Genomic DNA, 53245 nt, shown 5'->3' with positions numbered 1-53245 from the left:
CTGCCACGAACGGCTCCGCGCCGCTTGAGCCAAGACCACAAAATCCGGGGGCGTTGAAACGAGCGGTGGCGGGTGCCGCATCCTTCGGCGCCGGCCTGTGGGCGCTGCCGGCGCAAGCCCATGTGAAGTGGTTCGCGCCCTATATCGTCGATGCTGCTCCGCAGCCGATTGCCGCCACGCTGACCAATGCGTGGTTCTGGACCGGCATCGGCCTGGTGCTGGCCTTTTTCCTTGCCACGCTCATGATCGAGCGCACCATCATCGGCCGGGGCATCCAGTCGGGGCTCGACCGCATCAGTGCGCCGCTCTGGAGCCGTTCGGACGATTTCATGCGCGTGGCCATCGGCGGCTTCTTCGTCGCGATCTTCGCGGTCGGCGGCATCTATCTCACCCCCGATCTCAAGACGGATTCCGAGCTGATCTCCTGGGCGCAGCTTCTGATCGCCATGTGCGTGTTCTCGCGCCGGACAATGCCGATCGCCGCTGCCGGCATCATCACCCTCTGGGTGGTGGCGCTTCGTGAATATGAGCTGTTCCACCTGCTCGACTATCTGGCGCTAGGCGTTGCCGTCGCGGCCTATCTGGTGATGGCCTCGTCCCATGACGAGAAGTGGCGCGCCCGCCGGTTCCTGGCCCTGCGCTGGGGCATCGCGATCGCGCTCATGTGGTCGTCCCTTGAGAAGTTCGCCTATCCGGATTGGTTCTATCCGCTCGTGGAGGAGAAGCCCTTCCTGACCTTCGGCATGCCGCGCGACGTGTTCATCCCGATGGCGGGCGTCGCCGAGTTCACCCTGGGCTTCGGCCTGCTCTGGACCCCGCTGGTGCGCCGTCTCTCGGCGGTGGCCCTGCTGGCGATTTTCTTCACCGCGGTCTACCCGTTCGGCCGGATCGACCTCGTCGGCCATGCCCTGATCATGGCAGCGCTCTTCCTGGTCGCCGCCGACCCATGCCGCGAGGCAAAAGCCATTGCCGTGAAGATGCCGAACGCCCTGCCGCACTTCGGCAGCCTGGCCTCGGTTCCTGCAGGTCTCGCGGTCGCCCTCGTGGTGCTGGTGAGCGGATATTGGGGCCTGCATGGAGTGTTCTACAGCGCCGGATATGAAGCCCGTCAGCAGATCGAACTGACGACACATTCCCATAGCAAGGAACATCCGCACGGGCCTCAGGCCAAGCCTGAGAAGCAGAACCATCACTAACCAAGCTTAAGCCGGGCCGTTATGAGCGGCCCGCTTGATCTTTCGCAAGGAATGATCGAACGGGATGGGGGCATGATGCTCCCGTCCTTTTCGTTTTAAGAGGAGATCCGCTTTGGCGCCATCAGCCCCAGGCCGCAGCATTCCGATCATCAGCCCGGCCGAAGGCGTGTCGGAGGAACTGATCCGGGAACTGGTGGAGACCTTCTATGACCGGGTGATCCGCGATCCGGATCTCGGGCCCATCTTCCATCAGGCGCTCTCAGGCCGCTGGAGCCAGCACTTGAGGCTGATGGTGGATTTCTGGTCCTCGATCGCGCTCAGGACCGGCCGCTATCAGGGCAAGCCGCAGGCCGCCCATATGAAGATGAATCTCACGCCCGAGCTTTTTTCTCGCTGGCTGGCGCTGTTCGAGCAGACGGCGAAAGAGATCTGTGAGCCGGATGTGGCAGGGTTCTTCATGGATCGGGCAGTGCGCATCGCGGAAAGCCTGCAGATCGGCCTCGGGATCGGACCGAAGGCGCTGCGGTTGCCTTAGAAGTTCTCTTACCTCTCCCACCACTCAAGCTTGTCGTCGCCGCTCTTGGGCAGGAGGGACGAGATGCCGATCATGACGAAGCCGCAGGCCACGAGTACACCGACGAAGAATTCGGCGCTGCCGAAGCCGGGGGAGACGAAGTTTTCAAAAAAAGCCTGCATGAAGCCAACCTCCATGCAGGCTTTGTCGCAGAACGGGCCTGAACGGACGAAAAAGCCTGCGTTCAGGATTCCGACAGGTTCATTTTAAGTGTTGAACCGGAAGTGCATCACGTCGCCGTCCTGCACCGTGTACTCCTTGCCTTCGAGGCGCAGCTTGCCCGCGTCCCGGGCGCCCGCTTCGCCCTTCAGCGAGGTGTAATCGGCATAGGCGATCGTCTCGGCGCGGATGAAGCCCTTCTCGAAATCCGTGTGGATCACGCCGGCGGCACCAGGCGCCCGGGTGCCCTTGGTGACGGTCCAGGCGCGGGCTTCCTTCGGGCCGACGGTGAAGTAGGTGATCAGGCCGAGCAGGTCATAGCCGGCGCGGATCACGCGGTTGAGGCCGGGCTCGACGAGGCCGACCGCATCGAGATAGTCCTTCTGCTCCTCGGGCGGCAGAACCGCGATCTCGCTCTCGATCTTGGCCGAAACGACCACGGCCTTGGCGCCTTCCTCCCTGGCACGCTCGAACACACGGGCCGAGAACTCGTTGCCCTGGTCGGCGGATGCCTCCTCCACGTTGCACACGTAAAGAACAGGCTTGGAGGAGAGCAGGCCGAGCATCTGGAACAGGCGCTCTTCCTCGACCTTTCGCTCCACCATGCGAGCGGGCTTGCCCTCGCGCAGCAGGGGCAGGGTGCGGTTGACGAGGTCGAGGGTTTCCTTGGCCTCCTTGTCGTTGCCCTTCGCCTTCTTCTCGAGCGCGGTGACGCGCTTCTCGAGGCTGTCGAGATCGGCGAGCATCAGCTCGGTCTCGATGGTCTCGATATCGGCGACGGGGTCGATCTTGCCCTCGACATGGGTGATGTCCGTGTCCTCGAAGCAGCGCACCACATGGGCGATGGCATCGACCTCGCGGATATTGGCGAGGAACTGGTTGCCGAGGCCTTCTCCGCGGGACGCGCCACGCACGAGGCCGGCGATGTCCACGAAGGTGAGGCGGGTCGGGATGATCTGCGCCGAGCTGGCGATGGCCGCAAGCTGGTCGAGCCGCTCATCCGGAACCGCCACATCGCCCACGTTCGGCTCGATGGTGCAGAACGGATAGTTGGCCGCCTGCGCCGCGGCCGTCTGCGTCAAGGCGTTGAAGAGGGTGGACTTGCCGACATTCGGCAGGCCGACGATGCCCATTTTGAAGCCCATGGCCTCACTCCTTGCATAGCCGGCATCAGCCGGCGTTGTTTCATCAGTCTTTTCGCATCGATCTTTGCGAAGAACCGGTTCCCGCTTCTCCGCACGATGCGCTAGCTGGCCTTTTCTCCAGGCCGTTTCACGTCTGTCCAGCCTCTCGCCTCCATGGCGAGGTGGACTTTGTTCTGAAAGCTGCCGTCCTCAGCTTTGGCGAGAAGGGCGGCGTTGTCCGCAATTATTCGGCACAGGTCGTCGACCCAGGCCTCTTCGCTCTTTCCGAAGTCGCCCAGCACATGGCTCTGTACCAGCGCCTTGTGGCCAGGATGGCCGATGCCGAGGCGTACGCGGCGGTAATCGTTGCCGCAATGGGCCGAGATCGAGCGCAGGCCGTTATGGCCCGCATTGCCGCCGCCGATCTTCACGCGCAGCTTGGCGGGCGGCAGATCGAGCTCATCGTAGAAGACCGTCACGTCGTGCAGCGGGATCTTGAAGAAGCTCTGCGCTTCGCCCACCGCCTGTCCGGACAGGTTCATGAAGGTCTGCGGCTTGATCAGCAGCACCTTCTCGCCCCCGATCACGGCATCGGCGGCCTCTGCATGGAAGCGCTTGCGCCATGGGCCGGCATTGTTCACGCGCGCGATCTCGTCCACCGCCATGAACCCGATATTGTGACGGTTCCTGGCGTAGCGGGATCCGGGATTGCCGAGGCCGACAAAGAGGCGCATCGCTTGGTCCTGCTTACAAGAAACGCTCCGGCCTTGCGGTCGGAGCGTCGAAGCCGATCGATGGGCTTGAACGCCCTATCAAGCCGTTTAGGCGGCTGCAGTGCCCTCGGCAGCAGCAGCCGGAGCCGCGTCCTCCTCCGTCAGGCCGGTCGGGGCCACGACGGTGACGAGAGTCATGTTCTCGGTCGAGGTTGCCTTGGCGCCGTTCGGCAGAGTGATGTCATTGAGGTGAACCGAATCGCCGATGTTGAGACCATCGACCGAAGCCTCGATGTAGTCCGGGATCGCGTCGGACGGAACGAGCAGTTCCACCGAGTGCTCGACGATCTGGAGGGCGCCGCCGCGCTTCACGCCGGGGCTCTTCTCCTGGCCGACCACGTGCACCGGAACCACCACCTTGATCGCCTGACCCTGCGACAGGCGCAGGAAGTCGATGTGGATGGGGAAGTCACGGACCGGGTCGAGCTGGTAGTCGCGCGGAATGGCGCGGACCGTCTGGCCGTCCACGTCGATCTCGAAGATCGTGGTCAGGAAGTGACCGGCGAAGATCAGCTGCTTGGTCTGGTTGAAGTCGAGGGCGATCGCCTGGGCCGGCTGGCCGGCTCCGTAGATGACGGCGGGAACTTGGCCTTGGCGACGAACGGCCCGGGCGGCCCCCTTGCCGGCCCGGTCGCGCGCCACGGCCTTGATTTGCTTTACATCGCTCATGGTCGTGGTCCTTTGAATGGTGATGGAAAAACCGATGGCCGCCTAAAAGGCGGCCATGAGGTCCGCGCCCGTGCCTCCAAGGGTGTCGAGCGGGCGCGAGGCGGCTTATAGCGGCAAACACACCGGAAGACAATGACTTTGGCGGCTACTCTGTATCATGTAATCTCCCTGGCTGAATGAACCCAGCCGGAGACCTCGATGGGACTGGATCAGGTCGCCTTAGCGCATGTCACGAGAATTCTGAACTCGAACCTGCCGGAGCGGCAGAAGCTCGAACAGACCTTGCGGGCCCTCGCCAAATGGCGCTCCCAGCTCATCGGAGCCACCCTGGCCGCCCAGTCCGGCACAATCGTGCAGGACGGCCCCTTCAAGGGCATGACCTATCTGGCCGCCCCGTCCGAGGGCGGCATCGCGCCCAAGCTGCTCGGCGTTTATGAGATGACTTTGCACGATGCTTTCCTTGCCGCTCCTGAACGGGATTATGATGTCGTGCTCAACGTCGGATGCGCTGAAGGGTTCTACGCGGTCGGCTGCGCGCGCCTCCTGCCGGATGCCAAGGTTCTGGCCTGGGATATCGATCCCGTGGCTCGCCAAAAATGCCTGGAACTGGCCGACCTGAACGGCATCGGGACGCGGATCGACCTTCGCGAGCGCTTCGAGGCGCAGCATGTGAACCAAGTATACGCCGAGCTTTCGGCGAAGCTCAGGCGTCGCCCGAGGGGTCTGCTCGTCATGGATTGCGAGGGAGCCGAGTTCGACCTGCTCGATCCGCTGGTAGGGGAGTTCGGCTGGCTCGATCTCATCGTCGAGGTCCATCCCGGAAGAGACCGGACGGCGAGGGCGCTGGCGGAGCGCTTCGAGACTACGCACCGCATCGAGGAGAGGCAGGCGCAGACCATCGTCCCGAAGCTGCCGCAATGGCTCGAAAACCTAGGGCATCTGGACCAGCTTCTCGCCGTCTGGGAGTGGAGAGCCGTCCCCACCCCGTGGCTGGTCATGCGTTCGCGATAAAGTTTTAGTCGAACAGGCTCGAGACCGAGCTTTCCGTCGCCGTGCGGCCGATCGCCTCGCCCATGAGGGAGGCGATGGAGATGACGCGGATGTTGTGGGCCGCCTTCACCGCTTCGGTCGGCAAGATGGAGTCGGTGATCACGAGCGCCTTCAGCCGCGAGCTGGCGATGCGGGCCACCGCGCCGCCGGAGAGCACCCCGTGGGTGATATAGGCGTAGACCTCCTTCGCGCCGTTGGCGAGGAGGGCATCGGCCGCATTCACCAGGGTGCCGCCGGAATCCACGATGTCGTCCACCAGGATGCAGGAGCGGCCGGATACGTCGCCGATGATGTTCATCACCTCGGATTCGCCTGGGCGTTCGCGGCGCTTGTCGACGATGGCAAGCTGGGCATCGATGCGTTTGGCGAGCGCACGGGCACGCACGACGCCGCCGACGTCCGGCGAGACCACCATCCGGTTGCCGCCGTCAAGGTGCTCCTTGATGTCGCGCGCCATGATAGGCGCAGCGAAGAGGTTGTCGGTGGGTATGTCGAAGAAGCCCTGGATCTGGCCGGCATGGAGATCCAGCGTCAGCACTCGGTCGACGCCCGCATGAGTGATGATGTTGGCGACCAGCTTGGCCGAGATCGGCGAGCGGGAGGCAGGCTTTCGGTCCTGCCGGGCATAGCCGAAATAGGGGATCACCGCCGTGATGCGGCGGGCCGAGGCTCTGCGCAGCGCATCGGTGATGATCAGAAGCTCCATGAGGTGGTCGTTGGTGGGGTACGAGGTCGACTGGATGATGAACACATCCTCGCCGCGCACATTCTCCTGGATCTCGACGAACACTTCCATGTCCGCAAAGCGCTTCACCTGAGCCCTAGCCAAGGGAATGTTGAGATAGGCGGAGATGGCCTCCGCGAGCGGACGATTGGAGTTTCCCGCAACGAGCTTCATGAAAGCAACTTTGGCTTTGTGTGACCGACAGCCCCCGCTGCGCAACGCCGTAATCCCTGCGCGGCCGAGCGAAAGGGTCTTAGCAGCGATATCAAACCGTCACAATACACGTGAACGGGTTTGATGCGACGCAAAGCCGGATGTTGCCATGCAATCACTGCATTGCGACTTGGTTCTCTTCTTCGAATGTCTCCACGGGCTGGGCCTTCGCTGTCTGGATGGGAGCCTCGCTTGCGGCAGGCAATTCGGATTTGGCTGCGCTCAGGAAGTCGGCGATCTCGTCCATGCTGGCCTGGGCCAGCTTGGCGAGGGCCTGCTTGTCGAGGGTCGAGATGGAGGCGGCCGGAACGGGACTTGAACCCTCCAGGCGCTTCGCCCGGCGCTTCTGGGAATCGAACACGTCCCAGACATAGGCTACCTTGGTTTCCCCGTCCTCAGTGGAGGTCGACAGATAGCCGCGGACCCGGTAGCGCGCTGCGGCGCTGGCCCCTACGAGGTCGACCTTGCGGTCGGTGGCTGCGGTGGCGAGTTCGTCGGCAAGGGCCGTGCGGATCGGATCCGGCGCCCCGTCGATGCTCTCCAGCGCGACGGGAATTCCCTCCGGGGAGGCGTTGAAGGAGGTCTGGCAGGCACCCAAGGCCGCCGTCAGCCCTATGGCGGCAAGCCGCCCTGCAAGCTTTATCCCCGCCATGAGAGCCCCCGTTCTTGTTCTTCGTAACGAAGTCTTAAGCTTAACGGAGGCGTCCGTCCAGATCAGGCGCGCCGGCGCAGGCGGATCACCAGGACGTCGAGCCCGAGGGTGACGAGGCCTGCCGCCAGCCCCCAGAAGGCGGAGCCGATGCCCAGGAGCGTAAGACCGGACGCTGTCACCGCCAGGGTCACGACAGCCGGAAAGACCTTGGAGGCCTCGGAGAGGGCGGATCCCAAGGATCCCGCGAAAGCGCCCATGAGGGCAAGCCCCGCCACGGTCTTGATGAGTTCGGGCGGCAGCGCCGCGATCAGGCCGATCAGCGCCGCGCTGAAGGCTGCGAAGATCACATAGCTGAGAGAATAGAACGGCCCCACCATCCAGCGTTTGGCGGGGTCGGGATGCGTGTCGGGCCCGGTGCAGATCGCTGCCGAGATGGCCGCAAGGTTGCTCGTGTGGGCACCGAACAACGCCGTGACGACGGAGGCGAGCCCCGTCACGGCCAGGATGGGGCGGGAGGGCGGCTGGTAGCCGGACGCCTTGAGAACCGCAAAGCCCGGCAGGTTCTGGGAGGCCATGGTCACGAGAAAGAGCGGCAGCCCGAGCCCGATCAGCGCCGCAGGCTCGAAGGCAGGCTCGATGAAGGTGAGGGAGGAGAGGCTCAAGTTCGATGCCAGCGGCTGCGCCATTCCGCCGCCGAAGGCGATGCCGAGCCCGACGAAGAGTACCGCCAGCACGGCCAGCGCCGGATTGAACAGGCGCACCACGAGGAAGATCGCCACGAGTGGCAGCACGAGGCCGGGCGCGCCTTGCGCGCTCTGGAACACTCCAATGACAAATTGGAGAAGCACGCCTGCGAGCATGGCTGCAGCGATGGAAGTGGGGATGCGCTCGATCGAGCGCCCGAACGGCTTGATGAGAGCCGCGAGCACGATGAGAACCCCGGCGAGCAGGAAGGAGCCGACGGCGGCATGGATGGAAATGCCGGCCGAGGCTGCAATGAGCGCCGCACCGGGGGTCGACCAGGCGGTGATGACGGGCATCCGGTAGCGGATGCTCAGATAACCGCTGGTCGCCGCCATGGCGAGGCACAGGGCCGCCACCCAGGAGGAGGTCTGAGCCGGATCGGCACCCACGGCCTGCGCCGCCGCGATGATGATCGCGATCGTGCTGCCGAACCCCACCAGGGCCGCCACGACAGCAGATGTGACGATCGACAGGCGCATGTCCCGCTCCGCTTCCACTTCCAGGAACTTGGCGGTTTAATCCGAAGGGAAGGACTGCGCCAGTTCGCCAACGGTACTTTCCTCAGGACTCCCGAGCCCTTAAATCACTCCCATGAGTCGCAACACCACCAACGACGTCCCGCCGGACATTCTGGACAATGAGGAAGATGATGAGGCCGTAGCGCTCGAGAGCGGCTCAGACGTCGAGTTCGATCTGGAGGTCAATCCGGACTCGGTCCAGCGTGGCACCGAGGTCATCCGGCAATTCTGGGCGACCCTGCCCAATGCGCCTGGCGTCTACCGCATGCTCGATGCGAGGGGCGACGTCCTTTACGTAGGCAAGGCGAAGAGCCTGAAGAACCGCGTCGGCTCCTATGCGCGCGGCCAGGCCCATTCCAACCGCATCGCCCGGATGATCGGCCAGACGACCTCGATGGAGTTCGTCACCACGGCGACGGAAACCGAGGCGCTGCTCCTCGAGGCCAACCTCATCAAGCAGCTGAAACCCCGCTACAACGTGCTGCTGCGGGACGACAAGTCGCTGCCCTACATCCTTTTGACCGCCGACCACGAGGCGCCGCAGCTCGTGAAGCATCGCGGCGCGCGCAAGCGCAAGGGCGATTATTACGGCCCCTTCGCCAGTGTCTGGGCCGTCAACCGCACCATCAATGCGCTCCAGCGCGCGTTTCTGCTGCGCTCGTGCAACGACAGCTATTACGAGAACCGCACGCGGCCCTGCCTTCTGTTCCAGATCAAGCGCTGCTCGGGTCCCTGCACCAACGAGATCCCGCATGAGGAATATGCCGGGCTCGTGGCTGAGGCGCGTGCTTTCCTCTCGGGCAAGTCGAATGCGGTGAAGCAGCGCATCACGGAAGAGATGCAGCAGGCGGCGGAGGATCTCGAGTTCGAGCGTGCCGCGCGCTGCCGCGACCGCTTGGCTGCGTTGTCGGCGATCCAAGGCGTGCAGGGCATCAACACCCAGTCCGTGGAGGAGGCGGATGTCTTCGCCCTCGACGAGCAGGCGGGACAGTTCTGCGTCGAGGTGTTCTTCTTCCGCAACTGGCAGAACTGGGGCAACCGCGCCTACTTCCCGAAGGCCGACAAGTCCATGAGTCCGGACGAGGTCCTCGGCGCCTTCCTTGCGCAGTTCTACGACGACAAGCCGGCGCCCCGCCTGATCCTGCTCTCGCACGAGATCGAGGATGCCGAGCTGATGGCCGCCGCGCTGTCGACCAGGACAGAGACCAAGGTCGAGATTCACGCGCCGCAGCGCAGCGAGCGGCGCCAGCTCATCGACTATGCCCTGCGCAACGCCCGTGAGGCGCTCGGCCGGCGGCTCGCCGACACCTCCTCGCAGCAGAAGCTTCTCGTGTCCCTGGGGCAGGCCTTTGGTCTCTCGAAGGCGCCGCGGCGGGTCGAGGTGTACGACAACTCGCACATCATGGGCACCAACGCGGTGGGTGCCATGGTGGTGGCAGGCGCCAACGGCTTCATGAAGCAGCACTATCGCACCTTCAACATGAAGTCGGAGGACCTGAAACCCGGCGACGATTACGGCATGATGCGCGAGATGCTTCAGCGCCGCTTCGCCCGCCTGGTGAAGGAGGAGCCGCGAGGTCCGGACGGCGATGGCGCAGCCCATGGAGACGACGGGCTGCCCGCCTGGCCCGACCTGGTGCTGATTGACGGCGGCAAAGGACAGCTCGAGGCAGCGCGTCAGGCGCTAGCGGAGGTGGGCGTGAGCGAGGACGACGTGGCTCTCATCGGCATCGCCAAGGGGCGTGACCGCGATGCGGGCCGCGAGACCTTCTTCAAGCCGGGCCAGCCGCCCTTCAAGATGCCGCCGCGGGATCCCGCGCTCTATTTCGTGCAGCGGCTGCGCGACGAGGCGCACCGCTTCGCCATCGGGGCGCACCGGGCCAAGCGCAAGCGCGAGCTGGTGAAGAACCCTCTCGACGAGATCCCCGGCATCGGGCCGAACCGCAAACGGGCACTCCTGCACCATTTCGGCACCGTCAAGGCGATCCAGCGCGCGGCCCTGGAGGATCTGATCAAGGCGCCCGGCGTGAACGCCGCCACGGCCCGCGCGGTCTACGACTTCTTCCACGAGCGGGGTTAGGGGTCGCGTGCGACAGGATGGAGATCACGTAAGGGTGACGTTTCGTGATTTAGCCCCTCTGCGATTGACGGATCGTCCGTCGTCATGCTTCCTGCGGGTGACATGAAGATCGCTCCCTCCTTGGGCCGCTCAAAGGCCTTCAACCTGGCGAACCTGCTGACCTATGGTCGGCTCGTGGCGGTGCCGGCCGTGGTCGGTCTCCTGTTCTGGCCCGAGGACCACTGGTCGCGCTGGTTCGCCCTGATCATCTTCGCGATCGCGGCGATCACCGATTACCTGGACGGCTACGTGGCGCGCACCTACGGGCAGCAATCGGTGCTCGGGCGCATGCTCGATCCCATCGCCGACAAGCTTCTGGTGGCCGCCTGCCTGCTGATGCTGGTCTACACGCGCACGATCGACGGAATGGCCGTCTGGGCCGCCATCGTGATCCTGTGCCGCGAGATCCTGGTCTCGGGCCTGCGCGAGTTCCTGGCCGAGCTGAAGGTCAGCGTTCCGGTCAGCCGGGTCGCCAAGTGGAAGACCACCCTCCAGCTCGTGGCGCTCGGCTTCCTCATCGCGGGACCGGCCGGCGAGACGGTCCTGCCGAACAACACGCTGATCGGCATCGTCCTGCTCTGGGTTGCCGCCGTCCTGACGATCTACACCGGCTGGGACTACTTCAAGAACGGCATCCATCATCTCATGGACGAGGGCTAGACCCATGAAGCTCGTCTATTTCGCATGGGTCCGCGAGAGAGTCGGAAGGACCGACGAGGAAGTGGAGCTGCCGGAGGGCGTCGGGACCGTGGCCGAACTGGTGCGCTGGCTGAAGGGCCGGGGCGAGGAATACGAATACGCTTTCGAGAACGAGGGCATCGTCCGGGCCGCCATCGACCATGTTCACGTCAAGCTAGAAGCCTCCCTTGCCGGGGCGCGGGAAATCGCCTTCTTTCCGCCGATGACGGGAGGCTAGCCCCTGCGGGCGGGACCGCCATGGCGCGAACCATTCGTATCCAGTCCGAACCCTTCTCCGCCGCCGCCGAGACGGCAGCCCTGACCGAGGGGAGGGGCGATGTCGGTGCGGTGGTGGCCTTCACGGGCCTGTGCCGGGACGAAGGCGGGCGGCTGAAGGCCCTCGAGCTCGAACATTATCCCGGCATGGCCGAGGCCGAGATCGGCCGGATCGCCGAGCAGGCGGAAAACCGCTGGCCTTTGCTGGGCCTGACCGTGATCCACCGCTTCGGCAGGATCTCACCGGGTGAGGAGATCGTGCTGGTTCTTGCCGCCAGCGCACATCGCCAAGCCGCCTTCGAGGCGGCCTCGTTCCTGATAGATTACCTGAAGACCCGAGCCCCGTTCTGGAAGCGCGAGCACCTCGAGGATGGCACGGTTGGAGCCTGGGTCGAGGCCAGGGAGGCCGACGACCGGGCCATGGAGCGATGGAGCTGACCCGTCAGGCTCCCCTGGCCGCAATCCCTTCGCCAAGGGCCTCGGGCGAAGGCCAGAGATAGACCACAACAGGCCATTCGAAAGCGTCGACCCTCGACCTGACTGTCTTGGCCGGCACGCCGCCGATGGCATCGTAAAAGGACCGGAACGGGTTCTGCTCGAAGGCGCCGATGGAGATCGGTCCCGGCGCCCGCAGCTTGAACCATTCGACCGCTTCCAGAAGAAGCTGCCGCCCAATGCCCTGACCTTGCCTTTCAGGGGACACGTAGAGCAGCGTGACTTGGCCTGCGGCCCCCACATCGTTGCGGTCTCCGAGGCACGCTGCGAGGAAGCCGATGACCTCCCCGGCCTGATCCGCGACGAGCAGAAGCTCCGTGTCCGTATTGAAGTCGCTCGAAAGCCACGTTCCGACCTCTCGCGCCCGGTGATCGGGATCGACGCGAGGGCCGAGTTCGTCCTTGGGCATGAAGCCGGAATAGGCCTGGCGCCAGCCTTCAGCCAGAATCCGCCCGATGGCGGCGCTGTTGGATATGGCTCCGGAATGGATGAGGAGACGGGGCAGGGTCATCGAAGGCTGCATCACAGGAGCATCCTTGACCTTATGCCGTCAAAGGCAGACCATCGCGAGGGAAATGACACGCGGAGATGCCTCATGCGCAGCGTCGTCGTCGTTCTTGGTCTGATAGTTCTGGCCCCCGCAGCCGCTCACGAGCGGCCTGCGCTGCCTCAGACGGCCCAGATGCCCGATCACAATCCGCTCGAATGCTACTGCAGGGCGCAAGGGCGGATGTTCGCACCTGGGGAGAAGGTGTGCCTGAGGACGGCCGATGGACCGAAGCTCGCGCAGTGCCAGATGGAGATCAACGTCATGTCGTGGAGCGTCACGGAGACGCCCTGCCCGGAGACATAAAAAAACGCTGCCGGTGCTGCGGCAGCGCGGAAAACCATGAAGATCAACGAACGGCTCGCCCGGAGCCGCAGGGCTTCGCCTCAAAGGAGGCCGACAACGATCGCGAGAATGAAGGATGAGGACACGCAGACCGCTGCGATGTTGAGCTTGGACGTCCAGTCCAGGTTCGTCGTCGGATGCATGATAGCCCCTCTCCGTACGAGGGGTTAACTCTCCCCTCTGAATGGATAGGTAAAGTATCAAATCTGCGAAGTTCTGAGAAGCACCTCCGAGGGGTTAGGGGCTTCCAGGGGCGGTTTGCGAAATGGTTAATAAAAAGTTAACGCCTTGTTTTCATTGGCCCGTAATCGTTTTCAACTTTAGGTGAAAAAAGTTCCTGCTCCATTCTGTCGCACCCGGTTTTTGGCACGTTCGGATGTGGACAGAGGGGTGAAATTCAACCGAATCGGCACTCCCGTCGAAGCTGGGCAGAGTGCGTTGACGAGATGTTTACGGGCCTGTTCCTAATCTCTGTGCATGCGTCGTGGGTTAGTTGCGTTTTTTGCCCTATCGCTCGTCGGGCTCGGGGTTACCGGTTGCGGTCTGTTTCGGTTCGAGCAGCGCGAGCCTTGGCGCGCGCAGGCTGAGGAAGCCTGCCTGTCGCAGCGTCTCGTCCAGCCCTCCGCCTATATGGCTCTCAGCTCCAAGATCGATGGGCCCGGCGTCTGCGGGATGGATTATCCCTTCAAGGTGTCGGCCTTCAACAACGGCGCCGTAGGACTGAGGTCGAAGGTGACGCTCGCCTGCCCGATCATCCCAAGCATCGACACCTGGCTGGACGAGATCGTGAAGCCTGCTGCCGAGATGTATTTCGGCATCCCGCTGGTCGACATCAAAGCGGGTTCCTATTCATGCCGTCCCCGCAACAACCAGCACGGGGCCAAGCTCTCCGAGCATGCCTTCGGCAATGCGCTCGATGTCATGGGCTTCGTCCTGGCGGACGGACGGGAGGTTTCCGTCGAGAAGGGCTGGCGGGGGCGGGATCCCGCCGAGCAGGAGTTTCTGCGCGAGGCCTTCGTGGGCGCCTGCCGATATTTCACGACGGTACTGGGGCCCGGCTCGGACGCCTTCCACTCCGATCATCTCCATCTCGATCTGGCGCGGCACGATCCGCGCGGCCAGCGGCGCATTTGCAAGCCGATCCTGAAGTTCACGCCGCGGATTGATCCCGAGCGCAGCCAGGAGGTTCTCCAAAGCGCGGCCGCTGCCGGCGATCTGGCTCCTGTGGATCTGGAGCAGGACACGCCGGAGGGGGAAGCCTACATTCTGCCTGCGCCTCCGCCGCCGACTCCTGTCCTGACCGCGCCCGCATCGCCCGTGCAGCGCTATTCGTCGTCGAACGGCTATGCGGCCGACCTGCCCGGGCCTGGCGCCCCAAGGGTCTCCTCGCCCCCGGCTTATCCTCCGCTTCCGCCTTCAGGCCGCCCCCTCGAGCAGACCTATGCCCCGCCGAGGCCGCAGGGGCGCCCGGCCGGTGCGCCGATGATGCTGAACAGCCACGCGATCTATTAAACAGCAAGCGGAGCCTTGACGTTCTTGGGCTTCGACCACATGGTCGATGAAACAAGACCCAAGGACCTGTTGGAGCACCTGAATGAAGTGGCTGGCGGCTTTCATCTCCTGCATTCTATTGAGTGCGCCCGCGCTTGCCCGTGAGATCACGCCGGCGGAGCGGCGGGAGGAGCCTTTCGACGCTTCCCTGCCGGCCTGCGCCGACCCCTCCGTGCTTCAGGACATCAGCGCGAATTTCGAGAACAAGGAATACAAGTTCTGGAATTCCAGCCTGAAGATCGTCTCGTTCGAGCGGGTGCAGCAGGTGGCCTGGCGTCCCTGGGGGCTCGACTATATCCCCCGCCGCTATTGCACGGGCACCGTGATCGTGTCCGACGGTTACAGGCATAAGATCAACTTCTCGATCCGCGAGGATCTCGGCTTCATCGGCATCGGCTGGGATACGGAAGCCTGCGTGGACGGTTTCGACCGCGACTATGCCTTCGCGCCTCACTGCAAGCAGGCGGCTCCTTGATCCTGCGCCGGTGCCTGAGCTTCGCGGGCGCCTGCCTTCTCTCACTCTCTCCCACGGCGGCCCAGGGGCCACGGGAGGCGAGGGGCGCCCCCATGGGGCAGTTCGATTTCTATGTGCTGGCGCTCTCCTGGTCGCCCGGCTTCTGCGAGAACAGCGGCAGCCGAAGCCGGCAATGCGACAGCGGTCGTGGGCTCGGCTTCGTGACCCATGGCCTTTGGCCGCAGAACGATCAGGGCTATCCGAGCTTCTGCGAGCCCAACGGACGATTCGTGCCGCAGGCGACGATGGCCGATGCCAGGGATCTTTTCCCGGACGAGAACTTGGCGCGCTATCAATGGCGCAAACATGGGACCTGCACGGGCGAGGCCCCGAGCGGCTATTTCCAGGCCGTTCGCAGAGCCCGTGAACTCATCCGCATCCCGGACGGCTTCAAGGGTCTGGACAGTCGCTCCAGGGTATTGCCGAACGAGATCGAGCGGGCCTTCATGAATGCCAATCCGGGCTTGCGCGCCGACATGATTTCGGTTTCCTGCGGGAGGCGGATCTTCCAGGAGGTGCGCATCTGCCTCAGCAGGGATCTGCGCGGCTTCCGCCAATGTCCCGAGGTCGATCGCGACGGCTGCCGCGCAGGCGAGATCACGGTCCCGGCGGTGAGATAGCGCATCGAACGATGCGCCCATGCATGGGAGGAGCATCGGATCGATCCCAAGGGTGGAACCCGCTTTGAGCCCGATGCTGTAGGACGGACATGAACTATCGTCATGCCTTTCACGCCGGCAATTTCGCCGACGTCATGAAACACGCCCTTCTGGTGCGGATCCTCGCCTATCTGCAGCGCAAGGAGACGCCGCTTCGCGTCATCGACACCCATGCGGGGATCGGTCTCTATGATCTCACCGGCGACGAAGCCGGACGGACAGGAGAGTGGGTCGAAGGCATCGGGCGCCTCGACGAAGGCTTCGCGCCTGCCGTGGAGGAGGTGCTCGCACCCTACCGCAGGGTGATCGCCGAGGTGCGTGCCCGGCACGGAGACACCATCTATCCCGGCTCGCCAGCCATCGTGCGCGAGCTCCTGCGGCGGCATGACCGGGGCGTGTTCGTGGAGCTGCACCCGGCCGACCACGCGGTGCTGAGCGAGGCCTTCAATGAGGTTTCGAACCTGAAGGTGATGCACCTCGATGGCTGGACGGCGCTTCACGCCCTGATCCCGCCTAAGGAGAAACGCGGCCTCGTCCTGATCGACCCGCCCTACGAGAAGCCGAACGAGCTGGAGCGGCTTGGCGTCGAGCTTCTCGCCGCGCTGAAGAAATGGCCGACGGGCATCTATGCCGGATGGTATCCCATCAAGGATGTTGCGCCCGTCGACATTGTGGCCGAGCGGCTCCACCGGGAGAGCCCGCGTCCGGGCCTGCGCCTCGAACTCTACGTGGACGACCCGCGCGATCCGAACCGGCTCAACGGCAGCGGGCTCTTCGTGCTCAATCCGCCATGGTCCCTGAAGGAGGAGGCGGAGGTGCTGCTGCCTGCCCTCGCGGAGAGGCTCTCGCGCAGCGGCTACGGCGCTTATCGCTGTGAAGCCTTTGGTCCCCCTGCCTAAAACGCATTGCCGTCGGTGCCCCGAGCGTTCATGACTGCCCTCGTTCTCTTAAGATCAAAGGTTTGCCCATGCTTGTTCTCCGCTCCTCGCCTGCATCGCCCTTTGGCCGGAAGGTCAAATTGTCCGCTGCGATCCTGGGGTTGACCGACCGGATCCAGATCGTCGATGCGGATACGTTGAACCCTGAGGATTCCATCCGCCAGCAGAACCCCCTGGGCAAAATCCCCGCTCTCATTCTCGAAAACGGCGAGGTGCTCTACGATTCCCGTGTGATCGTGGATTATCTCGATCATCTGGCCGGCGGCGGCCGCGTTATCCCGCACGGTCCGGAACGGTTCACTGCCCTGCGCGATCAGGCGCTCGCCGACGGCATCATGGATGCGGCGCTGCTGCAGGTCTACGAGGGGCGCTTCCGCCCGGGAGACAGGCACGAGCCCAAATGGGTCGCTCATCAAGCCGACAAGGTGCGCCGCGGCCTTGACCATGCGGAGGCCCATCTGTCGGCAGCCGACCAGAACCTGCATATCGGTCAGATCGCGCTCGCCTGTGCGCTGGGCTATCTCGACCTGCGCTTCGGCGGCCGCTGGCGCGAGAGCTACCCGAAGCTCGTCGCGTGGCTTTCCGATTTCGAGGCCCGCGTTCCGGCTTACGCTAAGACCCGGGTGACGCCCTAACGTGAAAAAGGCCCGGGTGTTTGCCCGGGCCTTTTCTATCTCTGTTGGAGACAGGTCTTAGTAGGTGCTGAACTTGTAGCTGAGGCCAGCACGAACCGTGTGGAATTCAATGTCGTTGCTGCCGAGCGAGACATTGTTGAAGAAGTTATCACCACCCTCATAGTTGGTGTAACGGTATTCCAGACGGGTGGTCAGGTTGTTGGTGAAGGCATATTCGATACCAGCACCCAGCGTCCAACCGGTCAGCGTGTCGTCGTTGCCAAGGATGCCGAAACCATCCGAGACACCAGCGAACGCGAAACCACCGGTCGCGTAGATCAAAGCGCGGTCAAACGCGAAACCGGCGCGAGCGCGAATCGAGCCCTGCCAGTCGAGAGCGTTGCCAGCGAAGCCGTAGTTCGTGAACACGACGCCGTCGGGCCCAACGATGACCAGGTCATCGTCGTCGTCGCCGAACACGCCTTCGACATCGCCTTCAACGCCGATCACGAACGAGCCGAGCTGAACGTTGTAGCCAGCATGGACACCGGCCAGGAAGCCGTCGCCGCTGTCACCGAAATCGCCGCTCTGCACCACGAAGCCGCTCGGGAGAACGATGTCGTTATCGTTGGCATTCCAGCCGTACCCGATCTGGGCACCGACGTAGAAGCCGGTCCAGGTGAAGATCGGAGCGGCCGCGATGATCGGAGCCGGAGGAGCGGCGCGGACCGGCAGGTCTGCAGCGGAAGCGGCTCCGGCAAAGCCGAAGAGAGCGACGCTGGCGAGAAGAATCTTCTTCATGGTTTCTCTTTCCTAATCGATGTCATGCCAACCCGACCCACGTTTCCGTCGGATCGAGCCTGACACTCCCCATTTATAGAGCGACAACCTCGCGAGGGCTGTGACCTCACAACCACAGCGGCCAAGAACAGCTGTGGCAGGATTGTGGCGGCGGCGTGCGTGTTTCCCCTTGTGGCATCGCTGGACCTACAACGCATAGCTTGGCCGTTGGTTCGACGTCAGAGCAAAAAAATGTCATTTTCTTGGCGAACACGGGTAAATGACGCTACAGGCTTGCATTTCAAGGGATTGAGCATGGGAAAAGTTGCCCTCGTCACCGGTGGGGCCCAGCGCATCGGGCGCAGGCTCGTCGAGCGCCTTGCCGGCGACGGCTACGCGGTGGCGATTCACTGCCGTCGCTCGACGGACGAAGCCCAGGGCATCGCAGCGCGGATCAGGACCGCGGGAGGAAAAGCCGCTGTCGTTCACGCCGATCTTGCCGATGGGGAGGCCGTCGGACGCCTCGTCCCGGAGGCGGCCCGGGCCTTGGGACCCCTGACCCTCCTCGTCAACAACGCCTCCGAGTTCGAGCCCGACGAGATGGAGACCCTGACGCAGGAGCGGTGGGACCGGCACTTTGCCGTCAACCTCCGGGCCCCGGCTTTCCTCGCCCGCGACTTCGCGCATCAGCTGCCGGCGGATGGGGAGGGATCCATCGTCAACATCGTCGACCAGCGGGTCTGGAAGCTCACGCCCCAGTTCTTCTCCTACACGCTGACGAAGGCGGCGCTCTTCTCCGCCACGCAAACGATGGCCCAGGCGCTGGCGCCGCGAATCCGCGTGAATGCGATCGGCCCCGGTCCCACCCTGTCGAACGTGCGCCAGGGCGATGAGGATTTCGCCAAGCAGAGCGGCGCCGTGTTGCTCGGCCATGGCGGAACGCCGGATGAGATCGCCGATGCCGTGCTCTATCTCGCGCGGGCCCGCAGCGTCACGGGCCAGATGATTGCCGTCGATGGCGGTCAGCATTTGGCCTGGGAGACGCCGGACGTGGCCGGGATCAGGGAGTGAGCGCGATCGCCGAAATCAGCCGGCCGTAATCGGGCTCCTTGCGATGGGTGGTGCGGCGGTAGCTGAAGAACCGCTCCTCGTCGCAATAGGTGCAGAGCCCGAGATCGGTGAAGGCGGCGATGCCTGCCGCCTCGAGGCGGGCTCCGATGAAGCCGGGCAGGTCGAACACGGCATGGCCGGGCCTCTCCGCCGCCTTGAGGAACCGCTCGTGACCGGGCGCCTCCTTCATGAAGCGGTCAATGAAGTCCGGGCCGACCTCGTAGGCCCTCTGGCTGATCGTAGGGCCGAGCACGGCAACGATCTGTCCGCGCCGCGCTCCCAACCGCTCCATGGCCGTGACGGTCGATTCCAGAACACCCGTCACGGCGCCGCGCCAGCCGGCATGGGCCGCACCGATCACGCGCGCGTCCGCATCCGCAAACAGAACCGGCCCGCAATCCGCCGTGGTGATGCCGAGCGCGATCCCCGGCACTGCCGTCACCATGGCGTCGGCCTTGGGACGCTCAGCCCTCCACGGACCTTCCACGATCACCGCGTCGGGCGAATGGACCTGATACACGCTGATCAGGGCCTCGGATGAAACGGCAAGGGTCTCGGCCATCCGCCTGCGGTTCTCCCGCACCTTTTCCGGATAGTCCGACGAGCCGACGCCGCCGTTGAGAGAGGCATAGATGCCTTCCGAAACGCCGCCCCGCCGCGTGAAGAAGGCGTGGCGGATGCTCGGTTGGGAGGCAAGGGCAGGGGCTTGGATGAACATAGCGTGATCTTACGAAGAAGGAGGCAGGGCAGGCAATCCGGGGACGGATTCGATGCTCTCATGTGTAACGGCCAAAACCTTAAACAGCTCTCCCATGCCTGTCGGTCCACGCGCGGTCAGGCGGGCAAGAGCCCGGTCGATATCGGCGGCTTGGGCCGGCGTGGCGCGCGCCTTCAGGGCATTGGCCCGGGCCTCGATCCCGAGCGCCTGCAGGAAGTCACCTTGCTGGACGATGCCGTGAGCCCGAGCCGTCCGGGCGAGGGCAGTCTGGGCGAGGCGATGGAAATCCACATGAGTGGTGAGATCCGCCTCCCCGGGATCCTCCAAGGGATCGACGGGCTGATGGTTCTTCAGCGCCTGCAGGGTGTCGCCAAAGGCTGGGCCCCAATAGCCGTAATCCAGGATCAGGGCGGCTCCCCCATCCCGGACAAGCCTTCCGGCCATCGCACCCATGATATCGACCGAGGCGGCGGGCCACTCGAGAACGTCGCCGAGCCGCAGGGGATGGCCGAGACCCTGTTCCGGCTCGGGGCGAAGGCCGAAGGCCAGGCGGTCGCCGTCGAGGCCTACCAGCCGCTCGCACCAGCCGCGCTCGGTCGCCATGAACTGGCGCACCGGCAGGGCATCGAGGAACTCGTTGGCCACGAGGAGCATGGGACCGGGCGGCACATCCTCGATCCGATCGTGCCATTGAGCCGGAAGGCCCGAAGAGGCGAGGGCAGCCTGCTGGCGCTGCCGCAGGGCAGGGCTCGTCTCGACGAGATGGACGGTTGCGGCTGCCTGGAAGCCGGGCAGAAGCCTCGTTGCCCGCAACAGGTCCGCCATCAGGGTGCCGCGACCCGGCCCAAGCTCGACGAGGCGGCAGGGATCGGGACGGCCCATGCCGTTCCAGACCTCCAGTATCCACAGGCCGATCAGCTCGCCGAACATCTGGCTGATTTCGGGGGCCGTGGTGAAGTCGCCGGTGACGCCGAGCGGATCGCGGGTGGCGTAGTACTGCCCCAGGCACAGGCTCATGTAGCGCTCGACCGAGATCGGCCCCTCCAGGGCGATCATCTCGCGCAAGCTGTCCTTCAGCCCCCTCACGCGGCCTTGACCGCCTGCCGGGGCCGCGTGAAGCCCCGCGCCGCCAGCACGATGGCTGCGGCCCCCACGAGCGCCATGGGGATCGAGAGCAGCATGCCCATGGTGATCCCGCCGCCCAGCGCCTGCACGGACGAGCCGAAGAGGAAGCCGAGCTGCTCGTCGGGCTCGCGGAAGAATTCACAGACGATGCGGGCCAGAGCATAGCCCAGCACGAAGATGCCGCCGAGAAGGCCCGGCCTGCGGAAGCCGAAGCGGCGGGCCGCGATGGCCATGACGATGAACAGGATCAGGCCTTCGCCGAAGGCCTCGTAGAGCTGGCTCGGATGGCGCGGCACGGGCCCTGCATGGGGAAAGACCACCGCATAGGGGAAGTCGGGCGCCGGCCGGCCCCAGAGCTCCCCGTTGATGAAGTTGGCGATGCGGCCGAAGAACAGGCCGATCGGCGTCACCACGGCGGCCATGTCGAGCATGGCCAGCGGGTTGAGCCCGCGTGAGCGGGCAAAGAGCACGATGGCGAGGACCGCGCCCAGGAAGCCGCCGTGGAACGACATGCCGCCGCGCCAGATGGCGAACATCTCCAGGGGCTGCGAGAGATAGGAGCTCAAGTTGTAGAACAGCACGTATCCGATGCGCCCGCCCAGAACGACGCCGAGCGCCACCCAGACGATGAGATCGTCCACGTCGATCGGCTTCGGCTGCTTCAGGCCGCCCCAGAGGTCGGCCCTCGCGGCCAGGCGCTTGGCGTAGAACCACCCGCCGATGAGGCCCGCCACATAGGCGAGCGCATACCAGCGGATCGCGAAGGGGCCGATGGAAATGGCAACGGGATCGATGAGCGGGAAGGAGAGAGGCATGTGGAGGCCCTGGTCGAACGCGTTGCCATTGGACCTTTCAGGCAAGGATCGTCAACCCTATGTCAACCCTGTTGCAGTTTGAGGCGATTACGGCCATGTGTGACATTCCAGGGCCGACAGGCCCGCCGCGCTGTGGATTTGAGCCCATGACCCAATCGTCCAACCGGATCTTCGATGAACTCGCCCGCTTCGCCACTGATGCCGCAGGCGCGGCCCAGGGCGTCCGGCGCGAGGTCGAGAGCTTGGTCCGCAGCCAGTTCGAGCGCCTGGTCAAGGACATGGACGTCGCCACCCGCGAGGAGGTCGAGGTTCTGCGTGAGATGGTGATTGCGGCCCGCGAGGAGAACGAGCGCCTCGAAGCGCGCCTGAAGGACCTTGAGGCGAAGCTGGCTTCCTCGTCCGGCGTAAACCCTGCAACGCCCTGACCGGGGCAGAAGGCCGATCTGCACCCGGCGCGGGTCTCCTGTTGTGGACAGGTGAATCCGGCGCATTGTGACAGAGGGCGAAATCTAAGACTGTCGATTCATGAGCTGATTCGAAGCACTCGCACCGGGAACTCCGAATACAGAAGTATTCTGAGGGCTTCTGTTGAGTAGATCTCGGATTGAGGCAATGGTGTTGCCCGAAGTGTTTACCATATTCAGGCAATTGAGTTTTCTGGATCGACATGTCGCAGATTCATCTTGAAATCGACCGCTCGGAACATCCTCTCGATGTGGTCGAGCGTCTGGCTTCCCTGCGGCACTGGATCTTCGATCGCGCCGAGGCGGACGAGATGTCCGTGTCGGTCGCCGGTCGCTGGGCCGATTACGACGTCGCCTTCACCTGGATCGAGGACGTAGAGGCGCTGCACATGGCCTGCGCCTTCGACCTCAAGGTCCCCGAGCGGCGGCGTCAGGATGTTCTCCAGCTCATCTCCTCCGTCAACGAGCAGCTCTGGGTCGGGCATTTCGACCTGTGGAGCACCGAGAATGTGGTGATGTTCCGCCATGCCCTCCTGCTCGCGGGCGGCGCCGATCCGACCGACGGGCAGTGCGAGGTCATGCTGCGGGTCGCAGTGGAAGCGTGCGAGCGTTATTTCCAGGCCTTTCAGTTCGTGATCTGGGCCGGCAAGTCGGCCCGCGAGGCCCTCGACAGCGTCCTGTTCGAAACCGAAGGCGAAGCCTAGCATCGGACGTGAAAAGTGGATTTGCACTTTTGCGATCCATCTGATGCTTCCTTCCTTGATGAGCACATCATTGAACTCAACGATGCGCTAGACCTGCCTCGACAGGGCCGGGAGGACGGGGATAGATAGCGGCCACCGCATCTTTCCGTCAGGTCAGCCCATGTCGCCGAACCCTATCCATCTTCCGTCGTCGCTCATTCTTGTCGGGGCCGGTAAAATGGGCGGCTCCATGCTGGAGGGCTGGCTCAAGGTCGGCATGAGGCCGGAGGGCGTGACGGTCATCGATCCGCGTCCCTCCGAAGACATGATCCGGTTCTGCCAGACACAGGGCATTGCTCTGAACCCCGCAAATCCTGCCGTTTCCGACGTGCTGGTTCTAGCCATCAAGCCTCAGATGCTGGACGAGGCGGCATCCTCGGTGAATGCCTGCATCGGGCCGCAGACCCTCATCATCTCGATTCTCGCCGGCAAGACCGTCGGCGATCTTCGCTCCCGGCTCCCGGCTGCCGGCGCCATCGTGCGTGCAATGCCGAACCTCCCTGCCAGCATCGGCCGCGGCGCGACGGGTGCGGCAGCCAATGAGCAGGTCAGCGAAGAGCAGCGCCTCATGGCCGATGCGCTGCTCGCCAGCAACGGCATCGTTGAATGGCTTTCCTCCCAGGACCTGATCGACGCCGTCACGGCCGTCTCGGGATCGGGCCCGGCTTACGTTTTCCATCTCGTCGAGTGCCTGGCCGAAGCAGGCGCCGCCGCCGGATTGCCGCCGGACCTCGCCCAGCGTCTCGCACGGGCTACGGTGACGGGAGCGGGCGAACTGCTGTTCCAGAGCGATCTGCCGCCCGCCACCCTTCGCCAGAACGTGACTTCGCCGGGCGGCACCACGGCGGCGGCGCTCGAAGTGCTCATGCGTGACCCGAACGGGATGAAGGCGCTCATGCGCGAAGCGGTTGCCGCGGCCAAGCGGCGCGCCGAGGAACTTGCCGGTTAGAGCTTGTGAGCCTTGGGATTGCGGCGGCGGGTCCCTAGATTAGCCTCAACAACATATCTTCAGGAGGTCGATCGTGACGGCAGATGCTTCCACAGCTCCGATGGACAAGCGCAAGGCCATTGTCGAAGCTCTCATGGATCTCGCCTCCCGGCGCGCCTGGCACGAGATCGAGATCGCCGATATCGCGAAGGCTGCCAACGTCTCGCTTGCGGAGTTCCGCGATCTCTTCCCATCGAAAGGCGCGGTGCTCGGCGGGCTTTCCCGCATGATCGACCGGCAGGTGCTGGAGGGAACCACGGACGATCTCGCAGGCGAGCCAGCCCGAGAGCGCATCTTCGATGTTCTCATGCGCCGCTTCGATGCGATGCAGCCCTACAAGGAGGCGCTGCGGCGAATCGCCCAGGACCTGCAATACGATCCGGTAACGCTCGCGGCGCTCAATCAGGTGGCGCTCAATTCCCAGCGCTTCATGCTGGCGGCCGCCGGCATCAACACGGAAGGCCCGCTCGGCACGTTAAAGCTCCAGGGCGCGGTGCTCGTCTATGCCAACACCATGCGCACCTGGCTTGAGGACGACGATCCGACGCAAGCCAAGACCATGGCGCGTCTCGACCGCGAGTTGCGCCGCGGCGAGCGTATCATCGAGGGAGCCGAGGACCTGCGCCGCCTGAGCGCTCCGCTGCGCGCCGTCGGCCGCGCCTTCATGCAAGGCCGTCGGTCGTCCCGCTCTGAAGGGCGCCGTTCGGCTGACGACAACGGCGATGCGGACAATCCCGCAGCGGCGATCTGATCCGGCGGGGCGAGGGCACATGGATCAGGCGCATTCAATCACACCGCCGATCTCGTTCGACGATTTCCTGAAGGTCGACATCCGTGTCGGCCGCATCGTCGCCGTGGAGCCGTTCCCGCAGGCGCGCAAGCCTGCCTTCAAGCTTACCGTCGATTTCGGTCCTGAGATCGGCACGAAGCGGTCGTCGGCGCAGATCACGGTCAATCATACGCCGGAGGATCTTGTCGGAACGCTCGTGCTGGCGGTGGTGAATTTCCCCCCGCGCCAGATCGGCCCGTTCCTGTCGGAGGTGCTGACCCTCGGCGTGCCCGATGCCAATGGCGACGTCATGCTGATCCGACCGGATCGCGAGGTGCCGGTGGGCGGGCGGTTGTACTGATCAGGCCGGTAACCGCACCGTCGCGCGCAGGCCGCCGAGCGGGCTCTCTCCCAGCACGATGTCGCCGCCATGGGAGCGCGCCACATCTCGGGCGATGGCAAGTCCTAACCCCGAGCCGCCCTCGTCCTGGTTGCGCGCCTCGTCCAGGCGCACGAAGGGCTTGAAGACCTCCTCGCGCATGCTGGCCGGAATGCCTGGTCCGTCGTCGTCCACGTGCAGGACGAGCCAGCGCGTTTCATGATTGGCCGTGATCTCGATCCTGTCGCCATGCCGCGCGGCATTGCCGACGAGGTTGAAAAGCAGGCGACGGAAGGCATCGGGTCGGACTGTGATGATCGGATCGCCGACGATGTCGAGCTCCGTCACATGGCCCTGCCGCTCGGCGTCCGACTGCACCTCTTCGAGGAGCTGGCGTAGATCCGTCGGTACCGCTAGCTCGCCGGCATCGCCGCGGGCGAACGCGAGATAGCCTTCGAGCATGCGGCTCATCTCGTCCACGTCGCGCTTGAGGTCTTCGACCTCGGGTGTCTGTTCGAGGAACACGAGCGACAGCTTGAAGCGCGTGAGGATCGTGCGCAGATCGTGGCTCACGCCGTTCAGCATCGTCGTGCGCTGCTCGATGTTGCGCTCGATGCGCCGTTTCATTTCGAGGAAGGCGTGTCCGGCTTGGCGCACCTCGCGCGCGCCGCGCGGACGGAACTCGATCTCACGCCCTTTGCCGACGGCTTCGGCCGCCTCGGCCAGCCTGAGAATCGGCCTGATCTGGTTGCGCAGGAACAGGATCGCGATACCGAGCAGCACGAATGACGAACCGCCCATCCAGACGAGGAAGATGTGCGAGTTGGAGGCATAGGCCTGGCTGCGGCGTGCGAGCACGCGCATGACGTTGCTGCGATCGAGCTTGATGCGCACTTCCACGTAGCTCGAGCGCCCGACCGTATCGATCCAGTACGGACGGTCGATCTGGCGCCGCAGCTCGTCGGTGAGGGTCTCGTCGAGGATGTCGAAGAAAGGCTTGGGGCCGGGCGGCGGCAGGTCCGTGTTGCGCAGGATGTCCACGTCGAGCTGCAGCCGCTCCGAGGCTATCCGCGCCAGCGTGCTGGCATCCTTGTCCTGCGGATAGCTCTCGTAGATGTCGATCAGCGCCGCGATGTCCGCCGTCACGGCGGAGGACAGGCGCCGCGTGACGAGCTGGTAATGCCGCTCCATGAATACGTAAGCCACCACGGATTGCAGCAGGATGACCGGCGCGATGATGATGATGAGCGCGCGGGCGTAAAGCCCCTTCGGCAGAAAGCGCCCAAACCAGCGCGCGGCATGGTCGAGGGGCGTATACTTCAGGGTCGCGCCGATCTTCATCGGTCGATCACGAGCCGATAGCCGATGCCGCGCACGGTCTGGAGGAAGAGCGGATTGGCCGGATCGTTCTCGATCTTGCGCCGCAGGCGATTGATCTGGACATCCACCGTGCGCTCGTTGGCTGCGATCCCGTTGCCCGCCAGCGCCTCGCGGGGGACGTTGTCGCCGGCATGGCTGCCGAGGATGGTCAGGATCTCGCGCTCGCGCTCGGTGATGCGAACGACTTCGTCCCCCCGCCGCAACTCGCCCCTGTCGAAGCGATAGGAGAAGGGGCCGAAATGGATCACGTCCGGCCCGTCGCCATTGGAGACGCCGGGCACGGGCAGGGCCCGCTTGAGGATGTTGCCGAGGCGCAGGAGCAGTTCGCGCGGCTCGAAGGGCTTTGACAGGTAATCGTCCGCGCCGATCTCGAGGCCCGTCACGCGATCCGAGGTGTCGGAGCGTGCGGTCAGCATGAGAATCGGCACCTGCGAGTGCTCCCGTAAGGAGCGGGCATAGTCGAAGCCGGTTTCCCCTGGCATCATCACGTCGAGGACGAGAGCGTCGAACACGAAGTTCCCCGCCTTGGCTCGCGCCTCCGCGGCGCTGGCCGCTGCGGTCACGCGGTAGCCGTTCTCGGTCAGAAACCGGGTCAGCAGGTCGCGCAGGCGGCGGTCGTCGTCCACCACGAGGACGTGCGGGGCGTGATCGGGAATGTCGATGCGTGCATCCATCGGGTCTAAAGCACCGGACCCAAAAGTGGATTTGCACTTTTGGGATCCATCCGAGGCTTCCTCCATTAATAAGAGCATCGTTTGGCGCGGACATCCGGATCCACTTTTCACTGACGTGGCCCTCCGGGTCCGCACGATGCTCTAGTGCTTCACTGTCGCGGACCCTGCTTTATCAGGTTTCCTCCGGCCCGAATACGAGGTGCTTCACATGGGCGCTGTCGTCCGGATCGATGAGGCGCAGGAGGTACTGGCTCACCAGGTCCTTGGCCTCGGGCTCCATGTCCGACAGGGCGCGCATGATGCGGCGGGTCTGCAGCTTGGCCAGCTTCAGGGCCAGCTCGCGGCCCTGGGGCGTGGCAAAGAGCAGCCGCTGGCGCCGGTCGGCGGTGCCCATCCGGCTCTCGATGAAGTCCTTCTCGATCAGTTCCTTCAGGACCCGGTTGAGGCTCTGCTTGGTGATGCGCAGGATATCCAGAAGCTCCGCGATCGTCAGGCCGGGATTGCGGCTGACGAAGTGCATGACCCGGTGATGGGCGCGCCCGAAGCCGTACTCGTCCAAAATCCTGTCCGGATCGCTGACGAAGTCGCGGTAGGCAAAGAAGAACAGTTCGATCAGGTCATAGGCCGGAGTCTCGGCGAGGATGTCCTTGCCAGGGTGATGAGACTTCAAAGCCGGAATCGCGTCTGGCAATGTCCTTATCCCAAATGATATGTCAGCCTTGTTGACATATCTCAGGACGATTGTTACTCGTCAAGCCGCTTCGGCGAAACGAATGAAATTGAAATCGCCCGGAAGCAAACCGGAAATTTCCCCGACCCCGGAGCCAACAAGGTCGGCCTTCAAGGAGAAGAACGATGTCCGCGACCCCCTTCGATCAACGTGATGGATGGATCTGGTACGACGGGCAACTCGTACCCTGGAAGGATGCCAAGCTTCACGTTCTCTCGCACGGCCTGCATTATGGGTCGTCGGTGTTCGAGGGCGAGCGCGCCTATGGCGGCGAGATCTTCAAATCGACCGAGCATTCGGAGCGCCTCAGGAAATCGGGCCTGATCCTCGATTTCGAGATCCCTTACACGGTTGCCGAAATCGACGCGGCCAAGCGCCTCGTTCTGGAAAAGAACGGTATGATCGACGCCTATCTGCGCCCTGTCGCCTGGCGCGGCTCTGAGATGATGGGCGTTGCGGCGCAGGACAACAAGATCCACCTCGCCATCGCTGCGTGGGAATGGCCGAGCTATTTCGACCCGGCCCAGAAGATGAAGGGCATCCGCGTCGACATGGCGGAATACCGCCGTCCCGATCCGGCGACGGCCCCGTCCGCCGCGAAGGCGGCCGGTCTCTACATGATCTGCACGATCTCCAAGCACAAGGCGGAGCGGAAGGGCTATGCGGATGCGCTGATGCTCGACTGGCAGGGCCGCGTGGCGGAATGCACTGGCGCCAACGTGTTCTTCATCCGCGACGGCGTGGTGCACACGCCGATTGCAGATTGCTTCCTCGACGGCATCACCCGCCGCACGGTGATCGACCTCGCCAAGCGTCGCGGCTTCGAGGTCGCCGAGCGCCGGATCATGCCGGATGAGCTCCCGAGCTTCAACGAATGCTTCATCACCGGCACCGCGGCCGAAGTGACGCCCGTGTCCGAGATCGGCCCGCATAAGTACCAGCCCGGCAACATGACCAAGGTGCTGATGGACGATTACTCGGCCGAGGTGCAGCCCAAGAGCAAGGCGGCCTGAGGCTTCCACTTCTGAGCCACTCGACGTCATGCCCGGCTTTGTGCCGGGCATTTACGTTTCGAGGTGCAACGGATCAAAGACGTGGATGGCCTCAACGAGTGCGGCCATGACGCTGGGTCCCTAGAAATCCTCTGCATCGGGAATGCGGTTGAAGGCGATCTTGGCGCCGGCATAGCCGCCGGGAATCGTCACCAGGGGGCCCCAATGCAGAAGGGTCTTGCGGTGGGTGACGTTGAGCCGGTCGGCAATGACGGACAGGTATTCCATACGCCGCTTGAGCTGCGCCTCCGGCATGGCGTCGAACAGATCCTCCTCGATATCCTGAAGCGGAACCAGGTCGTGCAGCGCCACATGCACGCTGCGGCTGCGATGCATCTCCTCCCGCTCGGCATGGAGGAAGAGGCGGCTCAAGGAAGCGAGCAGGGATGGGTCGTCCCAGGTGGGCTGGAAATGCTCCTCGCCGTACCAGCCGGCGCTGTTCCTGTCGTTGAGCCATAGGGAGAGCGCCTTGGCTGCGAAGCCGGCGCGCCGCATCCGGGCCGAGGCCTTGGCCAGAAGCACCCGTGCTGCCGCATAGGCGCCGTTCAGGGAGCGCCAGTCGGCGGGAAGAACCCGGCCGTGGCCGAACATGCGCCGACGGGTCTCGGGCCGCTCCACCGTATAGCCGTGCAACCCCATCCAGAGCCGCTCCCCCTCGACGCTGCCCCAGAGCCGGCGCAGCTCCTTGGGCTGGAGTCGCCAGAGCGCGGCCATGTCGCCCACCCCGGCACGGGCGAGCCGCGCCGCATTGCCCCGGGCGATGCCGGGAATGTCCGTGAGCGCCAGCGAGAGCAGGGGGCCCGGTAGGTCGTCGGGATGGAGAGCCACGAGGCCGTCGGGCTTTTCCATCTCGGCCGCGATCTTGGCCAGCAGGTCATTCGGGCCCAGCCCCACCGAGCAGGTGAGGGTGGGGCCGATCCGGGACGCGATGACATCCTTTACCCGGTGCCCGATCTGAAGCGCGTGCGGCCATTCGGACGGCATCAGCGCGCAGACCATCTCGTCGATGGAGCAGACCGCCTTGACGGGAAGAACCGTCTCGATGGCCTCCAGGATCTGCCGGTGAAGTTCCACATAAGCCTCGTGCCGCGCGGTCACTAGGACGATGCCCGGACATTGCCGGCGGGCATCGCGCACGAAGGTGCCGCGCTTGATGCCCCGGGCCTTCGCTTCGCGGCTGACGGCGATGAGGCCGGTATGCTCCGAATCGACCGGGATGACCCCGACCGGACGGCCGCGCAGGTGGGGCTGAAGGTGCTGCTCGGCGCTGGCGAAGAAGGAATCGAAGTCGACATAGAGCCGCTCCAGACCCATCGGTTTGCGCATCGCCGTCCATCCGTTTTGCGTTCTGTGAACAAATCAAGAACATGAGCTTGACAGCGAGTCGAGGGCCGGATCTGTGGATAACGGGGATGAGTCCGTAGGAGTAACCCGCCTTTCCTTGAGGAACCAATGCTCTGGAAGGGTGTTCTCGTTCCAGAACAAAACTAGAACAATAGGAGTCCCCTATGTCTTCGCAGAATCGTGCAGCGGGTAAAGCTTCCGTTAACCATAAAGCCTCCGCAGAGGCAGATAATCCGAAGGTCAATTCCGATCCTTCCGACAATCAGATCAAGGACCCGGACGAATGGGTGAGCGGCGATGAACCCATGACGGGAGCCCAGGCATCCTACCTCAAGACCCTGTCCGAGCAGGCCCACGATCCGAAAGCCTTCGACCCTGATCTCAGCAAGGCCGAGGCCTCGAAGCGCATCGACGAGCTGAAGCAGAAGCAGGGGCACTGAAGGCTGCCCCCATGTACATAGTGATCCCCGCGAGGGCGGGGAGCCAAAACAGCCGACGGTGCAAATAAGGACGCAAGGCTTCCCGCCTCTTCATGAGCTGTTGTGCCTATGGATTCCAGGCTCGGCTCATGCGAACCGCCCCGGAATGACAACGGCTGGGGAAGGGTTGCCAAAATTGGAATTCCGGCCCTTCCGCAACCCCTCGGGCATCACCACATTATCTCTCGGGAGCGTCATGCTCCGTAGGGATGAGACGTAAGACGATGATGAATTTAGCTTCTCGCCGCAGCCGGGTCATGATCGCCCTGGCGGCCGCATTGGTCTTCGCCGGCAGCGCGGCCGAGGCCCGCGTCGGGCGGGGAAGCGGCAGTTTCGGCTCGCGCGGCGCGCGCACCTACACGCCTCCCCCAGCCACGAGAACGGCGCCTGACGCCGCGGCCCCGATCCAGCGCTCGCAGATTCCGAACCAGGGTCCGAACGTCACCCGTCCGGGAACGCCTGCCCCGAACGTGGCGCAGCCGCGCCGCTTCGGCTTCGGCACGGGCCTGATGGCTGGCCTTTTCGGCGCAGGCCTGCTCGGCCTGCTGTTCGGCAACGGGTTCTTCGGCGGTCTCGGCGGCCTCGCCTCGATCTTCGGCCTTCTGCTCCAGATCGGCCTCGTGGTCCTGCTGGTCTCCTTCGCCATGAAGTGGTTCCGCCGCCGTCAGGAGCCGGCCTATGCTGGTTCAGGCCAGGGTCATGCCCGCTCCATGGGCGGCAGCGTGCCTCCGGCAGGTGGACGGCCCACCACGGGCGGCGGTCTTGGTGCCGGCTTGGGCGGCCTTGCCGGTGGTCTGGGCGGAGCGCTTGGCGGCATGTCCAGAGGGACACAGTCTCAGGGCGCGCAGTCCCGTCCCGGCGTGCGGGATGAGATCGGCATCGGCGAGCGCGACTTCGCGGCCTTCGAGCGTGGTCTCGTCGAGATGCAGGATGCCTATTCCCGCGAGGACGTCGCCAAGCTCTGGACGCTCGCGACCCCCGAGATGGCCGGCTACATCCAGGAGGAGCTTAATGACAATGCCGCCCGCGGCGTCGTGAACAAGCTTTCCAACGTGCGCCTCAACCAGGGTGACCTGTCGGAGGCCTGGCGTGAGGGTGCGACGGACTATGCCACCGTCGCCATGCGCTTCGCCATCACCGACGTCATGGTTGACCGTGCAACGGGCCGCGTGGTGGAAGGTGATGCAGGCAAGGTCGAGGAGGCGACCGAACTCTGGACCTTCCGCCGTGATCAGGGCGGACCCTGGAAGATCTCGGCGATCCAGCAGGCCTAAGGCCAATCTCAAGAACGAATACGAAAGCGGCCGGTGAAAACCGGCCGCTTTTTTATGCCGGAATCAATGTTTACTCTGCTGCCTGACGGCGGCCGGAATGCGAACCTTCCCGCACCTCCTCGATGATCTTGTTCACGAAGGCATCGAGGTCGCCGGGGTTGCGGCTGGTGATGAGGCCATGATCGGTCACGACGGTCTCGTCGCGCCACAGCCCGCCGGCATTGACCACATCCGTCTTGATTGAGTGGTAGGACGTGCACGTCCTGCCCTTGATGATGCCCGCTTCGATCAGCAGCCACGGCGCATGGCAGATCGCGGCGACGGTCTTGCCCGAGGAGTAGAAGGCGCGGATGATCTCGATGGCTTTAGGCTCGACGCGCAGCTTGTCGGGGTTGATCTGTCCGCCGGGCAGAACGAGCGCGTCGTAATCGGCCGGGTTCACATCCTCGATGTCCTTGTCGACGGACACGGTCTTGCCCCAGTCGTTCTCGTCCCAGCCGTAGATCTTGTCGGACTTCATGCGCGATTTCGGCGCCGCGACCTCGACCGTCGCACCGGCATCCGACAATTTCTCCTGTGGCACCATGAGTTCCGACTGCTCGAAGCCGTCGGTTGCCATGATGAGGATCCTGGCCTGTTTGATGTCAGGCATGATGCTTCTCCGTTGTTTCGGGGGATCTGTTTGAGAACGGATGGAGCAATGTGGGGTTCCGCGCGGGAGGGTCGCAGTCGGAACCCTGTCTGCGCAGGCCTGTTGACCCAGTCACGGATAAAAATCGAGGAAGAACAATGGTCAATCCAGGTCAGCCGACCAACGAGCCGCTGCCCGGCGGCAACATTCCCAGTGAAGTGCCGCCAGGGTCTATGCCCGACGAGGAGCCGGATATCGGCCCGACGGGACCGCGCACGCCTTACCCGGTCACCGATCCCGGGATCACCGACCCGAAAGGGCCCGGCTCCGAGCCCGATTACCTGCCGGGCAATCCGACAGATCCCGGCACGCGCTACTGAGCAAAAAGAGGCATGTATATGACGAGCGGGCTGCGCAACGGGCCCGCTCAGATTTCCAGAATGGCATAGGGTTTACCGTTCGGCTTCTCGATGTGCTTGGCCACATTGTAGACCGGCTGCCCGCCAGGCGTGCGGCCCTCGAAGCGGCCGCGATGCGCATGCCCGTGCACGATGGCATTGACCTTGAAGCGGTCGATGGTTTCCGCCAGGCGCGACGAGCCCAGGAAAGGATAGATCTCCAATGGCTCGCTCTCGATCGTGTCGGTGACCGGCGCGTAATGAAGGATGACCACGGAGCGCTTGGCGCGCACGTGGCGCATGGCGTTTTCCAGGCGCAGTGTCTCGTTCATAGTCTCGTTGACGAACTGCTTCATGGCGGGTTCGCCGAAATAGCCGAGCATGCGCCGCCCGAAGCCGCCGGCGAACCCCTTCACACCGACGAAGCCGACGCCATCGATCTCGACGGATTGTCCGTCGAGCAGCTTCATGCCGGCATCCCGCAGGATCTGCGCCACCTCTTCGTGGGCGCCGCACTCATAGTCGTGATTGCCGAGCACGCCGATGACAGGGATCGAGCAGGCCTTCAGGTCCTGCGCCAGAAGCTCCGCCTCTTTCGGCTTTCCGAGATCCGTCAGGTCGCCGGCGAGCACCAGCACGTCCGCTTCCCGGGAAATCTCCCCGAAAAGTTCGCGGTAGGATTCGGCGTTGTCTTCGCGAACATGAAGGTCGCCCATGGCTGCGACCTTCAAGGGTTTCTGCACGTCACTCATTCCGCCATTCACCTTCGCCGCCCACATCGGCGAAGCCCCATTGCTTGACATCGATCTCGTAGTCGATGCGGGAGAACATCCGACCGCGGCAGACCTTCATCTGCGGCGGGGGAAGATCAAGCTGCTTGGCGAGCCTGTCGAGAAGCTCGTCCATCACCCAGCGCGGAACCTTGTCGCGCTCGGAGGGGTAGATCCAGCGGAAGTTGAGCAGGTGCATGAGCAGCACCTCCCAATGCACTTCCATGTAGGCCAGGAGACCGTGCCAGTCGATCTGGTCGTGAGCCTTCAGGATCGTATGCGCCACGTCGGCGCCGTCATAGCGGTGGCGCAGCTGGATGAAGCATTTCGACCAAACGAGTTCGGTCGGTCCGACGATGCGCACGGGAGTGCCGAACACCTCGATCTGGCGCGCATGCTCGAACCAGGGATCGCCGATCGGCATGGTGCCGTTCGAGGAGGCGAAGATCACGTCGAAGAAATACTGGCCCTTGAAGACCTTGCCGAGCCAGCGGTCATCCTCGATCTCGACCGAGTAGCCGAGATTCTTGAAATGCGAGAGCACACGCGTGTAGTCGCCGGCCTTGCAGAAGATGTCCAAATCCTTCGTGGGCCGGGTGATGCCCGTATAGGCCGAGAGCGCATAGGTGCCGGCGAGCAGGAAGGGCAGGCCGAGCTGGTTCAGCTCACGAAGAGCCTCGGCATAGAAGGCTTCCGACTCCGGATATTTGAGAGTCGGCTCCGCCTTGGCGTCCATGAGGGGAACGGCCGGATATGTGCCGGAGGGGAGATTTGGATCGTGAACTGCCATGGACCCTGTCCGAAGCGCGGCCAATGATGCCCCGCGTTCGACAACAGAATGGCATTCATGAAGTTCCGAAGCTGCCCAGCTTAATGCCGAAGAGGTGATGTCCGGCTCAGGCGCGCAGCCGCCGCTGCTCCGGGGATTTCTGAGGCGGGGCACCAAGGCCGAGGGATGTCCAGACACCAAGGGTGTTCTGCTCGAACTCGGCAACACGCTGCCGGAGCTCGGCCTCGTGCTCCGCATCGTTCAGCGGCTTGCCGTCCTTCAACAGCCGTTGACCGGCTGCCGACAATACGTTCCCAACGAAGCGGGTCATGTCCGGCTCCTTCTCGTGCAGGGACAGCCACATGAGCTGGCTGATGCGGTCGGCTGCGATGCCGCCGCCCGTCACAGGCGATGCGAAGTAGCTGAACTTCCGCTCGAAGCGCGACTCGTCCGCAACCGCCCTGTTGAACCGGTCCGTCTGAAGCTTTCTCTCGGCAAGGCTATGCTCCGGCAGGCCCGGATGGCAGACCCCGAGGGCCACGAGAATCGTGAGGGCCTGGATCAGGCGGTTGAAGCCGGCCTGAGCCAGGACGGGTTCGGCCATGATCTCGCGCAACGTGCGAGGGCCTTTCTCGAGAGCGGCGATCAAGGGGTCGTAGATGCCGCTGTGCAGTTTGACCGCGTGGCGAAGGCCGCGCACCTCGCGCGGGATCTTGCCGCCTTTTGCCGACAGGGCAAACCGCGTCGCGAGCCATTTCTCGCGAACCTGCTGGGAGGACAGGCGGACAGCTCCCTTGACGAAGATGTCGCGCCGGAACTGCTGGTCGACGATGTGGTCGCGCGTCGTCTGACGTAAGGCGACATTGTCGATCCCGGCGAGGAACTCCCTCTGCTCCTTCGTCAGGTTGATCTCGTCCAGGTTCTCCAGCGCGTTCGCCGGCCCCACCCAGGTCAGTTTCGCATCGGCGAGGTCCTGCGCCAGATCCATGAAGTAGAACGGCTCCGAATTCTGATTGAAGTATTCATGGGCGATGTAGTTGGGATTGTGGCTTTTGAGCTTCTCCAACCGCTTTCCGAGCTTGGGATGGTTGGCGAAATAGCGTGTGTCGAGCGTACCGAGTTTGTCCACGAGATCGAGGAAAGCCGTCACGCGCGACGGCCCGGAGAGCTGCGATCCTTGAGCCGCGGTGTGCTCCAGGAGCAGGCGCCGGAGCGGCATCATGGAGGCCCAGCCGGGCATGGTGTTGTAGGAGATGTAGACGAGCCCACCGGGCTTGAGCTTGCGGCGGATGAACTCGACGATCATCCGCCGGTTCTCAGGCGAGACCCAGCTGTAGATCCCGTGCAGGCAGATGAAATCGAAATCGGGCAGGTCGTTGCGGCCGAGAAATTCGGCGAAGCTGTCGTCATAGAAGTGGACGTTCTTCAAGGCGGCCGCCTGGGCGAGGTTCTGCGCACCGACGATATGGCCCGGGTTGAAGTCCGTGGCATGAAACTGGATCTGCGGATTGGCCGCCGCCAGCAGGTTGGTCGAAAAGCCCTGGCCACATCCAAGCTCGCAATAGTTCAGCGGCGAAGCGCTCAGGTCGGGCGATTGCACACCCTGGAGAAGGGCGAGAAAGCCCAGGAGGCTCGGCGTCAGCTCCTGGTAGAAACCGTGGGTGTACTCGACATCGACAACATAGCCTGCTGACCAATTCGCCATGACAATATCCCGGCTGCCTGAAGATGATGTCTCCACCCCAAGGCAGGCAAAAGAAAAGTTATAAAATAACCTATGTCAGGCGTCTTACTCCAGTTCAATCCTTTTCTGCTGACCTCAGGGAAGATTGGTTAAATCTAATGATCGCCGTGCGAGACCCGGGCGTCGCGCGGGCTGTTGAGGATTTCGAGCAGGCTTTGGGCGATGTGGCGGGCCTCGTCATCCTTAAGGCGCAGCAGGAAGGGTGGCATCATCCCGGCCTGAAGCGCCACCACGGCCATGCCGTGCTCGTCCATGCCGATGTCGATGGTTTGGGAGGTCACGTCCACCAGCTCCTCCGGCATTTCGTCGCCTTCGCCGGTGCTCTCGCCGATGGCGGAAAGCAGCTGGCTCACGGCCCGCACCAGCGAGCGGGCAGCATGGGGGTCCATGACCACGGCGGTCGACTGCTCGCCCTTCTGAAATGACAGCTGAATATTGTCGCCTTCGAGCGTGACCGAAATGCCTGCCATGAGTGTCCTCGTCCTTCCCGTCCCCATATGGGGGCTATCCGCATTGAGGGAAAGGGAAGGGACTTGGTACGACAGATGCGCCTCGTCCCCAAGGGGAGAAGCGCATCCTGGTAAATCATCGGCTACGGTGCCGGCGGCGCTGCCGCCTGTCAGATCCCGCTGCCCGAGGTGCCGCCGGTCCTGCGGCGTGACGCGGCGGTTCCGGCCTCCGGTGCCCCCGTACTGCCGGCGCCGGCCGCGCCGGAGAGCATGCTGCCGCCCATGCCCGCATCCGCAGCCTGCTGGATGCGCAGGTTGTTCTGCACATGGGTGACGCCGGAGACAGCCTCGGCGAGGTCCTCCGCATGGCGCTTCTCGAAGCGGCTGTTGACCGTTCCGGTCAGCGTCACCTCCCGGTTCTCCACCCGCACCTCGATCTCGGACGCGTCGAGATGCGGATCCTCGGTCAGCCGGTCGTTGACATCCTCCAGGATCCGAGCGTCGGAGCGCTGATAGCCTTTGGGTCCGCGCCCGCGATGCTGGCCGGCCTCGCGCAGGTCCCTGTCGCGGCGGCGCTCAGCCTCGTCATCCCCGAACCAGGACCTCACCTCGTCGCCCGCCCGGTCGAAGAAGCCGCGCTCCTCGTTGTAGTCGCGCGAGCCGCGGCCGAAGCTCTCCGAGCCGGAGCGGTCCCGCCCGTAACGATCCTGACCGAATTGATCGGGATCGCGACGGCGGTCCGTGTCGAAGGCGGGACGGTCATTGCCGACCACGTCGTGCCAGTCGAGGGCCGAACCGCCCGTGCCGTAGCCAGCCGAGTCCCCGAAATCGCGTTCGCGGCCAAAATCGCGTTCGCGGCGTTGAGCATAACCTTCCCCGCGACCCTCGTTCGATCCGGCGCGGCGGTCATAGCCGGCGCTGCGGTTGCCGAAGCCGCGGCGGGCGGTGTAGCCGTCATCCTCGCGCTCGCGCCAGTCGGAATCCTGATTGCCATAGCGGTTGCGGTCGTTGGCCATGATGCGCTCCTCCTTGCTGGTGTCCGGGCCGCTGAAGGGCCCGCTCTCGCGCAACCAACGTGAGGCGCGAAGCTCTGTTCCTGGGTCGGGCCGCGCCTCCCATCGTCTGTTTTTGCCGCCCCGCTTGAACGCTCCCGGCGCCGTCGCATTGAGGGAATGAGCAATCCATCCTGCGGGATGTCTCCAAGGCGATCGAGGGTCACGATGGCGGATCTGTCCGGATTGAGCGATGAGGCGCTGGCGGTGTTCGCCTTCGCCGCCTATCACCAGCTCTCGAGCGGCCAGATGGTCCGCAGCGTGGTGCAGAAGGACGGCGCCGGCCACAAGGCGAGCGACAAGGCCGTGGAGGAACTCAAGGGCAGCGACCTCATCGAGGCCGACGGCACCGAGATCCGGTTCACGCCCCGAGGGGAGGAGGCCCTGCAGGGTATGATCTCCCGCCTCCGGGGCGGCCGGCAGGGCTGATCCGGGATCGCCTGCTTCCACAGGCCGTTCTCAGGGAGATCCTGGGAGCGTTGCCTTGCATTTGCCCCATCCGTACCCTACGTAGTTGCCATCGACATTTGGCCGGACGACTGGGCTTCCCGCTTTGGCACTGCCGGGCGCACGTTCCTTCTCTACCATCTATCGACTAACGGATGTCTGGCCTTGGCCCACATCCACGTGCAAACGACAGTGAAAGGAATTCCCATGGAAACGGGAACCGTGAAGTGGTACAATGAAACCAAGGGTTATGGTTTCATCCAGCCCGACAACGGCGGCAAGGACGTGTTCGTTCATGCCACAGCGCTTGAGCGCGCCGGTATGCGCAGCTTGCGCGAAGGCCAGAAGATCTCCTATGAGCTTCAGACCGACCAGCGCACGGGTCGCGCTTCTGCAGTGAACCTGCAGAACGCGTAAGCTTTCATGCCGGAGGACGTGCCCGCCACGTCCTCTTGCATATGGGCCGTTCCGCTTCAGGAGCGGCTTTTTTGTTATGAGGAAAGGCTTTGCATGGCAAAGGAAGAACTGATCACCTTCGAAGGACTTGTGACCGAAATTCTGCCTGACGCGCGCTACCGCGTGCAGCTCGACAACGGGCACGAGGTCATCGCCTACACGGCCGGCAAGATGAAGAAGAACCGCATCAAGACGCTCGCCGGCGACCGCGTGACCGTCGAGATGTCGCCCTACGACCTGGAAAAGGGCCGGCTGATCTTCCGTCACAAGGATTCGGGTGCCTCTTCCGGTCCGCGCCCGCCGCAGCGCGGCAATCCGCAGTTCCGGCGCCGCTGAACCGACAGGCGCACCCGTTCGGACGCGCCTGTCGACCAGAAGCTTGTTGAGTGCTGCGCCGAGCGCCCGTCAGGCGACCGCGTGCATCACCGAGAGGGTGACGCGGTCCGGGCCGATATCCTCCTCCATGTCGGTGAAGTGCATCAGCTCGGCGAGCCGGTTGCGGGCGCGGTTCACGCGGCTCTTGATGGTGCCGACCGCGCAGCCGCAGATCTCCGCCGCCTGCTCGTAGGAGAAGCCCGAGGCCCCCACCAGAAGCAGCGCCTCGCGCTGGTCGTGGGGCAGCATGGCGAGCGCCTTCTGCAGATCCTCGAAATCGAGATGGGGCAGCTGGTCCGGCTGCACCGAGAGGGCGGCGGCGTACTTCCCGTCCGCATCCTCGACCTCGCGGCGGCGCTTGCGGTATTCGGAATGGAACAGGTTGCGCAGGATGGTGAAGAGCCAGGCCTGCATGTTGGTGCCGGGCTGGAAGCGATCGATATTGGCGATCGCCCGCATCAGGGTCTCCTGCACCAGGTCGTCGGCGCGGTCCACGTTGTTCGTCAGCGAAATGGCGAAGGCTCTCAGGTTCGGCGTCGCCTTGAGCATGGAATCGCGCAAATCGGTATCGATACTCATGACTGCTGCTTCTCCGGCTTGCGCTCGTCCAGCCGATTGATGATCTCGATGAAACGGTCGGGGACCGGCTGCTCGCCGAGCGCCAGCGTCTCGTAGAACTGACGCAGCCTCTGCCCGATCTGGGCCTGCACCGAACGGCTCAGGGCCGGGGAGGAGGATGGATTGAGGCCAGGAACGGAATCTGGATCGTCGTAGGGCATGCGGTTCGGATTCTTCTTCTGCATTGGGTTATCCTGGACCATCGTGAGCGAGCGACTTCCCGCAGCGGACGCGCGGAAAGGCGGCACCCAATCGCCGAGGAGGTAACGTCAAGCCGTTGTGATCGTTCCGCATCTGGGCCTACCCCTTCGGGACTCATCCACAGGCAAAAGACGGGGCGGGACGCGGAACCTTTCCCGTACGGCCAAGTTTCCTCCGCATGAAGCGCGGCCGTTCGGAAAGGCCGTGGCTGGAGGGAGATTTTTACCATGGCACTCAGCACCATCCTGCTCATTCTCGTGATCCTGCTGCTCATCGGCGCCGTGCCGGCCTGGCCGCACAGCCGCGGCTGGGGCTACGGCCCGAGCGGTCTGCTCGGCGTGGTCCTCGTCATCCTCATCATCCTGCTGCTGATGGGTCGGCTCTGAGGACTGACGCGATCTGAACGCTGGCGACACCTGATCGAACGCGATGGCCGGGCAATGTCCCGGCCATCGCTGTTTCCGGGCCCCGCTTTTCCTGGCCCCGCTTTTCCTGGCCCAGCGACCAAACAGCCCATTGGGCCGAAATTCCTGACAGCCCTGCCGGAACGTGATAGTGAAACGCCTGCGGATCTGGGTCCGCTTCATTGTTGAACAGCCTGTTTGAAATCAAAGAATGAAGGTTGGAAATGGCGAGATATTTCGGGGGGCGCGGGGACGACTTGCTGCGCGGCGGCAAGGCGATGGACCTCATCAAGGGCTATAACGGCAACGACCGCATCTATGGCGGGGCCGGCAACAACACCATCGACGGCGGCGACGGCCACGACCGGATCTGGGGCGGCGCAGGGAACGACCTGCTGACCGGCGGCAACGGCCGCGACCGGATCTGGGCCAATGCCGGCAACGACAGCATCGATGGCGGCACCGGCGCCGACGATCTCCAGGGTGGTGCGGGCAACGACGCGATCCTGGGCGGCGCCGGCTTCGACATGATCTTCGGCGGCGACGGCAACGACGTCGTCAACGGCGGCGCCGGCACGGACTTCCTGCGCGGCGGCAAGGGGCAGGACAGCTTCACCTTCGACAAGGGGTTCGGGCACGACCGCATCCGCGACTTCAACCAGGCCGACGACCTCATCGACCTGCGCAACACGGACGTGACCGCCTTCGAGCAGCTGAAAGTTGCCATCAAGGGCGGCGCCACGGTCGTGGACACGGGCACCGGCACGATCACCCTGCAGGGCTTCAAGGGCACGCTCACGGCGGACGACTTCCTGTTCTGAGGGCTAGCCTCAGCGAGAGAAAGAAAGGCGGCTCCAGGGCCGCCTTTTTGCTGTTCGGGTTGCGTCCTTGTCTTCCGCGGCGGCATCCCATGTCGGGACTACGTCCACGACGGCCGGGCCTTGGCCCTGCGCCGCTGCTCGCTCCAGAAGGTCCGGTACTCGTCGAGCTCGTAGCGGACCGCATCGGCGAAGAGCTGGCGCTGCTGCAGGTAGCAGGGCGGCCCGTATCCGCCCTGGCAGCTTTCGTGGTGCCGGCACGTGCGCCGGCGGCAGAGCCGGTGCGCCCTGAGCAGGTCGGACAGGCGCTGCAGGGTGTCGTCGAAATCGGGCATGATGCAAAGGGGGATATCGTCGTCGGGGATCATGATGGGTCTCTCGCGCAATGATGACGTTAGGGAATGAATGAAAAGGCTTGGGTGAAGAAGGTTTGGATGAGGAAGGCACGGGCCTTCGGTCCCGGGGCCGCTCGGACCCCGGGAGGAAAGGCAATCGAGGGTGGCATGTCGGGCAGCCCGGCTCGATGATGTGTGGTGAGAAGTGAGAGCCGAACTGCTCGTCACGCGCGGTTTGTTTCAGCGGACCTGGATCAAGCCAGGATCGGCCACCCGCGATCACAGGGGTGCGAAGCCTGCGGCGGGACCGCTCCCTGCCCCACTCTTGCGACGCCTCGCGAGCGCGCCCCTCGAGGGCGGGGATGCCCAACGATATAGCCGAGCTTAGGACGATTGTCAAGAACAAAGTGAGAACATTATTGTTCGTGTGCCTATCATCCACTCGTCATGGCCGCACTTGTTGCGGCCATCCACGTCTTCGGAACCGCAGCGTTGCAAAGACGTGGATCCCCGGATCAAGTCCGGGGATGACGATCAGGGTTCGTTAGGCCTGGGAGGAATGTCATTCCCGGCCGCAGCGCCAGCGGAGGGAAAGGGAATCCCTAGCGCCGAGCATGACCATGGATCCCCTTCCCGGCCTTCCGGCCGCCGGGGATGACACCCTCTGTATCGCGAACCGCTCAACCCTCATCCTGAGGAGCAGCCGCAAGGCTGTATCTCGAAGGAGGGTTCAGAGATCACTGGATCCTCCTTCGAGACGGTCGCTTCCGCGACCTCCTCAGGATGAGGGTTATGGTTCCTGAAATGGCGATGGCCGGGACCAATACTCGGATCGCTCCTGTTGTTGGAGACCAACACTCACGATGCGGGCGCAAGATGCTTCAGCCTGGTGGGACGTTTGCTCTAGCTAGGTTATATACTGAGCATCAGGGATCAGTAAGATGATGAGATACCTCAGCTACGCTACGTGCTTTAGGTACTCATCCATAGTGATGCAGTGGCACTCGCCAAGTTTGTCGTAAAACTTTATCCGAGTGCGTCGATCAGTGATGATCGCTCTATCATTCGCCACCGCGATCGCAGCCACGGTCCATTCACCGTCGGTATTGTTGAGGCCAAAAAAACCAAATGTGGCTTGTTGCTGCTCTGCTAGTGCTGCGGCCTGGAGGCGATGCTCTTGTAGAACCTTTTCCGTCTTAAAATCTACAATGAGCTTCAGAATCTCAGCTTGATCCGGATAAGCGTCACAAAATTCCCGCCAAGTCCGGTTGTAGATTTGAATTGATCCGTCCAGCACTCCCGCAGTAATTGCCGCTTGCTCATTTCCTGTTGCATTTGACCAACTCAATATACCTCTCATGTCGAGAACGTAGGTGGCACCATTCTTAGGCATCCTCTACATCCTCCGCACGAGCTGAGGATGCATTCTCGAAATATGAGTCCTGCCACTTCGGTTTGATGCCAGCGATGCGGTAGATTTCTATGTCGTCTAAATCGCCGGCGCGTTTCGCTCCCCCGAAGACACTTGCGAAGGCGAACCCATACTTAGAAAGTTTATATTTCCATTCGTCGGCCCGCCTGCCACCACCACCAGCTTTTTTATAATCGGGGTCACCATTGGCTGAGATGTAAGACTGCCATGCCCCATGTGCACTTTCTTGATACCGGTCAGCTTCAATCAACCGAAGAAGGCTGGCATGAAGTGAGAGTTTCGTCAGTTGTGAAAATTGACGGAGTTCACTTATGTCAAAGTCACTCTTGGTGATGCTGATTTTGGCTGCAGCCTCAACAACCTCATCTGGCGCAATGAACATTGCTGCAAACTTGTTGCAACGACGCTCTATGGCGTTCGACATGATGTTCGGATCGGAGATACCACTCTGTCCTAGAAGGACGTGGCAGAGTTCATGAGCTAAAGTGAAAAGCCGACGCTCGTAGCTTTGTTGATAAGTATTTATTACAATAACATCATAACCATCAGAGTTGGATATGCAGAAGCCAGCTCCATCTTCCTTAGGAAAGCTCTGCTGAATGACGAATATTTGATGTTGCTCAATGGCTTTCCTAACGTCAGAGTAGAAAAGCCGAGCATCCGGAGACTTAAGCTGCCCAATCGTACTTAGACCTAGTATTTTTCTAATTGTTTTTGCGGTTTCAGCAGGACGTATATCTTTTAGATCTTCTTGGCGAAGTTGCTTGGATGCGTCATATGCTTCTAAATCGTTTGCAGCGTGCTGTATTGATCTCGCAAGCTCAATTGCTTTCAAGGTTTCCCGGGTGTACTTTGAGCCTCTAGGCTTAGAAAGCCGGAAGTCCGGGACTGCAGAAGGTATAGGCGGTAGCTTATCAAGAAACAGAAAAAATCTGGGACAAGTAGTTCGCCAGCAATCCGCTTGAGAAGAGTCTCCTTTCGTTTAAAATCTCCAGCTATAGCCTCACTTAACTCATTAACTGAGACTTCAAGTCTTGCACTTAGATCACGAAACGATAGTCCGCGTGCGTCTAGTAGAGTATCGACGTTCTGTTTAATGCTGTGTGCCATCCGAACCATACCGAATCTCGAATAGGCTTTTACAATGAAACTTGCAGACTTTTCCAGCTTAATTCAACTAGGGGTAGGTTTGCACGCTGGCACAGCTCTTTTCCAGTTCATTAGCGAGTTCGCTAGTGCCCCACTAAGCAAGAAGCTGGGGCGCCTACATAAGATCGCAGAAGAGAGAGCGAAGCGAGATGCTTCTCTTTCGGACCTTGTGGATCAAAGCTTGGACTTGTTGTCGGATCTTGATCTTAAGGTCGTGCAATTCTTCAATGAATATAAGTTGGCCATAACGATAAATTTGGCTATATCAATAGCACTAACAGTTATTCTGTGTATTGCTGCTTTTCCGCCAGATTTTTTAGTGGCTCCTAGTCTCGCTGTTTTGACGACATTCCTATCCGTTGTTCCGGCTCCATTGTCGGTTGCGATACTTTGGTACAGGTGGACGCGAAACACATCATTTCTCTCGGAAGCAACGGGCAAGTTAGAGAAGAAGATGTTAGGTCTCAAAACTTAAACAAGCTGATCCTAAAGAACCCCACTGCCTCCCACCACGTTCTCCCCACCGTGCGGAGAACTCTTGATGCCTCTCGTCATCCAGGCCGGCCTGTGGGGCCTGCTCAGCGGGTCGGCCCTCGTGCTGGGGGCGCTCCTCGGGTATTTCTTGAAGCTGCCGCAGCGGGTGATTGCGGCGGTGATGGCGTTCGGGGCCGGCGTGCTGATCTCGGCGCTGTCCTTCGACCTCATGGACGAGGCCTATCGCACGGGCGGCTTTCTCTTCACCTCGCTCGGCTTCCTCGCGGGCGCCGCGGTCTACACAGTGGCGAACATCCTCGTGTCGCGCCGGGGCGCCAAGCACCGCAAGCGCTCCGGCTTTGCTGAGGATGCGCGCCAGGCCCATCGCGACGAGGCGGGGAGCGGCACGGCCATCGCGCCAGCGCATCGTGCGAAAAAGTGGAGACCGGTTTTTCGCGCCGAACGATGCGCCATTTTGAAATGAGCATCGGATGGGTCCCAAAAGTGGCGTCCACTTTTGGGTCCGATGCGAGGCGCGCTCCTCGACGGCATTCCGGAATCCATCGTGATCGGCGTGAGCCTTCTGGAGGGGGCGGGCGTGAGCCTAGTCGCCGTGGCGGCGGTGTTTCTCTCCAACCTGCCGGAGGGGCTCTCCAGCGCCGCCGGCATGCGCCGGGCCGGGCGCTCCAAGGCTTACATCTTCGGCATCTGGGGCGGCATCGCGCTGACCTCCGGCGTCGCGGCGCTCCTCGGCTACAGCGCCTTCGCCGATGCGAGCCCCGCCACCATCGCCTTCGTGACGGCGGTCGCGGCCGGCGCGATCCTCGCCATGCTCGCCGACACCATGGTGCCGGAAGCCTTCGAGACCGCCCACGAATATGCCGGCCTCATCACCGTCGCCGGCTTCCTCGCGGCGTTCACCCTGTCGCGGGTCATGGGGGTGTGAGGGCAGGGGTGGGGGTGGCTTGGCTGGGTGAAACCTCACCATTTGTCATGGCCGGGCCTGTCCCGGCCATCCCGATCCTGTGAGGCTCGGCGCTTCAGTCAATCGGGATCACCGGCACAAGGCCGGTGATGACGTGGTCGAGAGCCTTGCCTCTCCTCATCAAGAGCCTCGCCCCGACTTTGCGACCCCCACCCCTACCCCTCCCCGCAAGGGGGAGGGGAAACACGCGCCATATTCTCCATCGGCCAGACTCTCCGAGTGAGGGCTTGTCCGATGCCCTAAACAGGGATGGCCGGAACAGGTCCGGCCATGATGGTGCGTAGGGGAGGGTGGGCTCAGCCCGGAATCCGCCCCTCGTATTCCTGCTTCAACCGGCTCCAGCCGTCCCAGAAGGGTGCCGGCGCTTCGCCGGCGGCGCGGGCGGCCAGGATGTCGAGGTGCATGTGCCAGCCGGCGCTGACGTTGAGCATGGTCGAGCGGTCGGGCAGGCGGCGGTGGATCACGGTGAGCAGCGCCTTGCTGCCGATGGGCTCCAGGGTGAAGGTGACGCCGCCGGTCGAGCCCCAGGCGATGGACAGCTTCCTGGGCGGGTCGAGCTCGGTGATCCGGCTCTGCATCCGGTGCTCCTCGGGAAAGCCCTCCGGGCGCGGGCCTGGCGGGTCGCTGAGCTCGTCGTTGCGCCAGACGAGCTCGAAGGGCGCGCCGACCGCCAGCGCCATCTCGCCCGCCGCCAGCCATTGCCGGCGTAGCTCGCTCTGCGTGAGGTAATCCCAGATCCGCTCGACGGGGCCGGGCAGCAGGCGCTGGATCGTGAGCGTCGCGGGCTCGGTGAGCACGCCGAACGCGTCCGGGGTCGCAAGCTTGGTGGGCGTGAGGTCATTCATGGTCGTCTCCTTCGGGGGCGGGGGCATTACGAGCATCCTCCTCGTGGAGGAGCCGGTCGAGCACATCCAGACGGCTGGTCCAGAAGCGTTCATAGAAGCTCAGCCAGTCATGGGCGCCGGCGAGCGGGCCGGGGTCGAGGCGGCAGACATGGGTGCGGCCGCGGATCTCGCGCCGGATCAGCCCGGCATTTTCCAGCGCCTTGATGTGCTTCGAGGCGGCGGCCAGCGAGATCGCGAACGGCTCCGCCAGCTGGCTCACCGTCCGCTCGCCGCGGGCGAGGTCGTGGAGCATCTGCCGACGGGTGGCGTCGCCGAGGGCGTGGAAGACGGTGTCGAGGTGGGGGGCATGTAATTCAACCATGTGGTTGAATATGCATGAGGGGCATGTGATTGTCAACCGGATGGTTGAATATTTTGATCCCGTCGCGAGGGGCCTGCCGTCATGGCCGGGCTCGTCCCGGCCATCCACGTCTTGCGGCGGTTGAAGACGTGGATACCCGCAACAAGTGCGGGCATGACGAGAGAGGCAGGAGCATTCCGACTTCTGCCCGGACGGTGTAGATTGAACGAGGGGGCTCGGAGGTTGCGACGATGCCCATCTATCTCGACCGGCACGACCTGAAGGGGCTGACCGCCACCGATATCGCCGAGGCGCACCGCAAGGACCTGGAGGTGCAGGGGCGCTACGGGGTGCGGTTCCTGACCTACTGGTTCGACGACACCCGCGGCACGGCGTTCTGCCTCATCGACGCGCCCGACATCGGCACGGCCATGCGGGTGCACGACGAAGCCCATGGGGAGATCGCGCGGGACGTGATCGAGGTCGACCTCTCCGCCGTCGAGGCTTTTCTCGGCCGCATCTCCGATCCGGAACCGGCGGCGCATTGCTGCGACGGCCGCGTCGATCCGGCCATGCGCACCATCATGTTCACCGACATCGTCGATTCCACCGCCATGACCGCGCGCCTCGGCGATGTGCGCGCCGTCGAGATGGTGCGCGCGCACGATGCCATGGTCCGCCGGGCGCTGCACAACAAGGGCGGGCGCGAGGTCAAGCACACCGGCGACGGGATCATGGCCGTCTTCGACGATGCGGCCGCCGCCGTGGACAGCGCCCGCGCCATCCAGCAGGCCTTCGAGGCCTTCAACCTCGCCAGCCGCGAGAAGCTGCAGGTGCGCATCGGCCTCGATGCCGGCGAGCCGGTCGCCGACCACAACGACCTGTTCGGCGCGACCGTGCAGATGGCGGCGCGCCTGTGCCAGAGCGCGGAGCCCGACACCATCGTGGTGTCGGAAGCGCTCTCAAGCCTCGTGCCCGACCGCTCCCGCCTCGTGGATCTGGGCCTCAGAACACTGAAGGGTTTCGCGCGGCCGGTCGAAGCTTACGAGGTGGCGTGGCGGTGAGGCCGCCATACCTTCATCGGCGGCTCGGTCGCGGTGGGCATTGTCGAAAGCATCCCTGGCTGAGGAGGTCGCAATCGAAAGCGCAAGCCGTTTACCATGCGGGAAACGGCTCCGGCTTTTGCCTGTCGACAAGGGTGCGCGCGAGTTGACGGAACGTTTCGAGCCTGTTGTCTGGTGACATCGTTTTCAACGATCTCTTTGGGGCAACATGAAGAAGCTGATCCTTATCGCAGCCATGGGCTTGGCTGCATCCGGCACCGGTGCGCTCGCGCAGTCGAAGTTCGGCGCCAACATGCGCTGGTGCGGCAGCTCGCCGGAATTCAAGCTCTCGGGCGTGCCGAAGGGTACCGCAAAGCTCGAGTTCAACATGGTCGATCTGAACGTGCCGGGCTATCGCCACGGGGGCGGGACGATGCCGTATCAGGCGGGGCAGAACACGATCGACTGCAGCGCGGTCTCGGCTGCCGCGCTCGGCGGCTACAATGGCCCGAGCCCGCCTCCCGGCCAGGTGCATACCTATCAATGGACAATCAAGGCGCTCGATGCGAGTGGCGGCGTCCTCGGTCAGGCCGTCACGCAGCGGAAATTCCCGGAGTAACCGCGCCCGCGAAGGGAGGCGATCTCCCTTCGCCATTCCCCGTTTCGGGTCAGCCCCAAGGATGGAGCGTAGCGTCAGAACCGGGCGGTGAACTGGCCGCGGATGGACTGGCTGTGATCCCGCTCCCCGATCTGGCCATCATAACGCAAGCCGAGCGTTGCAGACGCGGTCACGGCCCAATCGAGGCCTGTCTCGACGATCAGGTTGTCGCGGTCGTGCGGCGTGCCGACGATCAGGAATGGATCGCCTCCCGCGATGAACCCGTTGACCGTCATCGGCAGGCGGTCGCCGAAGGCGTGCTGCCATCCGAGGAAGGAATAGCCCGTGAGGCGGCCGTCGCCTGAAAGGTTGCCGGAGAGACGGACGCCCAGGGTCGAGGAGATCGTGTCGAAGCCGCGCGTCGTGCCGTTCAGCGCCATCGCGCCGCCCTCCTCGACGAAGGAGCCTGAGTTCGTATGCAGGTACGACAGGTTGGCGATGGGCTCGGCCGTCAGGCGCCCGAATCGTATCGGATAGCCGACCTCGGCAAAGAGCCCGGCGCTGTCGGGCGAGAGACTGCCTCGGGCCCTATCGGAAAAGCCGGTGAACGTTGCACTTCGGCTGACATCGATCTCGTGGCGGGCATAGGTGGCGCCGCCGCGCAGGCTAAAGCCGCCGACCGCCCCGGATCCATAGAGCGCTGCATGATAGCTGTCGATGCTGCCTGACGAGAGGCGACCGGTCACGTCGAACGAGGTGTGGGTATAGGCTCCGGCCATGCCGATCCGCCAAGCCGTGTCGAACGCAGTCTCGGCTCCGAGGATGAGGCCCCCGGTCGATGTGTCAATGGCGGCGACGCCGAGATCCTGCCGCCCGCCCTGATGTCCCCATGTGCCGAAGACCTGCCCCCAGAGATCGACTCCGAGGCTGCGTGCCGATGCGGGCGCCGCAGGAAAGGCCGAGGTCGGCGCATAGGCGAGGGGGCCTGCAGGCGCAGCAGGCACAGGCGTCCCGCCGGCACTCCGCAGGCGAGCGAGCAGGGTGCGGTGGATGGTGTCCGCATCCGCCGCAGCAACGCCGACGGCGCTGGCATAGGCCTCGCCGGACAGAAGGTCGAGGGCCAGGAGAACCTCGGGGATCGTGGGCTGCGCCAGGACCGTCGCCAGGAGCGGCCCGCGGAGGCCCTGAGACTCGATGGCTCGGCCGGTGCTGATCTGGTTCCAGGTGCGGCCGACCTGATCGAGGGTGATCACCGGCGGATTCGGTTCGTCCGGATCATCGGGATTGTCCGGCGGGTCTTGAGGGTCTTGGGGATCTTGAGGTTCCTGTGTCGTCCGCTGGAGCGAGACATAGACGTTCGTGGCATCGTAGCTCAGCACGGCCTGCAGCAGCGCGAGGCTTGCCGTCGAACTCTGGAACCGCCCGTCCGCCAGGGTGTTGGCGGTCAGGATGCGGTAGGGCGTGTTGAGCACGTAGCCGCGCGAGACGTCCACGGACACGGCGCCGCCGTTGATGGTCGCGGTGCCGTTCACCTGCAGCCGGTCGCTCTCGCCCTGTCCGTTGACACGCACGTGGAAGCGGGAATCCGCTGCGAGCGTTGCGGCAGAGGCCGTGAGGACCCCCGGCGCCGTCGACCCGCCTGGCGCCACCGTCCCGCCTGCGGCGACATCGAGCGATCCGACTGTGCCCGTGCCGCCGAGGGTGCCACCGCTGGCGACAGTCGTTGCAGAGTTGACCATGATGCCGTCGACGAACAGACGGCCTTCGCTGACACGCAGGGGCAGCGCATCATTGTTGGTGCCCGTGAGCGTCCAGTCGAAGCCGCCGATCTTCTCCAACCGCTCGAAGTTGCGGTAGGCGCCCGCTGTCGATTCGATCTGGGAGACATCGAGCCTGCCGGCATCCACGCCGAAGGCGAGAGTGTCAGTATCCGGTCCAGCGTCGATGAACGTGTTGAACGACGAGGATCCGCCGACAACATAGGTATCGTTGCCGCTACCGAGATTCGCCGCAGCAAAGGTCGAGGCACTGCGAAGCACGCCGAAGTTTTCCAGGCGATCGTTCCCCGAAGTCGCTCCAAAGGCATAGGCGCGCAGCGAGTCGATCAAACCATGATTGATGGTGAGGGTCGATTGACCAGTCGCGCCGAAGATCATGATACCGATCCCGCCACCCGTTAAGGGCCGGCTGGTAATCTCGCCGTTGTTGATGATGGTGGCGTTATTGGAGGCAACGACCTGGATGCCATAGCTGTCGATGGCATCTGCTCTAATAAATCCATCATTACGGATCGTATTGCCGCTCCCGCGCGAGACTTGGATCAATTGGCCCCTTACATCCCTGGCCAGCGTTCCTGTGTTGACGACGGTATTTCCGCTTCCGTCGACCAGGAACATGGAACCGCCGACCGAAGAGCTGAGGGTCGCTGCGTTCTCGATCCGGCTGTCGGTGCGGATCGTCACGAAGGGCAAGGGGGAGGTGAAGGTTGCCTCGCTTTGGATGGCGATCTGCACGTCCCTACTGCCGGCGACGGCTGTCACGGATGTGTCCTGGTCGCCTCCGGTTGCCGGGCAGGTGACCCGCGCGCCGCTCTCGGGAGCAGCCACCGTTCCGGGCCCACTCGTCAGCACGCAATCCGCTGCCGCGCGGTTGAGAGTGCACAGGGACGTAGTGGCTGTGAGGGTGAGCAGCAACAGGCGCAAACTCAGATTGCGGGCAGAGCGGTTGGAATGAATCATGAAGACAATTACCGGCGCGAGAGTATCGAACCGTTATCTCACAAGGATTCTCCCACTTCTCCTCTCCAAATAGAGAGGATCGGCTTCAAGCTGCGTTTGCAATGACTACTGCCGATGCTCCCTTCTTTGATGAGCGCATCGTTGGGCGCGCAAAACCGGGTCCACTTTTCTGCACGATGCGCTAGCGCGAGCCGGCTTCTCCCATCCCTGCCGGATTATCGCCGCTTCCCGCCCCCGCCTTTGTATTTCGGCTTCTGCCCCGCGAGCCCTTGCGTCGAGCGCGCCGCAGGGCGTTCGCGGAAGTTCAGCGGGACCTCGCGGTCCGTGCCGGGGCCCATCTCGTCGAGGCCGGGCTTGCGGATGCGGGTGCCCTCGTCCGAGCGGCCCTTGCCTGTCGGCCCATAGGCATCGGAATCCTCGTCGCCCGCCGTGGCGCCTTCACCGGAAGGCGGCAGGCCCTTGGGCGGCAGGTTGGCGCTGCGGCCGTATTTGCGCGCGCCGCCATACTTGCCGGCATCCCGCTCCACATCGGATTGGCGCGCCATCGGGTCGTCGCTGATGGCGAGCTCCGTCGCCTGCAGGCGCTTGAGCTCGTCGCGCAGCCGTGCGGCCTCCTCGAATTCCAGGTTCGCGGCGGCTTCGCGCATGCGCTTTTCCATGTCCGCGATGACGGCCTTGAGGTTGTGGCCGACCGTCCTGTCGGCGAGGCCCGTATCGACCGAGACGTGATCGCGCTCGTAGACGCTCTCAAGGATATCGGCGATGTTCTTCTTCACCGATTGCGGCGTGATGCCGTGCTCGGCGTTGTAGGCGAGCTGCTTCTCGCGGCGGCGGTTGGTCTCGGCGATCGCGCGCTCCATGGAGCCGGTGATCTTGTCCGCGTAGAGGATCGCCTTGCCCTCCACGTTACGTGCCGCGCGGCCGATGGTCTGCACGAGAGACGTCTCAGAGCGCAGGAAGCCCTCCTTGTCCGCATCCAGAATGGCGACGAGCGCGCATTCGGGAATGTCGAGGCCCTCGCGCAGGAGGTTGATGCCGATGAGCACGTCGAAGGCACCCAGGCGCAGGTCGCGGATGATCTCGATGCGCTCCAGCGTGTCGATGTCCGAGTGCATGTAGCGCACGCGGATGCCGTTCTCGTGCATGTACTCGGTGAGGTCCTCGGCCATGCGCTTGGTGAGCGTGGTCACGAGCGTGCGGTAGCCGTTCGCTGCCAGCTCCTTCACCTCGTGCACCAGGTCGTCGACCTGCGAGCGCGCCGGGCGGATCTCCACGATGGGATCGACGAGGCCGGTCGGGCGGATGACCTGCTCGACGAAGATGCCGCCGGTCTGCTCCATCTCCCACTTGGCGGGCGTCGCCGACACGTGCACCGATTGCGGGCGCATGGCATCCCATTCCTCGAAGCGCAGGGGGCGGTTGTCGAGGCAGGAGGGGAGGCGGAAGCCGTACTCGGCGAGCGTCGCCTTGCGCCGGAAGTCGCCGCGATACATGCCGCCGATCTGCGGCACGGTGACGTGGCTCTCGTCGGTGAAGACGAGCGCATTGTCGGGCAGATACTCGAAGAGCGTCGGCGGCGGCTCGCCAGGCTTGCGGCCGGTGAGATAGCGCGAATAGTTCTCGATGCCGTTGCACACGCCGGTGGCCTCGATCATCTCGAGGTCGAACTGCGTGCGCTGTTCGAGCCGCTGCGCTTCGAGCAGGCGGCCCATGCGGGCAAGCTCCTGCAGGCGGTGCTGCAGCTCGTCCTGGATGCCCTTCACGGCCTGCTGCAGGGTCGGACGCGGCGTCACGTAGTGCGAGTTGGCGTAGACCTTCACGAATTGCAGGTCGTTGGTCTTCTTGCCGGTGAGCGGATCGAACTCGACGATGCTCTCGATCTCGTCGCCAAAGAGGCCGATGCGCCAGGCGCGGTCCTCCAAGTGGGCCGGAAAGAGCTCGATCACGTCGCCGCGCACGCGAAAGGTGCCGCGGGCGAAATCGCTCTGGATGCGCTTGTACTGCAGGGCCACGAGATCGGCGATGAGCTGGCGCTGCTCGATCTTCTCGCCGACCTTCACGGAAAACGTCATGGCCGTGTAGGTCTCGACCGAGCCGATACCGTAGATGCACGACACCGAGGCGACGATGATCACGTCGTCGCGCTCCAAGAGCGCGCGCGTCGCCGAGTGGCGCATGCGGTCGATCTGCTCGTTGATGGAGCTTTCCTTCTCGATGA

General features: G+C 63.7%; 63 protein-coding genes (1 of these 63 cut by a window edge). 32 read left to right on the top strand and 31 right to left on the bottom strand.

The window, feature by feature from the left end:
- Positions 1–1196 carry the 3' portion of a hypothetical protein gene (locus ILT44_RS19410; protein ID WP_204241266.1) on the top strand. The gene continues 13 nt to the left of window position 1, outside the view, so 1196 of the gene's 1209 nt are visible here — the last part of the coding sequence; the start codon falls outside the window, past its left edge; it ends in the stop codon at positions 1194–1196.
- Between the two features lie 112 nt (positions 1197–1308).
- A complete protein-coding gene (locus tag ILT44_RS19405; RefSeq protein ID WP_204241265.1) occupies positions 1309–1731 on the top strand; it encodes a group III truncated hemoglobin in 423 nt (140 codons plus the stop codon).
- Positions 1732–1739: 8 nt separating this feature from the next.
- Here the strand turns inward: ILT44_RS19405 and ILT44_RS19400 are convergent, their stop codons facing one another.
- The 4 genes from ILT44_RS19400 to ILT44_RS19385 form a co-directional block, all read right to left on the bottom strand.
- Positions 1740–1892 carry a hypothetical protein gene (locus ILT44_RS19400; RefSeq protein ID WP_204241264.1) on the bottom strand — a complete coding sequence of 51 codons (153 nt, stop codon included), beginning with the start codon at positions 1890–1892 and terminating at the stop codon, positions 1740–1742.
- An 84-nt stretch (positions 1893–1976) separates the two neighbouring features.
- Entirely contained in the window at positions 1977–3074 is a 1098-nt protein-coding gene (gene ychF, locus ILT44_RS19395; RefSeq protein WP_204241263.1) for a redox-regulated ATPase YchF, read from the bottom strand.
- Between the two features lie 101 nt (positions 3075–3175).
- On the bottom strand, positions 3176–3787 hold the full coding sequence (pth, locus tag ILT44_RS19390) for an aminoacyl-tRNA hydrolase (protein WP_204241262.1): 612 nt from the start codon (positions 3785–3787) through the stop codon (positions 3176–3178).
- A gap of 87 nt (positions 3788–3874) precedes the next feature.
- Positions 3875–4495 carry a 50S ribosomal protein L25/general stress protein Ctc gene (locus tag ILT44_RS19385; RefSeq protein WP_204241261.1) on the bottom strand — a complete coding sequence of 207 codons (621 nt, stop codon included), beginning with the start codon at positions 4493–4495 and terminating at the stop codon, positions 3875–3877.
- A gap of 198 nt (positions 4496–4693) precedes the next feature.
- Here ILT44_RS19385 and ILT44_RS19380 point away from each other — a divergent pair, with 198 nt between their 5' ends.
- Entirely contained in the window at positions 4694–5506 is an 813-nt protein-coding gene (locus ILT44_RS19380) for a class I SAM-dependent methyltransferase (protein WP_204241260.1), read from the top strand.
- 4 nt (positions 5507–5510) lie between these two features.
- Here the strand turns inward: ILT44_RS19380 and ILT44_RS19375 are convergent, their stop codons facing one another.
- The 3 genes from ILT44_RS19375 to ILT44_RS19365 all read right to left on the bottom strand — a co-directional run bounded on the left by ILT44_RS19375 (position 5511) and on the right by ILT44_RS19365 (position 8357).
- A complete protein-coding gene (locus ILT44_RS19375) occupies positions 5511–6443 on the bottom strand; it encodes a ribose-phosphate pyrophosphokinase (RefSeq protein WP_204241259.1) in 933 nt (310 codons plus the stop codon).
- A 154-nt stretch (positions 6444–6597) separates the two neighbouring features.
- Entirely contained in the window at positions 6598–7134 is a 537-nt protein-coding gene (locus ILT44_RS19370; protein ID WP_204241258.1) for a hypothetical protein, read from the bottom strand.
- A 62-nt stretch (positions 7135–7196) separates the two neighbouring features.
- Positions 7197–8357 carry a benzoate/H(+) symporter BenE family transporter gene (locus ILT44_RS19365; RefSeq protein ID WP_204241257.1) on the bottom strand — a complete coding sequence of 387 codons (1161 nt, stop codon included), beginning with the start codon at positions 8355–8357 and terminating at the stop codon, positions 7197–7199.
- Positions 8358–8469: 112 nt separating this feature from the next.
- Between ILT44_RS19365 and uvrC the strand changes: the two genes are divergently transcribed.
- The 4 genes from uvrC to ILT44_RS19345 all read left to right on the top strand — a co-directional run bounded on the left by uvrC (position 8470) and on the right by ILT44_RS19345 (position 11907).
- Positions 8470–10476: an excinuclease ABC subunit UvrC gene (uvrC, locus tag ILT44_RS19360; RefSeq protein ID WP_204241256.1), complete on the top strand. Its 2007-nt coding sequence runs from the start codon at positions 8470–8472 to the stop codon at positions 10474–10476.
- 102 nt (positions 10477–10578) lie between these two features.
- On the top strand, positions 10579–11175 hold the full coding sequence (gene pgsA / locus ILT44_RS19355) for a CDP-diacylglycerol--glycerol-3-phosphate 3-phosphatidyltransferase (RefSeq protein ID WP_204241255.1): 597 nt from the start codon (positions 10579–10581) through the stop codon (positions 11173–11175).
- A 4-nt stretch (positions 11176–11179) separates the two neighbouring features.
- Complete coding sequence (gene moaD / locus ILT44_RS19350) at positions 11180–11431, top strand: molybdopterin converting factor subunit 1 (protein ID WP_204241254.1); 252 nt, start codon at positions 11180–11182, stop codon at positions 11429–11431.
- Positions 11432–11451: 20 nt separating this feature from the next.
- Positions 11452–11907, top strand: coding sequence for a molybdenum cofactor biosynthesis protein MoaE (locus ILT44_RS19345; RefSeq protein WP_204241253.1), 456 nt, complete (start codon positions 11452–11454; stop codon positions 11905–11907).
- A gap of 4 nt (positions 11908–11911) precedes the next feature.
- Here the strand turns inward: ILT44_RS19345 and ILT44_RS19340 are convergent, their stop codons facing one another.
- Positions 11912–12475: a GNAT family N-acetyltransferase gene (locus ILT44_RS19340; protein ID WP_204241252.1), complete on the bottom strand. Its 564-nt coding sequence runs from the start codon at positions 12473–12475 to the stop codon at positions 11912–11914.
- Between the two features lie 84 nt (positions 12476–12559).
- Between ILT44_RS19340 and ILT44_RS19335 the strand changes: the two genes are divergently transcribed.
- The 6 genes from ILT44_RS19335 to ILT44_RS19310 all read left to right on the top strand — a co-directional run bounded on the left by ILT44_RS19335 (position 12560) and on the right by ILT44_RS19310 (position 17153).
- A complete protein-coding gene (locus ILT44_RS19335) occupies positions 12560–12817 on the top strand; it encodes a hypothetical protein (protein WP_204241251.1) in 258 nt (85 codons plus the stop codon).
- A 516-nt stretch (positions 12818–13333) separates the two neighbouring features.
- Positions 13334–14368, top strand: coding sequence for an extensin-like domain-containing protein (locus tag ILT44_RS19330; protein WP_204241250.1), 1035 nt, complete (start codon positions 13334–13336; stop codon positions 14366–14368).
- Positions 14369–14450: 82 nt separating this feature from the next.
- Positions 14451–14882 carry a hypothetical protein gene (locus ILT44_RS19325; protein ID WP_204241249.1) on the top strand — a complete coding sequence of 144 codons (432 nt, stop codon included), beginning with the start codon at positions 14451–14453 and terminating at the stop codon, positions 14880–14882.
- Positions 14879–15541 (top strand): ribonuclease T2 family protein, encoded by a 663-nt coding sequence (locus ILT44_RS19320; RefSeq protein ID WP_204241248.1) that lies wholly within the window; start codon positions 14879–14881, stop codon positions 15539–15541. The genes ILT44_RS19325 and ILT44_RS19320 overlap by 4 nt, the downstream gene beginning before the upstream one ends.
- Before the next feature lie 89 nt (positions 15542–15630).
- Entirely contained in the window at positions 15631–16479 is an 849-nt protein-coding gene (locus ILT44_RS19315) for a 23S rRNA (adenine(2030)-N(6))-methyltransferase RlmJ (RefSeq protein WP_204241247.1), read from the top strand.
- 68 nt (positions 16480–16547) lie between these two features.
- Positions 16548–17153 (top strand): glutathione S-transferase family protein, encoded by a 606-nt coding sequence (locus ILT44_RS19310; protein ID WP_239468382.1) that lies wholly within the window; start codon positions 16548–16550, stop codon positions 17151–17153.
- A 57-nt stretch (positions 17154–17210) separates the two neighbouring features.
- Here the strand turns inward: ILT44_RS19310 and ILT44_RS19305 are convergent, their stop codons facing one another.
- Positions 17211–17933 (bottom strand): outer membrane protein, encoded by a 723-nt coding sequence (locus ILT44_RS19305; RefSeq protein ID WP_204241245.1) that lies wholly within the window; start codon positions 17931–17933, stop codon positions 17211–17213.
- 294 nt (positions 17934–18227) lie between these two features.
- On the opposite strand from ILT44_RS19305, the gene ILT44_RS19300 reads away from it, so the two are divergent.
- A complete protein-coding gene (locus ILT44_RS19300; RefSeq protein ID WP_204241244.1) occupies positions 18228–18983 on the top strand; it encodes an SDR family oxidoreductase in 756 nt (251 codons plus the stop codon).
- Here ILT44_RS19300 and pgeF read toward each other — a convergent pair.
- The 3 genes from pgeF to lgt are packed head-to-tail and all read right to left on the bottom strand — an operon-like array spanning position 18973 to position 21680.
- Positions 18973–19740: a peptidoglycan editing factor PgeF gene (pgeF, locus tag ILT44_RS19295; RefSeq protein ID WP_204241243.1), complete on the bottom strand. Its 768-nt coding sequence runs from the start codon at positions 19738–19740 to the stop codon at positions 18973–18975. The two genes, ILT44_RS19300 and pgeF, sit on opposite strands and share 11 nt — an antisense overlap.
- A gap of 9 nt (positions 19741–19749) precedes the next feature.
- Positions 19750–20796 carry a class I SAM-dependent methyltransferase gene (locus tag ILT44_RS19290; RefSeq protein WP_239468387.1) on the bottom strand — a complete coding sequence of 349 codons (1047 nt, stop codon included), beginning with the start codon at positions 20794–20796 and terminating at the stop codon, positions 19750–19752.
- A gap of 26 nt (positions 20797–20822) precedes the next feature.
- Positions 20823–21680, bottom strand: a complete 858-nt coding sequence (gene lgt, locus ILT44_RS19285; RefSeq protein WP_204241241.1) for a prolipoprotein diacylglyceryl transferase — start codon at positions 21678–21680, stop codon at positions 20823–20825.
- Between the two features lie 146 nt (positions 21681–21826).
- On the opposite strand from lgt, the gene ILT44_RS19280 reads away from it, so the two are divergent.
- The 5 genes from ILT44_RS19280 (at position 21827) to ILT44_RS19260 (ending at position 25005) form a co-directional block, all read left to right on the top strand.
- A complete protein-coding gene (locus ILT44_RS19280; protein WP_204241240.1) occupies positions 21827–22105 on the top strand; it encodes an accessory factor UbiK family protein in 279 nt (92 codons plus the stop codon).
- 242 nt (positions 22106–22347) lie between these two features.
- A complete protein-coding gene (locus ILT44_RS19275; RefSeq protein ID WP_204241239.1) occupies positions 22348–22848 on the top strand; it encodes a type III secretion system chaperone family protein in 501 nt (166 codons plus the stop codon).
- 160 nt (positions 22849–23008) lie between these two features.
- Entirely contained in the window at positions 23009–23836 is an 828-nt protein-coding gene (gene proC / locus ILT44_RS19270; protein ID WP_204241238.1) for a pyrroline-5-carboxylate reductase, read from the top strand.
- Between the two features lie 100 nt (positions 23837–23936).
- Positions 23937–24626 carry a TetR/AcrR family transcriptional regulator gene (locus ILT44_RS19265; protein WP_239468386.1) on the top strand — a complete coding sequence of 230 codons (690 nt, stop codon included), beginning with the start codon at positions 23937–23939 and terminating at the stop codon, positions 24624–24626.
- A gap of 19 nt (positions 24627–24645) precedes the next feature.
- Entirely contained in the window at positions 24646–25005 is a 360-nt protein-coding gene (locus ILT44_RS19260) for a tRNA-binding protein (RefSeq protein ID WP_204241236.1), read from the top strand.
- Here ILT44_RS19260 and ILT44_RS19255 read toward each other — a convergent pair whose 3' ends face one another.
- The 3 genes from ILT44_RS19255 to ILT44_RS19245 all read right to left on the bottom strand — a co-directional run bounded on the left by ILT44_RS19255 (position 25006) and on the right by ILT44_RS19245 (position 27768).
- Positions 25006–26364 (bottom strand): ATP-binding protein, encoded by a 1359-nt coding sequence (locus ILT44_RS19255; RefSeq protein ID WP_204241235.1) that lies wholly within the window; start codon positions 26362–26364, stop codon positions 25006–25008.
- The gene (locus ILT44_RS19250) at positions 26361–27077 is read right to left on the bottom strand and encodes a response regulator (RefSeq protein WP_239468381.1); all 717 of its coding nucleotides are present in this window, start codon (positions 27075–27077) and stop codon (positions 26361–26363) included. The genes ILT44_RS19255 and ILT44_RS19250 overlap by 4 nt, the downstream gene beginning before the upstream one ends.
- 172 nt (positions 27078–27249) lie before the next feature.
- Entirely contained in the window at positions 27250–27768 is a 519-nt protein-coding gene (locus ILT44_RS19245) for a MarR family winged helix-turn-helix transcriptional regulator (RefSeq protein WP_204241234.1), read from the bottom strand.
- Positions 27769–27932: 164 nt separating this feature from the next.
- Between ILT44_RS19245 and ILT44_RS19240 the strand changes: the two genes are divergently transcribed.
- The gene (locus ILT44_RS19240; protein ID WP_204241233.1) at positions 27933–28820 is read left to right on the top strand and encodes a branched-chain amino acid aminotransferase; all 888 of its coding nucleotides are present in this window, start codon (positions 27933–27935) and stop codon (positions 28818–28820) included.
- 120 nt (positions 28821–28940) lie between these two features.
- On the opposite strand, the gene ILT44_RS19235 is transcribed toward ILT44_RS19240, so the two are convergent.
- Positions 28941–30185, bottom strand: coding sequence for a Y-family DNA polymerase (locus ILT44_RS19235; protein ID WP_204241232.1), 1245 nt, complete (start codon positions 30183–30185; stop codon positions 28941–28943).
- A gap of 182 nt (positions 30186–30367) precedes the next feature.
- Here ILT44_RS19235 and ILT44_RS19230 point away from each other — a divergent pair, with 182 nt between their 5' ends.
- Positions 30368–30643: a DUF3072 domain-containing protein gene (locus ILT44_RS19230; protein ID WP_204241231.1), complete on the top strand. Its 276-nt coding sequence runs from the start codon at positions 30368–30370 to the stop codon at positions 30641–30643.
- Between the two features lie 263 nt (positions 30644–30906).
- Positions 30907–31956, top strand: a complete 1050-nt coding sequence (locus tag ILT44_RS19225; RefSeq protein ID WP_204241230.1) for a Tim44 domain-containing protein — start codon at positions 30907–30909, stop codon at positions 31954–31956.
- Between the two features lie 70 nt (positions 31957–32026).
- Here ILT44_RS19225 and ILT44_RS19220 read toward each other — a convergent pair whose 3' ends face one another.
- Positions 32027–32608 carry a type 1 glutamine amidotransferase domain-containing protein gene (locus ILT44_RS19220; protein ID WP_204241229.1) on the bottom strand — a complete coding sequence of 194 codons (582 nt, stop codon included), beginning with the start codon at positions 32606–32608 and terminating at the stop codon, positions 32027–32029.
- Between the two features lie 137 nt (positions 32609–32745).
- Here ILT44_RS19220 and ILT44_RS19215 point away from each other — a divergent pair, with 137 nt between their 5' ends.
- On the top strand, positions 32746–32967 hold the full coding sequence (locus tag ILT44_RS19215) for a hypothetical protein (RefSeq protein WP_204241228.1): 222 nt from the start codon (positions 32746–32748) through the stop codon (positions 32965–32967).
- Positions 32968–33014: 47 nt separating this feature from the next.
- Here the strand turns inward: ILT44_RS19215 and ILT44_RS19210 are convergent, their stop codons facing one another.
- The 5 genes from ILT44_RS19210 to ILT44_RS19190 form a co-directional block, all read right to left on the bottom strand.
- Positions 33015–33737, bottom strand: coding sequence for a metallophosphoesterase family protein (locus tag ILT44_RS19210; protein WP_204241227.1), 723 nt, complete (start codon positions 33735–33737; stop codon positions 33015–33017).
- Positions 33730–34545, bottom strand: a complete 816-nt coding sequence (locus tag ILT44_RS19205) for a nucleotidyltransferase family protein (protein ID WP_204241226.1) — start codon at positions 34543–34545, stop codon at positions 33730–33732. Before ILT44_RS19205 ends, ILT44_RS19210 begins: the two co-directional genes overlap by 8 nt.
- Before the next feature lie 106 nt (positions 34546–34651).
- On the bottom strand, positions 34652–36229 hold the full coding sequence (locus ILT44_RS19200) for a class I SAM-dependent methyltransferase (RefSeq protein ID WP_204241225.1): 1578 nt from the start codon (positions 36227–36229) through the stop codon (positions 34652–34654).
- A 134-nt stretch (positions 36230–36363) separates the two neighbouring features.
- Positions 36364–36738: a hypothetical protein gene (locus ILT44_RS19195; protein ID WP_204241224.1), complete on the bottom strand. Its 375-nt coding sequence runs from the start codon at positions 36736–36738 to the stop codon at positions 36364–36366.
- A gap of 149 nt (positions 36739–36887) precedes the next feature.
- Positions 36888–37733, bottom strand: a complete 846-nt coding sequence (locus ILT44_RS19190; protein WP_204241223.1) for a BON domain-containing protein — start codon at positions 37731–37733, stop codon at positions 36888–36890.
- Positions 37734–37937: 204 nt separating this feature from the next.
- On the opposite strand from ILT44_RS19190, the gene ILT44_RS19185 reads away from it, so the two are divergent.
- From ILT44_RS19185 to infA, 3 genes are all read left to right on the top strand, one after another.
- The gene (locus tag ILT44_RS19185; protein ID WP_204241222.1) at positions 37938–38198 is read left to right on the top strand and encodes a hypothetical protein; all 261 of its coding nucleotides are present in this window, start codon (positions 37938–37940) and stop codon (positions 38196–38198) included.
- A 225-nt stretch (positions 38199–38423) separates the two neighbouring features.
- Positions 38424–38633 (top strand): cold-shock protein, encoded by a 210-nt coding sequence (locus ILT44_RS19180; RefSeq protein WP_204241221.1) that lies wholly within the window; start codon positions 38424–38426, stop codon positions 38631–38633.
- A 93-nt stretch (positions 38634–38726) separates the two neighbouring features.
- Positions 38727–39008: a translation initiation factor IF-1 gene (gene infA, locus ILT44_RS19175; protein ID WP_027314981.1), complete on the top strand. Its 282-nt coding sequence runs from the start codon at positions 38727–38729 to the stop codon at positions 39006–39008.
- A gap of 69 nt (positions 39009–39077) precedes the next feature.
- On the opposite strand, the gene ILT44_RS19170 is transcribed toward infA, so the two are convergent.
- Together ILT44_RS19170 and ILT44_RS19165 are read right to left on the bottom strand one after the other, a co-directional pair.
- Positions 39078–39626, bottom strand: a complete 549-nt coding sequence (locus tag ILT44_RS19170) for a sigma-70 family RNA polymerase sigma factor (protein WP_204241220.1) — start codon at positions 39624–39626, stop codon at positions 39078–39080.
- A complete protein-coding gene (locus ILT44_RS19165) occupies positions 39623–39850 on the bottom strand; it encodes a NepR family anti-sigma factor (RefSeq protein ID WP_204241219.1) in 228 nt (75 codons plus the stop codon). The genes ILT44_RS19170 and ILT44_RS19165 overlap by 4 nt, the downstream gene beginning before the upstream one ends.
- A gap of 243 nt (positions 39851–40093) precedes the next feature.
- Between ILT44_RS19165 and ILT44_RS19160 the strand changes: the two genes are divergently transcribed.
- Together ILT44_RS19160 and ILT44_RS19155 are read left to right on the top strand one after the other, a co-directional pair.
- Positions 40094–40252, top strand: a complete 159-nt coding sequence (locus tag ILT44_RS19160; protein WP_204241218.1) for a DUF3309 family protein — start codon at positions 40094–40096, stop codon at positions 40250–40252.
- Between the two features lie 242 nt (positions 40253–40494).
- Positions 40495–41091, top strand: coding sequence for a calcium-binding protein (locus ILT44_RS19155; protein ID WP_204241217.1), 597 nt, complete (start codon positions 40495–40497; stop codon positions 41089–41091).
- 98 nt (positions 41092–41189) lie between these two features.
- Here the strand turns inward: ILT44_RS19155 and ILT44_RS19150 are convergent, their stop codons facing one another.
- The 3 genes from ILT44_RS19150 to ILT44_RS19140 all read right to left on the bottom strand — a co-directional run bounded on the left by ILT44_RS19150 (position 41190) and on the right by ILT44_RS19140 (position 43690).
- Complete coding sequence (locus ILT44_RS19150) at positions 41190–41456, bottom strand: hypothetical protein (protein ID WP_204241216.1); 267 nt, start codon at positions 41454–41456, stop codon at positions 41190–41192.
- A gap of 925 nt (positions 41457–42381) precedes the next feature.
- The gene (locus ILT44_RS19145) at positions 42382–42816 is read right to left on the bottom strand and encodes a hypothetical protein (protein WP_204241215.1); all 435 of its coding nucleotides are present in this window, start codon (positions 42814–42816) and stop codon (positions 42382–42384) included.
- Complete coding sequence (locus ILT44_RS19140; RefSeq protein ID WP_204241214.1) at positions 42809–43690, bottom strand: ImmA/IrrE family metallo-endopeptidase; 882 nt, start codon at positions 43688–43690, stop codon at positions 42809–42811. Before ILT44_RS19140 ends, ILT44_RS19145 begins: the two co-directional genes overlap by 8 nt.
- Before the next feature lie 855 nt (positions 43691–44545).
- On the opposite strand from ILT44_RS19140, the gene ILT44_RS19135 reads away from it, so the two are divergent.
- On the top strand, positions 44546–44962 hold the full coding sequence (locus tag ILT44_RS19135; protein WP_204241213.1) for a ZIP family metal transporter: 417 nt from the start codon (positions 44546–44548) through the stop codon (positions 44960–44962).
- 33 nt (positions 44963–44995) lie between these two features.
- The gene (locus ILT44_RS19130) at positions 44996–45424 is read left to right on the top strand and encodes a ZIP family metal transporter (protein ID WP_204241212.1); all 429 of its coding nucleotides are present in this window, start codon (positions 44996–44998) and stop codon (positions 45422–45424) included.
- A 335-nt stretch (positions 45425–45759) separates the two neighbouring features.
- Here ILT44_RS19130 and ILT44_RS19125 read toward each other — a convergent pair whose 3' ends face one another.
- Positions 45760–46308, bottom strand: coding sequence for an SRPBCC family protein (locus ILT44_RS19125; RefSeq protein ID WP_239468385.1), 549 nt, complete (start codon positions 46306–46308; stop codon positions 45760–45762).
- Positions 46301–46669 carry an ArsR/SmtB family transcription factor gene (locus tag ILT44_RS19120; protein WP_204241210.1) on the bottom strand — a complete coding sequence of 123 codons (369 nt, stop codon included), beginning with the start codon at positions 46667–46669 and terminating at the stop codon, positions 46301–46303. Before ILT44_RS19120 ends, ILT44_RS19125 begins: the two co-directional genes overlap by 8 nt.
- A gap of 230 nt (positions 46670–46899) precedes the next feature.
- Between ILT44_RS19120 and ILT44_RS19115 the strand changes: the two genes are divergently transcribed.
- Both ILT44_RS19115 and ILT44_RS19110 read left to right on the top strand, forming a co-directional pair.
- Positions 46900–47712, top strand: coding sequence for a nickel-binding protein (locus tag ILT44_RS19115; RefSeq protein ID WP_204241209.1), 813 nt, complete (start codon positions 46900–46902; stop codon positions 47710–47712).
- A gap of 208 nt (positions 47713–47920) precedes the next feature.
- Complete coding sequence (locus ILT44_RS19110; RefSeq protein ID WP_204241208.1) at positions 47921–48310, top strand: YbhB/YbcL family Raf kinase inhibitor-like protein; 390 nt, start codon at positions 47921–47923, stop codon at positions 48308–48310.
- Positions 48311–48384: 74 nt separating this feature from the next.
- Here ILT44_RS19110 and ILT44_RS19105 read toward each other — a convergent pair whose 3' ends face one another.
- Positions 48385–51027: an autotransporter family protein gene (locus ILT44_RS19105; RefSeq protein WP_204241207.1), complete on the bottom strand. Its 2643-nt coding sequence runs from the start codon at positions 51025–51027 to the stop codon at positions 48385–48387.
- A gap of 215 nt (positions 51028–51242) precedes the next feature.
- Positions 51243–53245 (bottom strand): excinuclease ABC subunit UvrB (gene uvrB, locus ILT44_RS19100; protein WP_204241206.1); only part of this gene is annotated, 2003 nt, incomplete at its 5' end.

Origin of the sequence: Microvirga arvi (assembly GCF_016892765.1) — a bacterium.
In the GTDB taxonomy this organism is placed as follows: domain Bacteria; phylum Pseudomonadota; class Alphaproteobacteria; order Rhizobiales; family Beijerinckiaceae; genus Microvirga; species Microvirga arvi.
Note: the sequence above shows the minus strand (reverse complement) of the source record. Positions and strands in the feature narration are given on the sequence as shown.

Excerpts from the sequence above, each read along its gene's own strand:
- ILT44_RS19300 (WP_204241244.1), top strand. The coding sequence starts at position 18,228 with ATGGGAAAAGTTGCCCTCGTCACCGGTGGGGCCCAGCGCATCGGGCGC.
- ILT44_RS19400 (WP_204241264.1), bottom strand. The coding sequence starts at position 1,892 with ATGCAGGCTTTTTTTGAAAACTTCGTCTCCCCCGGCTTCGGCAGCGCC.
- ILT44_RS19135 (WP_204241213.1), top strand. The coding sequence starts at position 44,546 with ATGCCTCTCGTCATCCAGGCCGGCCTGTGGGGCCTGCTCAGCGGGTCG.
- lgt (WP_204241241.1), bottom strand. The coding sequence starts at position 21,680 with ATGCCTCTCTCCTTCCCGCTCATCGATCCCGTTGCCATTTCCATCGGC.
- ILT44_RS19195 (WP_204241224.1), bottom strand. The coding sequence starts at position 36,738 with ATGGCAGGCATTTCGGTCACGCTCGAAGGCGACAATATTCAGCTGTCA.
- ILT44_RS19205 (WP_204241226.1), bottom strand. The coding sequence starts at position 34,545 with ATGGCAGTTCACGATCCAAATCTCCCCTCCGGCACATATCCGGCCGTT.
- proC (WP_204241238.1), top strand. The coding sequence starts at position 23,009 with ATGTCGCCGAACCCTATCCATCTTCCGTCGTCGCTCATTCTTGTCGGG.
- ILT44_RS19345 (WP_204241253.1), top strand. The coding sequence starts at position 11,452 with ATGGCGCGAACCATTCGTATCCAGTCCGAACCCTTCTCCGCCGCCGCC.
- ychF (WP_204241263.1), bottom strand. The coding sequence starts at position 3,074 with ATGGGCTTCAAAATGGGCATCGTCGGCCTGCCGAATGTCGGCAAGTCC.
- ILT44_RS19185 (WP_204241222.1), top strand. The coding sequence starts at position 37,938 with ATGGCGGATCTGTCCGGATTGAGCGATGAGGCGCTGGCGGTGTTCGCC.
- ILT44_RS19145 (WP_204241215.1), bottom strand. The coding sequence starts at position 42,816 with ATGCCTAAGAATGGTGCCACCTACGTTCTCGACATGAGAGGTATATTG.
- infA (WP_027314981.1), top strand. The coding sequence starts at position 38,727 with ATGGCAAAGGAAGAACTGATCACCTTCGAAGGACTTGTGACCGAAATT.
- ILT44_RS19305 (WP_204241245.1), bottom strand. The coding sequence starts at position 17,933 with ATGAAGAAGATTCTTCTCGCCAGCGTCGCTCTCTTCGGCTTTGCCGGA.
- ILT44_RS19380 (WP_204241260.1), top strand. The coding sequence starts at position 4,694 with ATGGGACTGGATCAGGTCGCCTTAGCGCATGTCACGAGAATTCTGAAC.
- ILT44_RS19160 (WP_204241218.1), top strand. The coding sequence starts at position 40,094 with ATGGCACTCAGCACCATCCTGCTCATTCTCGTGATCCTGCTGCTCATC.
- ILT44_RS19330 (WP_204241250.1), top strand. The coding sequence starts at position 13,334 with ATGCGTCGTGGGTTAGTTGCGTTTTTTGCCCTATCGCTCGTCGGGCTC.
- ILT44_RS19235 (WP_204241232.1), bottom strand. The coding sequence starts at position 30,185 with ATGCGCAAACCGATGGGTCTGGAGCGGCTCTATGTCGACTTCGATTCC.
- ILT44_RS19125 (WP_239468385.1), bottom strand. The coding sequence starts at position 46,308 with ATGAATGACCTCACGCCCACCAAGCTTGCGACCCCGGACGCGTTCGGC.
- ILT44_RS19290 (WP_239468387.1), bottom strand. The coding sequence starts at position 20,796 with ATGATCGCCCTGGAGGGGCCGATCTCGGTCGAGCGCTACATGAGCCTG.
- ILT44_RS19215 (WP_204241228.1), top strand. The coding sequence starts at position 32,746 with ATGGTCAATCCAGGTCAGCCGACCAACGAGCCGCTGCCCGGCGGCAAC.
- ILT44_RS19110 (WP_204241208.1), top strand. The coding sequence starts at position 47,921 with ATGAAGAAGCTGATCCTTATCGCAGCCATGGGCTTGGCTGCATCCGGC.
- ILT44_RS19155 (WP_204241217.1), top strand. The coding sequence starts at position 40,495 with ATGGCGAGATATTTCGGGGGGCGCGGGGACGACTTGCTGCGCGGCGGC.
- ILT44_RS19385 (WP_204241261.1), bottom strand. The coding sequence starts at position 4,495 with ATGAGCGATGTAAAGCAAATCAAGGCCGTGGCGCGCGACCGGGCCGGC.
- ILT44_RS19315 (WP_204241247.1), top strand. The coding sequence starts at position 15,631 with ATGAACTATCGTCATGCCTTTCACGCCGGCAATTTCGCCGACGTCATG.
- pth (WP_204241262.1), bottom strand. The coding sequence starts at position 3,787 with ATGCGCCTCTTTGTCGGCCTCGGCAATCCCGGATCCCGCTACGCCAGG.
- ILT44_RS19340 (WP_204241252.1), bottom strand. The coding sequence starts at position 12,475 with ATGACCCTGCCCCGTCTCCTCATCCATTCCGGAGCCATATCCAACAGC.
- moaD (WP_204241254.1), top strand. The coding sequence starts at position 11,180 with ATGAAGCTCGTCTATTTCGCATGGGTCCGCGAGAGAGTCGGAAGGACC.
- ILT44_RS19120 (WP_204241210.1), bottom strand. The coding sequence starts at position 46,669 with ATGGTTGAATTACATGCCCCCCACCTCGACACCGTCTTCCACGCCCTC.
- ILT44_RS19250 (WP_239468381.1), bottom strand. The coding sequence starts at position 27,077 with ATGGATGCACGCATCGACATTCCCGATCACGCCCCGCACGTCCTCGTG.
- ILT44_RS19280 (WP_204241240.1), top strand. The coding sequence starts at position 21,827 with ATGACCCAATCGTCCAACCGGATCTTCGATGAACTCGCCCGCTTCGCC.
- ILT44_RS19210 (WP_204241227.1), bottom strand. The coding sequence starts at position 33,737 with ATGAGTGACGTGCAGAAACCCTTGAAGGTCGCAGCCATGGGCGACCTT.
- ILT44_RS19370 (WP_204241258.1), bottom strand. The coding sequence starts at position 7,134 with ATGGCGGGGATAAAGCTTGCAGGGCGGCTTGCCGCCATAGGGCTGACG.
- ILT44_RS19225 (WP_204241230.1), top strand. The coding sequence starts at position 30,907 with ATGATGAATTTAGCTTCTCGCCGCAGCCGGGTCATGATCGCCCTGGCG.
- ILT44_RS19255 (WP_204241235.1), bottom strand. The coding sequence starts at position 26,364 with ATGAAGATCGGCGCGACCCTGAAGTATACGCCCCTCGACCATGCCGCG.
- ILT44_RS19115 (WP_204241209.1), top strand. The coding sequence starts at position 46,900 with ATGCCCATCTATCTCGACCGGCACGACCTGAAGGGGCTGACCGCCACC.
- ILT44_RS19335 (WP_204241251.1), top strand. The coding sequence starts at position 12,560 with ATGCGCAGCGTCGTCGTCGTTCTTGGTCTGATAGTTCTGGCCCCCGCA.
- ILT44_RS19200 (WP_204241225.1), bottom strand. The coding sequence starts at position 36,229 with ATGGCGAATTGGTCAGCAGGCTATGTTGTCGATGTCGAGTACACCCAC.
- ILT44_RS19365 (WP_204241257.1), bottom strand. The coding sequence starts at position 8,357 with ATGCGCCTGTCGATCGTCACATCTGCTGTCGTGGCGGCCCTGGTGGGG.
- ILT44_RS19260 (WP_204241236.1), top strand. The coding sequence starts at position 24,646 with ATGGATCAGGCGCATTCAATCACACCGCCGATCTCGTTCGACGATTTC.
- ILT44_RS19150 (WP_204241216.1), bottom strand. The coding sequence starts at position 41,456 with ATGATCCCCGACGACGATATCCCCCTTTGCATCATGCCCGATTTCGAC.
- ILT44_RS19275 (WP_204241239.1), top strand. The coding sequence starts at position 22,348 with ATGTCGCAGATTCATCTTGAAATCGACCGCTCGGAACATCCTCTCGAT.
- ILT44_RS19165 (WP_204241219.1), bottom strand. The coding sequence starts at position 39,850 with ATGCAGAAGAAGAATCCGAACCGCATGCCCTACGACGATCCAGATTCC.
- ILT44_RS19105 (WP_204241207.1), bottom strand. The coding sequence starts at position 51,027 with ATGATTCATTCCAACCGCTCTGCCCGCAATCTGAGTTTGCGCCTGTTG.
- uvrC (WP_204241256.1), top strand. The coding sequence starts at position 8,470 with ATGAGTCGCAACACCACCAACGACGTCCCGCCGGACATTCTGGACAAT.
- ILT44_RS19170 (WP_204241220.1), bottom strand. The coding sequence starts at position 39,626 with ATGAGTATCGATACCGATTTGCGCGATTCCATGCTCAAGGCGACGCCG.
- ILT44_RS19325 (WP_204241249.1), top strand. The coding sequence starts at position 14,451 with ATGAAGTGGCTGGCGGCTTTCATCTCCTGCATTCTATTGAGTGCGCCC.
- pgeF (WP_204241243.1), bottom strand. The coding sequence starts at position 19,740 with ATGTTCATCCAAGCCCCTGCCCTTGCCTCCCAACCGAGCATCCGCCAC.
- ILT44_RS19230 (WP_204241231.1), top strand. The coding sequence starts at position 30,368 with ATGTCTTCGCAGAATCGTGCAGCGGGTAAAGCTTCCGTTAACCATAAA.
- ILT44_RS19310 (WP_239468382.1), top strand. The coding sequence starts at position 16,548 with ATGCTTGTTCTCCGCTCCTCGCCTGCATCGCCCTTTGGCCGGAAGGTC.
- pgsA (WP_204241255.1), top strand. The coding sequence starts at position 10,579 with ATGAAGATCGCTCCCTCCTTGGGCCGCTCAAAGGCCTTCAACCTGGCG.
- ILT44_RS19265 (WP_239468386.1), top strand. The coding sequence starts at position 23,937 with ATGGACAAGCGCAAGGCCATTGTCGAAGCTCTCATGGATCTCGCCTCC.
- ILT44_RS19375 (WP_204241259.1), bottom strand. The coding sequence starts at position 6,443 with ATGAAGCTCGTTGCGGGAAACTCCAATCGTCCGCTCGCGGAGGCCATC.
- ILT44_RS19220 (WP_204241229.1), bottom strand. The coding sequence starts at position 32,608 with ATGCCTGACATCAAACAGGCCAGGATCCTCATCATGGCAACCGACGGC.
- ILT44_RS19180 (WP_204241221.1), top strand. The coding sequence starts at position 38,424 with ATGGAAACGGGAACCGTGAAGTGGTACAATGAAACCAAGGGTTATGGT.
- ILT44_RS19240 (WP_204241233.1), top strand. The coding sequence starts at position 27,933 with ATGTCCGCGACCCCCTTCGATCAACGTGATGGATGGATCTGGTACGAC.
- ILT44_RS19190 (WP_204241223.1), bottom strand. The coding sequence starts at position 37,733 with ATGGCCAACGACCGCAACCGCTATGGCAATCAGGATTCCGACTGGCGC.